General features: G+C 55.7%; 74 protein-coding genes (1 of these 74 only partly in view). 35 read left to right on the top strand and 39 right to left on the bottom strand.

All coding sequences use genetic code 11. The features are described 5' to 3' along the window. Positions 1-852: 852 nt before the first annotated feature. The 7 genes from SynBIOSE41_RS06060 to SynBIOSE41_RS06030 all read right to left on the bottom strand — a co-directional run bounded on the left by SynBIOSE41_RS06060 (position 853) and on the right by SynBIOSE41_RS06030 (position 4,406). On the bottom strand, positions 853-1,176 hold the full coding sequence (locus SynBIOSE41_RS06060) for a hypothetical protein (protein WP_186540024.1): 324 nt from the start codon (positions 1,174-1,176) through the stop codon (positions 853-855). A 612-nt stretch (positions 1,177-1,788) separates the two neighbouring features. Further along, complete coding sequence (locus SynBIOSE41_RS06055; protein WP_186540023.1) at positions 1,789-2,436, bottom strand: GIY-YIG nuclease family protein; 648 nt, start codon at positions 2,434-2,436, stop codon at positions 1,789-1,791. Beyond that, complete coding sequence (locus tag SynBIOSE41_RS06050) at positions 2,424-2,762, bottom strand: thermonuclease family protein (protein ID WP_186540022.1); 339 nt, start codon at positions 2,760-2,762, stop codon at positions 2,424-2,426. Before SynBIOSE41_RS06050 ends, SynBIOSE41_RS06055 begins: the two co-directional genes overlap by 13 nt. Positions 2,763-2,764: 2 nt before the next feature. Continuing rightward, complete coding sequence (locus SynBIOSE41_RS06045) at positions 2,765-2,935, bottom strand: hypothetical protein (protein WP_186540021.1); 171 nt, start codon at positions 2,933-2,935, stop codon at positions 2,765-2,767. A 4-nt stretch (positions 2,936-2,939) separates the two neighbouring features. Further along, positions 2,940-3,368 (bottom strand): hypothetical protein, encoded by a 429-nt coding sequence (locus tag SynBIOSE41_RS06040; protein ID WP_222930582.1) that lies wholly within the window; start codon positions 3,366-3,368, stop codon positions 2,940-2,942. Further along, positions 3,355-3,792: a hypothetical protein gene (locus tag SynBIOSE41_RS06035; protein ID WP_186540019.1), complete on the bottom strand. Its 438-nt coding sequence runs from the start codon at positions 3,790-3,792 to the stop codon at positions 3,355-3,357. The genes SynBIOSE41_RS06040 and SynBIOSE41_RS06035 overlap by 14 nt, the downstream gene beginning before the upstream one ends. Further along, the gene (locus SynBIOSE41_RS06030; RefSeq protein ID WP_186540018.1) at positions 3,792-4,406 is read right to left on the bottom strand and encodes a GIY-YIG nuclease family protein; all 615 of its coding nucleotides are present in this window, start codon (positions 4,404-4,406) and stop codon (positions 3,792-3,794) included. Before SynBIOSE41_RS06030 ends, SynBIOSE41_RS06035 begins: the two co-directional genes overlap by 1 nt. 258 nt (positions 4,407-4,664) lie before the next feature. On the opposite strand from SynBIOSE41_RS06030, the gene SynBIOSE41_RS06025 reads away from it, so the two are divergent. Next, complete coding sequence (locus tag SynBIOSE41_RS06025) at positions 4,665-6,266, top strand: hypothetical protein (RefSeq protein WP_186540017.1); 1,602 nt, start codon at positions 4,665-4,667, stop codon at positions 6,264-6,266. A 164-nt stretch (positions 6,267-6,430) separates the two neighbouring features. Here SynBIOSE41_RS06025 and SynBIOSE41_RS06020 read toward each other — a convergent pair whose 3' ends face one another. Both SynBIOSE41_RS06020 and SynBIOSE41_RS06015 read right to left on the bottom strand, forming a co-directional pair. Then, a complete protein-coding gene (locus SynBIOSE41_RS06020) occupies positions 6,431-7,873 on the bottom strand; it encodes a hypothetical protein (protein ID WP_186540016.1) in 1,443 nt (480 codons plus the stop codon). Beyond that, positions 7,873-8,013 (bottom strand): toxin-antitoxin system HicB family antitoxin, encoded by a 141-nt coding sequence (locus SynBIOSE41_RS06015; RefSeq protein ID WP_186540015.1) that lies wholly within the window; start codon positions 8,011-8,013, stop codon positions 7,873-7,875. The genes SynBIOSE41_RS06020 and SynBIOSE41_RS06015 overlap by 1 nt, the downstream gene beginning before the upstream one ends. Positions 8,014-8,322: 309 nt before the next feature. On the opposite strand from SynBIOSE41_RS06015, the gene SynBIOSE41_RS06010 reads away from it, so the two are divergent. The 4 genes from SynBIOSE41_RS06010 to SynBIOSE41_RS05995 all read left to right on the top strand — a co-directional run bounded on the left by SynBIOSE41_RS06010 (position 8,323) and on the right by SynBIOSE41_RS05995 (position 10,051). After that, positions 8,323-8,514, top strand: coding sequence for a hypothetical protein (locus SynBIOSE41_RS06010; RefSeq protein WP_186540014.1), 192 nt, complete (start codon positions 8,323-8,325; stop codon positions 8,512-8,514). Position 8,515: 1 nt separating this feature from the next. After that, positions 8,516-8,860 (top strand): hypothetical protein, encoded by a 345-nt coding sequence (locus SynBIOSE41_RS06005; protein WP_186540013.1) that lies wholly within the window; start codon positions 8,516-8,518, stop codon positions 8,858-8,860. Next, positions 8,860-9,288, top strand: coding sequence for a hypothetical protein (locus tag SynBIOSE41_RS06000; RefSeq protein WP_186540012.1), 429 nt, complete (start codon positions 8,860-8,862; stop codon positions 9,286-9,288). Before SynBIOSE41_RS06005 ends, SynBIOSE41_RS06000 begins: the two co-directional genes overlap by 1 nt. A gap of 193 nt (positions 9,289-9,481) precedes the next feature. Next, complete coding sequence (locus SynBIOSE41_RS05995) at positions 9,482-10,051, top strand: site-specific integrase (protein ID WP_186540011.1); 570 nt, start codon at positions 9,482-9,484, stop codon at positions 10,049-10,051. Here SynBIOSE41_RS05995 and SynBIOSE41_RS05990 read toward each other — a convergent pair. Next, on the bottom strand, positions 10,038-10,577 hold the full coding sequence (locus tag SynBIOSE41_RS05990; RefSeq protein WP_186540010.1) for a hypothetical protein: 540 nt from the start codon (positions 10,575-10,577) through the stop codon (positions 10,038-10,040). The two genes, SynBIOSE41_RS05995 and SynBIOSE41_RS05990, sit on opposite strands and share 14 nt — an antisense overlap. A gap of 636 nt (positions 10,578-11,213) precedes the next feature. On the opposite strand from SynBIOSE41_RS05990, the gene SynBIOSE41_RS05985 reads away from it, so the two are divergent. From SynBIOSE41_RS05985 to SynBIOSE41_RS05975, 3 genes are all read left to right on the top strand, one after another. Then, entirely contained in the window at positions 11,214-11,453 is a 240-nt protein-coding gene (locus tag SynBIOSE41_RS05985; RefSeq protein ID WP_186540009.1) for a hypothetical protein, read from the top strand. 130 nt (positions 11,454-11,583) lie between these two features. Next, the gene (locus SynBIOSE41_RS05980) at positions 11,584-13,368 is read left to right on the top strand and encodes an ATP-binding domain-containing protein (protein WP_186540008.1); all 1,785 of its coding nucleotides are present in this window, start codon (positions 11,584-11,586) and stop codon (positions 13,366-13,368) included. 60 nt (positions 13,369-13,428) lie between these two features. Further along, complete coding sequence (locus SynBIOSE41_RS05975; protein ID WP_186540007.1) at positions 13,429-16,113, top strand: primase-like DNA-binding domain-containing protein; 2,685 nt, start codon at positions 13,429-13,431, stop codon at positions 16,111-16,113. A gap of 243 nt (positions 16,114-16,356) precedes the next feature. On the opposite strand, the gene SynBIOSE41_RS05970 is transcribed toward SynBIOSE41_RS05975, so the two are convergent. Next, entirely contained in the window at positions 16,357-16,626 is a 270-nt protein-coding gene (locus SynBIOSE41_RS05970) for a DUF4326 domain-containing protein (RefSeq protein WP_186540006.1), read from the bottom strand. Beyond that, positions 16,626-16,889: a helix-turn-helix domain-containing protein gene (locus SynBIOSE41_RS05965; RefSeq protein ID WP_186540005.1), complete on the bottom strand. Its 264-nt coding sequence runs from the start codon at positions 16,887-16,889 to the stop codon at positions 16,626-16,628. Before SynBIOSE41_RS05965 ends, SynBIOSE41_RS05970 begins: the two co-directional genes overlap by 1 nt. Positions 16,890-18,096: 1,207 nt before the next feature. Between SynBIOSE41_RS05965 and SynBIOSE41_RS05960 the strand changes: the two genes are divergently transcribed. The 4 genes from SynBIOSE41_RS05960 to SynBIOSE41_RS05945 all read left to right on the top strand — a co-directional run bounded on the left by SynBIOSE41_RS05960 (position 18,097) and on the right by SynBIOSE41_RS05945 (position 19,318). Next, positions 18,097-18,282: a hypothetical protein gene (locus SynBIOSE41_RS05960; protein WP_186540004.1), complete on the top strand. Its 186-nt coding sequence runs from the start codon at positions 18,097-18,099 to the stop codon at positions 18,280-18,282. A 90-nt stretch (positions 18,283-18,372) separates the two neighbouring features. After that, entirely contained in the window at positions 18,373-18,843 is a 471-nt protein-coding gene (locus SynBIOSE41_RS05955) for a DUF805 domain-containing protein (RefSeq protein WP_186540003.1), read from the top strand. An 80-nt stretch (positions 18,844-18,923) separates the two neighbouring features. Continuing rightward, positions 18,924-19,127, top strand: coding sequence for a hypothetical protein (locus tag SynBIOSE41_RS05950; RefSeq protein WP_066909391.1), 204 nt, complete (start codon positions 18,924-18,926; stop codon positions 19,125-19,127). Beyond that, positions 19,127-19,318 carry a hypothetical protein gene (locus SynBIOSE41_RS05945; RefSeq protein ID WP_186540002.1) on the top strand — a complete coding sequence of 64 codons (192 nt, stop codon included), beginning with the start codon at positions 19,127-19,129 and terminating at the stop codon, positions 19,316-19,318. Before SynBIOSE41_RS05950 ends, SynBIOSE41_RS05945 begins: the two co-directional genes overlap by 1 nt. A 547-nt stretch (positions 19,319-19,865) precedes the next feature. On the opposite strand, the gene SynBIOSE41_RS05940 is transcribed toward SynBIOSE41_RS05945, so the two are convergent. The 3 genes from SynBIOSE41_RS05940 to SynBIOSE41_RS05930 all read right to left on the bottom strand — a co-directional run bounded on the left by SynBIOSE41_RS05940 (position 19,866) and on the right by SynBIOSE41_RS05930 (position 21,428). Further along, a complete protein-coding gene (locus tag SynBIOSE41_RS05940) occupies positions 19,866-20,564 on the bottom strand; it encodes a dienelactone hydrolase family protein (RefSeq protein WP_186540001.1) in 699 nt (232 codons plus the stop codon). A 253-nt stretch (positions 20,565-20,817) separates the two neighbouring features. Next, positions 20,818-21,117, bottom strand: coding sequence for a hypothetical protein (locus tag SynBIOSE41_RS05935; RefSeq protein WP_186540000.1), 300 nt, complete (start codon positions 21,115-21,117; stop codon positions 20,818-20,820). Between the two features lie 83 nt (positions 21,118-21,200). Next, complete coding sequence (locus tag SynBIOSE41_RS05930; RefSeq protein ID WP_186539999.1) at positions 21,201-21,428, bottom strand: Nif11-like leader peptide family natural product precursor; 228 nt, start codon at positions 21,426-21,428, stop codon at positions 21,201-21,203. Between the two features lie 96 nt (positions 21,429-21,524). Between SynBIOSE41_RS05930 and SynBIOSE41_RS05925 the strand changes: the two genes are divergently transcribed. Continuing rightward, on the top strand, positions 21,525-21,932 hold the full coding sequence (locus SynBIOSE41_RS05925) for a YccF domain-containing protein (protein WP_186540875.1): 408 nt from the start codon (positions 21,525-21,527) through the stop codon (positions 21,930-21,932). 20 nt (positions 21,933-21,952) lie between these two features. Here the strand turns inward: SynBIOSE41_RS05925 and SynBIOSE41_RS05920 are convergent, their stop codons facing one another. Both SynBIOSE41_RS05920 and SynBIOSE41_RS05915 read right to left on the bottom strand, forming a co-directional pair. Further along, on the bottom strand, positions 21,953-22,300 hold the full coding sequence (locus SynBIOSE41_RS05920; protein ID WP_186539998.1) for a hypothetical protein: 348 nt from the start codon (positions 22,298-22,300) through the stop codon (positions 21,953-21,955). Continuing rightward, positions 22,297-22,470: a hypothetical protein gene (locus SynBIOSE41_RS05915; RefSeq protein WP_186539997.1), complete on the bottom strand. Its 174-nt coding sequence runs from the start codon at positions 22,468-22,470 to the stop codon at positions 22,297-22,299. The genes SynBIOSE41_RS05920 and SynBIOSE41_RS05915 overlap by 4 nt, the downstream gene beginning before the upstream one ends. 143 nt (positions 22,471-22,613) lie before the next feature. Between SynBIOSE41_RS05915 and SynBIOSE41_RS05910 the strand changes: the two genes are divergently transcribed. Beyond that, positions 22,614-23,465 carry an NAD-dependent epimerase/dehydratase family protein gene (locus SynBIOSE41_RS05910; RefSeq protein WP_186539996.1) on the top strand — a complete coding sequence of 284 codons (852 nt, stop codon included), beginning with the start codon at positions 22,614-22,616 and terminating at the stop codon, positions 23,463-23,465. A 110-nt stretch (positions 23,466-23,575) separates the two neighbouring features. Next, the gene (locus SynBIOSE41_RS05905) at positions 23,576-24,049 is read left to right on the top strand and encodes a cupin domain-containing protein (protein ID WP_186539995.1); all 474 of its coding nucleotides are present in this window, start codon (positions 23,576-23,578) and stop codon (positions 24,047-24,049) included. Here SynBIOSE41_RS05905 and SynBIOSE41_RS05900 read toward each other — a convergent pair. Genes SynBIOSE41_RS05900 through SynBIOSE41_RS05890 form a run of 3 tightly spaced genes read right to left on the bottom strand, consistent with a single transcriptional unit; the run spans position 23,997 to position 25,254 of the window. Further along, positions 23,997-24,830, bottom strand: a complete 834-nt coding sequence (locus SynBIOSE41_RS05900) for an SDR family NAD(P)-dependent oxidoreductase (protein ID WP_186539994.1) — start codon at positions 24,828-24,830, stop codon at positions 23,997-23,999. The two genes, SynBIOSE41_RS05905 and SynBIOSE41_RS05900, sit on opposite strands and share 53 nt — an antisense overlap. A 1-nt stretch (position 24,831) precedes the next feature. Next, the gene (locus SynBIOSE41_RS05895) at positions 24,832-25,086 is read right to left on the bottom strand and encodes a TIGR03643 family protein (RefSeq protein ID WP_186539993.1); all 255 of its coding nucleotides are present in this window, start codon (positions 25,084-25,086) and stop codon (positions 24,832-24,834) included. Positions 25,087-25,098: 12 nt separating this feature from the next. Continuing rightward, the gene (locus SynBIOSE41_RS05890; protein ID WP_186539992.1) at positions 25,099-25,254 is read right to left on the bottom strand and encodes a hypothetical protein; all 156 of its coding nucleotides are present in this window, start codon (positions 25,252-25,254) and stop codon (positions 25,099-25,101) included. 282 nt (positions 25,255-25,536) lie between these two features. Here SynBIOSE41_RS05890 and SynBIOSE41_RS05885 point away from each other — a divergent pair, with 282 nt between their 5' ends. Next, positions 25,537-26,121 carry a ferritin gene (locus SynBIOSE41_RS05885; RefSeq protein ID WP_186539991.1) on the top strand — a complete coding sequence of 195 codons (585 nt, stop codon included), beginning with the start codon at positions 25,537-25,539 and terminating at the stop codon, positions 26,119-26,121. 91 nt (positions 26,122-26,212) lie between these two features. Here the strand turns inward: SynBIOSE41_RS05885 and SynBIOSE41_RS05880 are convergent, their stop codons facing one another. Continuing rightward, on the bottom strand, positions 26,213-26,392 hold the full coding sequence (locus tag SynBIOSE41_RS05880) for a hypothetical protein (protein ID WP_186539990.1): 180 nt from the start codon (positions 26,390-26,392) through the stop codon (positions 26,213-26,215). Positions 26,393-26,439: 47 nt separating this feature from the next. Here SynBIOSE41_RS05880 and SynBIOSE41_RS05875 point away from each other — a divergent pair, with 47 nt between their 5' ends. Next, positions 26,440-26,610: a hypothetical protein gene (locus tag SynBIOSE41_RS05875; protein ID WP_186539989.1), complete on the top strand. Its 171-nt coding sequence runs from the start codon at positions 26,440-26,442 to the stop codon at positions 26,608-26,610. Between the two features lie 22 nt (positions 26,611-26,632). Here SynBIOSE41_RS05875 and SynBIOSE41_RS05870 read toward each other — a convergent pair whose 3' ends face one another. The 5 genes from SynBIOSE41_RS05870 to SynBIOSE41_RS05850 form a co-directional block, all read right to left on the bottom strand. Continuing rightward, entirely contained in the window at positions 26,633-26,812 is a 180-nt protein-coding gene (locus SynBIOSE41_RS05870; protein ID WP_186539988.1) for a hypothetical protein, read from the bottom strand. 15 nt (positions 26,813-26,827) lie between these two features. Then, entirely contained in the window at positions 26,828-27,040 is a 213-nt protein-coding gene (locus SynBIOSE41_RS05865; RefSeq protein ID WP_186539987.1) for a hypothetical protein, read from the bottom strand. A 162-nt stretch (positions 27,041-27,202) separates the two neighbouring features. Then, positions 27,203-27,346, bottom strand: a complete 144-nt coding sequence (locus SynBIOSE41_RS05860) for a chlorophyll a/b-binding protein (protein WP_066907841.1) — start codon at positions 27,344-27,346, stop codon at positions 27,203-27,205. 45 nt (positions 27,347-27,391) lie between these two features. Then, positions 27,392-27,565 (bottom strand): conjugal transfer protein TrbI, encoded by a 174-nt coding sequence (locus tag SynBIOSE41_RS05855; protein WP_186539986.1) that lies wholly within the window; start codon positions 27,563-27,565, stop codon positions 27,392-27,394. A 143-nt stretch (positions 27,566-27,708) separates the two neighbouring features. Next, complete coding sequence (locus tag SynBIOSE41_RS05850) at positions 27,709-27,999, bottom strand: hypothetical protein (protein WP_186539985.1); 291 nt, start codon at positions 27,997-27,999, stop codon at positions 27,709-27,711. A gap of 42 nt (positions 28,000-28,041) precedes the next feature. Between SynBIOSE41_RS05850 and SynBIOSE41_RS05845 the strand changes: the two genes are divergently transcribed. The 5 genes from SynBIOSE41_RS05845 to SynBIOSE41_RS05825 all read left to right on the top strand — a co-directional run bounded on the left by SynBIOSE41_RS05845 (position 28,042) and on the right by SynBIOSE41_RS05825 (position 31,563). After that, a complete protein-coding gene (locus SynBIOSE41_RS05845; protein ID WP_186539984.1) occupies positions 28,042-29,994 on the top strand; it encodes a DNA polymerase in 1,953 nt (650 codons plus the stop codon). Between the two features lie 178 nt (positions 29,995-30,172). Next, positions 30,173-30,541: an AbrB family transcriptional regulator gene (locus SynBIOSE41_RS05840; RefSeq protein WP_186539983.1), complete on the top strand. Its 369-nt coding sequence runs from the start codon at positions 30,173-30,175 to the stop codon at positions 30,539-30,541. A gap of 113 nt (positions 30,542-30,654) precedes the next feature. After that, a complete protein-coding gene (locus SynBIOSE41_RS05835) occupies positions 30,655-30,891 on the top strand; it encodes a hypothetical protein (RefSeq protein WP_186539982.1) in 237 nt (78 codons plus the stop codon). Positions 30,892-30,943: 52 nt separating this feature from the next. After that, positions 30,944-31,111 carry a hypothetical protein gene (locus SynBIOSE41_RS05830; protein ID WP_156486813.1) on the top strand — a complete coding sequence of 56 codons (168 nt, stop codon included), beginning with the start codon at positions 30,944-30,946 and terminating at the stop codon, positions 31,109-31,111. 11 nt (positions 31,112-31,122) lie between these two features. Next, on the top strand, positions 31,123-31,563 hold the full coding sequence (locus tag SynBIOSE41_RS05825) for a DUF3750 domain-containing protein (protein WP_255475972.1): 441 nt from the start codon (positions 31,123-31,125) through the stop codon (positions 31,561-31,563). A gap of 28 nt (positions 31,564-31,591) precedes the next feature. On the opposite strand, the gene SynBIOSE41_RS05820 is transcribed toward SynBIOSE41_RS05825, so the two are convergent. Next, positions 31,592-32,662, bottom strand: a complete 1,071-nt coding sequence (locus tag SynBIOSE41_RS05820) for a hypothetical protein (protein ID WP_186539981.1) — start codon at positions 32,660-32,662, stop codon at positions 31,592-31,594. A 270-nt stretch (positions 32,663-32,932) separates the two neighbouring features. Between SynBIOSE41_RS05820 and SynBIOSE41_RS05815 the strand changes: the two genes are divergently transcribed. From SynBIOSE41_RS05815 to SynBIOSE41_RS05805, 3 genes are all read left to right on the top strand, one after another. Then, entirely contained in the window at positions 32,933-33,166 is a 234-nt protein-coding gene (locus SynBIOSE41_RS05815; protein WP_186539980.1) for a Nif11-like leader peptide family natural product precursor, read from the top strand. Positions 33,167-34,134: 968 nt separating this feature from the next. After that, the gene (locus SynBIOSE41_RS05810; protein ID WP_255475971.1) at positions 34,135-34,470 is read left to right on the top strand and encodes a hypothetical protein; all 336 of its coding nucleotides are present in this window, start codon (positions 34,135-34,137) and stop codon (positions 34,468-34,470) included. Between the two features lie 209 nt (positions 34,471-34,679). Continuing rightward, positions 34,680-35,564, top strand: coding sequence for a GNAT family N-acetyltransferase (locus SynBIOSE41_RS05805; protein ID WP_186539978.1), 885 nt, complete (start codon positions 34,680-34,682; stop codon positions 35,562-35,564). Positions 35,565-35,676: 112 nt separating this feature from the next. Here the strand turns inward: SynBIOSE41_RS05805 and SynBIOSE41_RS05800 are convergent, their stop codons facing one another. Together SynBIOSE41_RS05800 and SynBIOSE41_RS05795 are read right to left on the bottom strand one after the other, a co-directional pair. Beyond that, positions 35,677-35,862 (bottom strand): chlorophyll a/b-binding protein, encoded by a 186-nt coding sequence (locus SynBIOSE41_RS05800; protein WP_066907876.1) that lies wholly within the window; start codon positions 35,860-35,862, stop codon positions 35,677-35,679. A gap of 507 nt (positions 35,863-36,369) precedes the next feature. Next, on the bottom strand, positions 36,370-36,981 hold the full coding sequence (locus SynBIOSE41_RS05795; protein ID WP_186539977.1) for a Coq4 family protein: 612 nt from the start codon (positions 36,979-36,981) through the stop codon (positions 36,370-36,372). A gap of 234 nt (positions 36,982-37,215) precedes the next feature. Here SynBIOSE41_RS05795 and SynBIOSE41_RS05790 point away from each other — a divergent pair, with 234 nt between their 5' ends. Continuing rightward, the gene (locus SynBIOSE41_RS05790) at positions 37,216-37,461 is read left to right on the top strand and encodes a hypothetical protein (RefSeq protein WP_186539976.1); all 246 of its coding nucleotides are present in this window, start codon (positions 37,216-37,218) and stop codon (positions 37,459-37,461) included. Between the two features lie 29 nt (positions 37,462-37,490). Here SynBIOSE41_RS05790 and SynBIOSE41_RS05785 read toward each other — a convergent pair whose 3' ends face one another. The 3 genes from SynBIOSE41_RS05785 to SynBIOSE41_RS05775 all read right to left on the bottom strand — a co-directional run bounded on the left by SynBIOSE41_RS05785 (position 37,491) and on the right by SynBIOSE41_RS05775 (position 38,607). Further along, positions 37,491-37,676 carry a hypothetical protein gene (locus tag SynBIOSE41_RS05785; RefSeq protein WP_066907891.1) on the bottom strand — a complete coding sequence of 62 codons (186 nt, stop codon included), beginning with the start codon at positions 37,674-37,676 and terminating at the stop codon, positions 37,491-37,493. Positions 37,677-37,778: 102 nt separating this feature from the next. After that, on the bottom strand, positions 37,779-38,048 hold the full coding sequence (locus SynBIOSE41_RS05780; RefSeq protein WP_186539975.1) for a hypothetical protein: 270 nt from the start codon (positions 38,046-38,048) through the stop codon (positions 37,779-37,781). Positions 38,049-38,334: 286 nt separating this feature from the next. After that, entirely contained in the window at positions 38,335-38,607 is a 273-nt protein-coding gene (locus SynBIOSE41_RS05775) for a DUF1651 domain-containing protein (RefSeq protein WP_186539974.1), read from the bottom strand. 411 nt (positions 38,608-39,018) lie between these two features. Between SynBIOSE41_RS05775 and SynBIOSE41_RS05770 the strand changes: the two genes are divergently transcribed. Beyond that, complete coding sequence (locus tag SynBIOSE41_RS05770; RefSeq protein ID WP_231884233.1) at positions 39,019-39,960, top strand: M28 family peptidase; 942 nt, start codon at positions 39,019-39,021, stop codon at positions 39,958-39,960. A 41-nt stretch (positions 39,961-40,001) separates the two neighbouring features. Here the strand turns inward: SynBIOSE41_RS05770 and SynBIOSE41_RS05765 are convergent, their stop codons facing one another. Beyond that, a complete protein-coding gene (locus SynBIOSE41_RS05765) occupies positions 40,002-40,559 on the bottom strand; it encodes a hypothetical protein (protein ID WP_186539973.1) in 558 nt (185 codons plus the stop codon). A 117-nt stretch (positions 40,560-40,676) separates the two neighbouring features. Between SynBIOSE41_RS05765 and SynBIOSE41_RS05760 the strand changes: the two genes are divergently transcribed. Further along, entirely contained in the window at positions 40,677-40,847 is a 171-nt protein-coding gene (locus SynBIOSE41_RS05760; protein ID WP_186539972.1) for a hypothetical protein, read from the top strand. Positions 40,848-40,882: 35 nt separating this feature from the next. Further along, on the top strand, positions 40,883-41,764 hold the full coding sequence (locus SynBIOSE41_RS05755) for an alpha/beta hydrolase (protein WP_186539971.1): 882 nt from the start codon (positions 40,883-40,885) through the stop codon (positions 41,762-41,764). Between the two features lie 464 nt (positions 41,765-42,228). Here SynBIOSE41_RS05755 and SynBIOSE41_RS05750 read toward each other — a convergent pair whose 3' ends face one another. Further along, positions 42,229-42,396, bottom strand: coding sequence for a hypothetical protein (locus SynBIOSE41_RS05750; RefSeq protein WP_186539970.1), 168 nt, complete (start codon positions 42,394-42,396; stop codon positions 42,229-42,231). Positions 42,397-42,686: 290 nt separating this feature from the next. On the opposite strand from SynBIOSE41_RS05750, the gene SynBIOSE41_RS05745 reads away from it, so the two are divergent. Together SynBIOSE41_RS05745 and SynBIOSE41_RS05740 are read left to right on the top strand one after the other, a co-directional pair. Further along, entirely contained in the window at positions 42,687-43,193 is a 507-nt protein-coding gene (locus tag SynBIOSE41_RS05745; protein ID WP_186539969.1) for a DUF3828 domain-containing protein, read from the top strand. Between the two features lie 27 nt (positions 43,194-43,220). Further along, positions 43,221-43,370: a hypothetical protein gene (locus SynBIOSE41_RS05740; RefSeq protein WP_186539968.1), complete on the top strand. Its 150-nt coding sequence runs from the start codon at positions 43,221-43,223 to the stop codon at positions 43,368-43,370. A gap of 143 nt (positions 43,371-43,513) precedes the next feature. On the opposite strand, the gene SynBIOSE41_RS05735 is transcribed toward SynBIOSE41_RS05740, so the two are convergent. Both SynBIOSE41_RS05735 and SynBIOSE41_RS18325 read right to left on the bottom strand, forming a co-directional pair. Continuing rightward, positions 43,514-43,957, bottom strand: coding sequence for a hypothetical protein (locus tag SynBIOSE41_RS05735; RefSeq protein WP_186539967.1), 444 nt, complete (start codon positions 43,955-43,957; stop codon positions 43,514-43,516). 387 nt (positions 43,958-44,344) lie between these two features. Then, positions 44,345-44,809, bottom strand: coding sequence for a Nif11-like leader peptide family natural product precursor (locus SynBIOSE41_RS18325; protein ID WP_370594187.1), 465 nt, complete (start codon positions 44,807-44,809; stop codon positions 44,345-44,347). Between the two features lie 30 nt (positions 44,810-44,839). Here SynBIOSE41_RS18325 and SynBIOSE41_RS05725 point away from each other — a divergent pair, with 30 nt between their 5' ends. Next, positions 44,840-45,043 (top strand): hypothetical protein, encoded by a 204-nt coding sequence (locus tag SynBIOSE41_RS05725; RefSeq protein ID WP_186539966.1) that lies wholly within the window; start codon positions 44,840-44,842, stop codon positions 45,041-45,043. Positions 45,044-45,511: 468 nt separating this feature from the next. After that, positions 45,512-47,272, top strand: coding sequence for a gamma-glutamyltransferase family protein (locus SynBIOSE41_RS05720; protein WP_186540862.1), 1,761 nt, complete (start codon positions 45,512-45,514; stop codon positions 47,270-47,272). A 15-nt stretch (positions 47,273-47,287) separates the two neighbouring features. Here the strand turns inward: SynBIOSE41_RS05720 and SynBIOSE41_RS05715 are convergent, their stop codons facing one another. From SynBIOSE41_RS05715 to SynBIOSE41_RS05705, 3 genes are read right to left on the bottom strand one after another with little or no spacing between them, the layout of a single operon-like run. Further along, the gene (locus SynBIOSE41_RS05715) at positions 47,288-48,922 is read right to left on the bottom strand and encodes an FAD-dependent oxidoreductase (protein ID WP_186540860.1); all 1,635 of its coding nucleotides are present in this window, start codon (positions 48,920-48,922) and stop codon (positions 47,288-47,290) included. A 45-nt stretch (positions 48,923-48,967) separates the two neighbouring features. Next, entirely contained in the window at positions 48,968-49,933 is a 966-nt protein-coding gene (locus SynBIOSE41_RS05710; RefSeq protein WP_186539965.1) for an SDR family NAD(P)-dependent oxidoreductase, read from the bottom strand. Next, positions 49,926-50,726 (bottom strand): SdiA-regulated domain-containing protein, encoded by an 801-nt coding sequence (locus SynBIOSE41_RS05705; RefSeq protein ID WP_186539964.1) that lies wholly within the window; start codon positions 50,724-50,726, stop codon positions 49,926-49,928. The genes SynBIOSE41_RS05710 and SynBIOSE41_RS05705 overlap by 8 nt, the downstream gene beginning before the upstream one ends. Positions 50,727-50,894: 168 nt before the next feature. Between SynBIOSE41_RS05705 and SynBIOSE41_RS05700 the strand changes: the two genes are divergently transcribed. Together SynBIOSE41_RS05700 and SynBIOSE41_RS05695 are read left to right on the top strand one after the other, a co-directional pair. Then, a complete protein-coding gene (locus SynBIOSE41_RS05700; protein ID WP_197461538.1) occupies positions 50,895-51,032 on the top strand; it encodes a hypothetical protein in 138 nt (45 codons plus the stop codon). Between the two features lie 94 nt (positions 51,033-51,126). Beyond that, positions 51,127-51,143, top strand: the 5' end (the start) of a protein-coding gene (locus SynBIOSE41_RS05695; RefSeq protein ID WP_066907954.1) for a hypothetical protein. 178 nt of this gene lie beyond the right edge of the window; 17 of the gene's 195 nt are visible here — the first part of the coding sequence; the start codon lies at positions 51,127-51,129; the stop codon falls past the right edge of the window.

Genomic DNA, 51,143 nt, shown 5'->3' with positions numbered 1-51,143 from the left:
GCAGTAAAGTAATTAGTGTTCATCCTGCTCGAATGCTCTTGGTAAATTGCCTCGATTTTATGCGACTAATAATAGCTCTCACTGTGCTAATAGGTGCATTTCACGCCCCTTCAATAGTTGGCCTCTTGTCTTCGGGTCAACAATATTATGAATCAAATAAGTGTTCTGACTTTGTGCCCTACGACTATCAGGATGAGGGTATAATTATTCATAATAATGATTATAACAGGTGGGTAAGAAGCGAGGCTTTGCGAGGAAAACGCTGCGATCCGCAGTGACCTGGGCAAAGATAATGAAGACAAAGGTGAGTTTATTCGTATTCATATAAGAAATAGCGGCCATTTGAAGGTACCTCCTATTCACGAAGAAATATTGGGATAATTGTCCTTAGAGTAAAGGCTTTGGCGTAGCGACGTGAAACTTTTTCTGCTGTCATTTCGATTTCGAGATTTTCAAGCAGCAGCGCAGGGTGGATGAAGAGCGGGCACGGTGCCTGATTGAAGGCAAGCAGATTGATTGGGAACCGCCATTCTGATTTGGTTGTCCAGCAATTTCTTCGATAGTTTTATACCAGCTTTGATTTCACCCAAAAAGCCCTTTTCTGGGTGTGAGATTGTAGTTAATTTCCGACAAAGTCTCTTTTAAGCTTTGCACGTGATATTGCAAATTGCTGTCATCCGGTATGTCAATATCGCGACTTGTGGTTTGACTCATTTCTTGGAGCGTTACTTGCTGTCTTTCCAGCATTTCGTTTTACGTATGCAACGCATCAACAATTCGATTTAGGGCTATTTCGATACCTGTTCTGTTTGTCATTAGGGAGAATCGAATTAGTGCAATGTCCTTCTGGAATTACCAAACGTGTATTTCGGGGTAACCCCTGTGCATTGCTCGCAATGCTTCAACTTCAGCTTCTGTGCCCAGATCGCTGACCTGCCATTTCATGTTTGGGTCCTTGAGATCGTGAGCCTCAAATTCGCTTAGAAGCTCTGGCCACATTCCGTTGACGTGCAGCAGAAACACCTGCGTTTCAATTTCGTCATGGACCACAGCAAGGAACTCATCACGGGAGCCAAATGCTGTGGCGCGTTCGCAAAGTCGAGCCAATTCTTCGCGTGAATCTTGTTCCATGTCACCGGTCATAGTGTTTCTGTCAGTGGTTTCACTGTCAGCCAAGCAAGCTGAAAACGCATCACCCAAACGAGTGAATTTGCCAACGTGGTGCCATGCCGAACAAGGACAGACACTTGTTGACCTCCATGCAAAAGGTCATTCAGACGTCAAGTCTGATTGGAATCACCGGCTCTCTTCAATGGTCCTCTTCAATACAAGTGCAAAGGCGTATGCCATCCCGAGAAGCCAGAACCCTCCGATGTAATCGCCCTTTTGCAGGTAACCTAACCCGAAAATAATCAGTGTCCCCAGGACCAGTATTGGGACAAAAACAAGAAATCTATCGTACATAGTTTAGCCCAGGTGGTGATGCCCTAATTACCGCTTTCAATCCTTTTCTAAGCCCACCCAAGGCATTCACTTTTCGAACCGCCACCGAGTTCGCAGTCTTGAAGGTATTCCGCTGTTTGCCTGATGGTTCCTCTTTGCTGCATTTTCGCTTGATGACCGCACTGCCACAGCAGGAAAAGCACAGCTGCTACGGCAATCAGTGTTTCTTTCCCGTTCATTACAAAAATTCAGATCAATCCGTCTTGGCACAGTCGCTGAAAGGGTGGTGAAGGCGCATCCCCCAAAAGGACTAAAACTCCAAGCCCAGTCGCCTTTAAGCAGTGTTCAGGCTTTGGCTGGATTCATTGCAGTGACAACCTGATTCAGCTCCTGCTGAGTCATTAGGAATATCTCAGTGTCTGGACGCCTGAATTGTTTGAACTGACTGTGTAGTGCCGTTTCACGCTTTAAGGCTGATCCTGGGTCTGTATGGACTTCATGGGCAATCAGTTCGCAAGGACCAAACTGCTTGATCCTGTTTGGGATTGAAACTGCTTTCCCGATTTTGAAATAGCTCGCCCCGCTTGCTGTTGGCTCAAAAGTAAGAAGCCGAACTAGATACACGTATGCATCTGTGGTCGTTTTCAGGGTCTCTACTGCGAATGGTTGCCCACCATCACGCTTGAGCTGTTTGGGTGGATTTGTCCAACGCAATGCGATGGACACCATCACCGGCTTGGTTGCTTGTGGGCTGGAACGAATCGTGAATGTTGTGCCGTCTTCCCAAGTTGCTTCCCACTTTGTGCCGCGCATGCACACCGTTGGCTGGTGCCCACCCATTTTTTGAAAGCGACTCATTCCGTCTTCTGACCGTGGAATTCCTGCGTGCTCATAAGCAGCGGTTTCCATGTAGGTCCAGATGGTTCCCTTGGAAAAGTCAGCTGGATCTTTCCATTGGAGGCAGTAGTGCTTGTTCTGCATCAGCGCGTCCACCCGCACTGATGCGCGTACTTCCAATAGATGTCTGCATGGCCAGCAGCGACCAGTTGCTGTTGCACGTTTGAGCCATCGACAAACAGCTCAGCCACCGTGCGCCCATAACGGTCTTTGGTAATACGTCTGATGCCTACGTCACGTCCAACGACAAGCCTGCGTAGATAGTCCCGTGCTGCCTTGGCAGGAACAGGGTTGGCACGTTTGCCGCGCAGTTCTGGCGTGTCGATACAAGCAAGCCTGATCTTTTCGCCGGAATTGCTGCGGCAGGTGTCGCCGTCATAGCAGCTGCTTATCAGCACTGAAGCAAGGGCTGCAAGCATCATGATTAATCCTCTGAGTTCTGATCGCTGAAAACAACCGCTTTCACTTTTTGAACTGCCTTGCCAGCCATCTGTCTTGCGGCTGCTTTGTCAACCGCATCAACTGTTTCGATCCTTAGCGATCCGTCTGATTCAAGGAATATCAAATCGAACTTGCTCTTGGTGTGTTCTTTCACTTGTTCATCGCTCGGGCAATGGATAGTCATTTTGAAATTCTGGGTATAGTTGATTGCAATATTTTTTTAGTGTAAATACTGATTTATACTGAATAGTTGCTGTTGATTCGGATGGATATGCTTTGTATGCATCGCCTCCAAGCTGATAAGCCTTTCTGTACAAATGGCAAGCAGAATCTGTATCACCGTTAACTTCCAATGCATATTGTGCTTCGTTCCTTACAATTTTTTCTTGGGCTAGAAGCGATGCAGCCTTTTCTAAAGTTGCTGCGGCAGGAAGTGCGCATATTGATAATACGAACGCAGTAATTGGATTGATGGTTTTCATTTTTTGAGTTTGCACAATGACGCGCTTAACTCGCATCCCCCATCCGAGGGAAAGTGTCATTTCCCATGAGTCGATGACGGCACTCTTTCTGTCATTGCTTTCCATCTTGCAGTTGGCGCAGCTTGTTGAGGCTGATGGTCCGTTGTCCGTTGTCTGGCATTGCCTTGTGCGCGACTGCAGTCCAGACAGGTGCAGCAGGACCGTCGTAGACCTCAACGGCAGAACCATCGCGGTTGATTTGCAACGCGATAAAGCGTTCTGCAGATGGTTCATAACCACGCAGGGCAACGCCTTTGTTTTTGCCGGTGCACTTGATTTCAACGGCTCGCCCTTGGGCGTCGTGCGCGTCGATTCCCTTTGTGCTGGCAGTGGTCAGAGTCAGCCCGTAGCGTTCTGCCGCGATGACTTCACCGATGCTTCCAATCAGATGCCCATCAGGCGTGAAGTGCCTGCCAGGTGCTGCCGCTTCAAGTTCAGCGATGACCCTGAACAGTTTTGGCACCAGACGTTGAATGGCAGCGGCGTTCATCAGTCCTCCTCCGCGTATGCCTCTTCGTACAAGTCACTAAGCAGTTCGCCTTCGTACCTGAAATAAGAGGAACCTCGTAATGCTCGTGAGAGTCCTGTCAGGTGATGGGCAAGACCAGTCATCGACCATTGCTTGCCGTCGTACTCAACGTGCTTTCTGGAGACCACTTGGCATGTCTGATCGCCTTCAGTGAATTGCAGCGTTGCACCTACAGGAATTCCAAGCTTTGAAAATCTGAGGTTTGGTCGCCTGGACTTTTTGAATTTCTCGACAGCTGCCTTCGCCTCAACATCAACCAGTGATGCCTCTTCCTGAACGGCTGGAGTCATGTCCTCCAACTTCATCAGGTCCAACAGACCGATTGCCTGTTCAGGATCAATGCTGAAAAACTCGCGTTTGGGATTGACCCGGTAAGGCCCGAAAGCGTTGTGGAAAGCCTTCTCCACCTTGTCCATGTCCGCCACCCTGGCGGCATAAGCGCACTCAAACGGCAGTGGCACACCTGTCGAATACAGCTGGCTCAGCCGTTCATCGATGTCACGCCCTGTCCGGCCAATTTTCACCATCTTCGGCATTGCCGGATTGGTGAGTACGTAGACGATGCCTTCAGTCATGGAAGTCCTCCAGCACTACTTTCCGTCGATTTGAATTAGGGCACATCCCCCAAATGAGCTCCTTAGGCGGGCTCTTAATTGGGGGTATTCACCCGATCGGGTGATGCGCCAAAACCAGCTCTGCAGGAAGGTATTGGCGTATTGGTCCAATGCAGCCCCCAGCTCACTCCTGGGGGCACCAACCCTTTCGGCTAATGTCCCCTCCTGCGTCGAGAGTGAGACGACGCGGCAACTCACGAACCGATCAATCCCGGTCTCATGAAGCGAATTGCCGCCGTTACTGCTGCCGCCGCATTGCTTGGCACGACACCAGCACTTGCTGATATTCCTGCATTACTGGGGGAAGTAACCCCTCCTGAGCTCAAGCCGGCTCCACCTCCACTCACCTTCGATCGATCGCTGGAGTCCCTGGAACGAAATGGCGTCATCACGCCACGCCAGCGGCGTCAGCTTGATACTGAGGAACAGGCCCGCCCCATTGACGTCCCAGCCTTCAAGCAGGCATGCCGAACTGGTGCGCTCACACAGCTGGAATGCAGCAGCGGAGTGGCGGTACGGCGTCGCAGCAGCCGACTACAGCCGAGGGTGATCGCCGATAGCGATGACTACAGCCCTCAACAGCTCTTTTCTACGTTGCCCAATGTCACCTCAGTGATCTGGGTTGAGCTTGCTGCAGACAGCGATCTCAATGTGATTGCAAGAGAGCTTGATCTCTCTTTGAAAGAGCTTTCAGAGCTGAATGAACGACCAGCCGGTGCCCTGCTTAGGGAGGGCAGCTGGGTGGTTTTGCCTGAAGCCAGTCGTGGTGATGTTGCTGACTCTTCTCGATTTGTTCCTGGATCACTCCGCACAACAGCTCCGTTGAGTTCACCACCACCCCGAAAGGATGTGGTTGAGATCAAAGCTGCTCAGTCCCTGTCTTCATTCGTCAGGGACCATGGCATCACCCTGCAACAACTGAAGGACTACAACCCTGGCGTTCCACTCTCCAGGATGCTGGTTGCTGGAAGCATGGTGCGAGTTGCAAGGGCTCCAGTGCTTGGCATTCGCCCGTTGCGTTCTGGTGGTGCCAGTTGGCCCGATCTTCCTGGCTTCAGCGGTTCCAGCTCAGGCAGCACAATGCCAGTCGGCACCACCTATACAGCTCCTGATTCAGCAGAGAAGCGCCGGATCCGAGAACAGATCCAACAACGCCGCCGAGCCGAGGAGATTGCCGCCGCAAGACGTGCAGAGGCAGAACGCCTGGCCGCTGATCGACGTGCAGAAGCTGCCCGCATTGCACGCCTTAAGAGCGAAGAGGAACGCCGCAAGCGTTACCGACTGCTCGGCAACTGCACCTACGACTGGAAGAGCTGGGGTAAATCTCCATCAGGTGTTCGCAGCGTCAAAGCATCAGGCTGCAGTGGCATCACAGAGGTGGCGGTTGATTGCAGTAACACCAAGATCAGCAAGCTCCGCTGGTCTAAGTGGCGCGCCTGGGAAGTTCCAGGCACTGGCTTCGAGGATCTGGTGGTTGAGAGCTGCGCGAATGTCCTTGGCGCAACCAAACCCACATACACCGACCCACTGCAAAGTGGGACGGGCCGAGTGATCGAAGCCTCTACAACCCAACCTGTCCAACCCTCCAGAACGACAACACCTCCAATCCCCGCAGCGACTGTGATTCCGGAAGGTGGAACCAACTCCATGCCTTCAGACACGGTGAAGCCCTGTATCGGTAGCAGAATTCAATGTGCAACAGGGAAATTGAATTCCAGTGATTCGTTAGTACAAGGCTCTGGATATTCAAACTTCACCACAAAGCCAAGATCAAAGTGTGGTGGAAATCTTGTATGCAATGTATTAGATGTATTTTTCTGATTCCAATATTTTGCAACTGTGATGACGGCCTTAGTCATTACTTTCGCAGGTGGAATGGCTACAGCGGTTAAAAAGTTGACAACGGCTCAGCGCATAGCGCATGAGCATTAGTGATTTGCAGCTGTTGCTGGTACGTCTGTCACAGCTTCGGCTCCGCACCGATATCACCACACCCGGACGTTGGTTCTGCCCGTCCGCCATTTGGCATTAGCCCACACCACCGCGTAGCGGCCAGCATCAGCAGCGTGATCAACCTGACCTGGTGCAATCCGCTCCACATTGTTTGGATCTCTGCTCAGTGATGGGACCGTGTTTTCCCATGCAGCACAGCGGGTGCTCCAGGTCAGCCAGGGTGCGTCGTAGTTCTTGCGGGTGGAAGCAAGACGGGACTTGAGAGCTCCCAGGCCAGCCTCCATCGTTGCCGTGTTTTTGCCCACAGGGCTCATCGGCACACCTGCTGTTCGAAAGTCTCCGGCAACAGACCCGTTCGGGCTGCCATTGCGAGCGAAGATCGCGTCATCAGCAAGGATTCGCGTGGAGCGAGGTGCGAGGCCCCAGCGCTCCAGCCATTCCCGCACGGCTTCGGCTTGCTCCTGATTGGTGAGCATGGATCCTCGGGACCACTGTCTGCCGCTGCGATCTCGGGCACACGTGTAGAGCTCATCGGCAAAATGAATCGAGCCTTTTGGTGTCTCCAGGCCAGGGGGACGCGGCACCACCAGATAGAACGCCGAGGGTGCCGACATTCCCCAGTCGCAAACCACAAATGGCGCGGGCTGGTGGCCTGAAAGGTCGTATTCAGCAGGGATCTCGTGTCTGCAGCGGCGGGGAGACCAGACCGGGCCGAATGCACTGCCGCCAGCGAGATCACCCCAGCGTCCGTGCAGCAGAGCCTCCAGCACGTCGGGGTCGCCGTGCGCCATCAACTCGATCTCTTTGCGGTAGCGATCCCAATCGATGTGCGGGTTGACGCTGGCGTTTGCCGTCAGTGAGATGCAGTAACGCTGGTAGTGATCGCTGTAAAACCGCTGCGGGCGCATGTGTTCCAGGGGGAACGGCAGCGGATCAATGAACCGTGCTTTCAGCTCGCTGTGGGCTGGGCCGCCGGGGTTGGCCAGCATGATCATTCGCCGCGGGACTGTTGGCGCGCCCCGCAAAACGCCCGCAAGCTCATCCGTGAACTCCAGGATGGTTGGCGTGGCACCGGCCTCATCAACGATGATCGTGGACTTCGATCGGCCCTGCAGGCGGGTCATGGCCCGGACCTGCTCCATGGGGCTAGCTGCGCTGTATGCCAATTCGATCGAGCCGTATGGCGCATCCTTGCCGCCGATCCGAAAGGTCATATCAGCAGTGGAATATCGCGTGCCTGGAAACACTGCGCTGAGGTATTTCAGCAGGTCTGCCTGGATCTCTAGCAGCGCTTGAAAGCTGCTTCTGATGATCAAACAGGCGTAATCCTGTCCGAGCATCGTGGCGTCTCTGGCCACGAGGAATTTGATGCCAGCACTCTTGCCCACTGCTTTGCCAGTTCCGCAGAACAGGTGCTCATCGAGTGGTGCCTTGAGCAGTAATTCCTGGAATGGATTGGGGCTCTGCAACTCCATCAGTTCACCATGCGCTCGATGCTTTGTGTGATCAGCTTCGACAGGCTGATTCCTTGGTTTGCGGCCTCTGCTTTTGCCTTGCGATGGAGTGATTCCGGCAGACGGATTGAGGTGAGTCTTGTGGGCTTATATTCCTGCACGGGGTGATGCTTTTACCGCATTGTAAGAGGTATTTTGCGGTAAAAATGCAGATGGAGGCTGCTTTTGGGGTTTTCAGCAGATTCGACCCCTGCCCCCGCCAATTGTTAGCACAATTGGAGTTAATTGATAACTAGCACAATTGAACCTGAGTGTTAAAAACTAGAAATCACTATCTGTAAGTCTCGGGTACCAAATCCACTCAATAAATTGACACTGCGCCCCCTGGTATGCCTCCCTAAGTGTTATGATTACGTCATGGCAGGCTAACCATCTGCCTCTGGCTATTTAATTTTATTTCCCACAAGTCAATGACACTTTTTTCCACTGCAATCGTGGAGCGGTATCACGTGCGCTTTCGCGGATTCGCAGATATTGAGGTTCTCTCAATCGGTGATATTGAGGTAGTCGCGCAAGCTCGCCACAAGCTCATGACAGAGCGTGGCGTCAGCAACGCGGCGACTCTGCAGAGCGGTTACGTCATCTATGTGGAGGCTGCCTGAGATGACAGCAAGCGCTCTCGCTCCGACCGTTGGCCGCTACTCGGCGGCTGACGCTCGCCAGGTCATGGATTTTCACAACCGCGCAGTGCCGCGGATTCTGACAACCGTCATTGAGACCACATATGTGCAACCGACCGATGACCATGGCTCGCGCTTTCGTGCCATGGATCTCGGCACGGGTGATCAGACCAACGTGGCCAGTGACTACAGCCTGACCACTCCTGAGAATCACTTGGCTGCAGCGATCGCTTGCATTGCCGAGTGGCGCGTGGCCGAGTATCGGCTGATCCATTACACGGCCAACGCCAAGGGCAACGGCACGGTCTGGACTTTCGCGGTGGTCTGATGGCAGGCGGCACCAAAACAAGCGCTGAGAAACAGGCGGCCATTGAGGCCGCTTGTCAGCTCATGGACCTGGCCGCTCCCACTTCGGTGGTGGTGGCTTCCATGCAGAGGCAATTCGGATACAGCAGAGCTCAGGCCTACCGGCTCGCTCGCGAAGCTGGCGAGATCAGAGGCCAGCAAGGGATTAGCGGTCGGCCATCCGGCAGTGATCTGGCCGCAATGGCTCAGATCATCACGGCTCAGGCCCTGGCCAGTGCTCACCTTGACGGTGACTGGAAAGCCGTTGCGCGTCTGGGCCGCGAGCTTCGCGAAACGCTCAAGTCCACAGGATCCATCACGAGTGTTCCACCACCGGATCCTGATGAGCTGGCCGAACAGGTTCAGGCCGTCCGGCTCGCAAACCAAAAGGACTCCAGCGCCAAGCGATGAGATTTTGTCTCATCCAAAAGCCAGTCCACCACTCAAACTCAACCCCTAACAGTCTCATCCGCTGATCGCTCACCAGCATCAGCGGGATCTTTGTGCCCGAACGTCTCACTTGTCGTTTTGGTTTGGTTTTGAGAGCCCCTGAAATGCCAGTAATTACTGGCCACTTGTCAATCCTTAAGAACAGCAAGTCACCATGAAAGTTGACGGCAACGGCAAAGCAGCGGTTTTGACGGAAGAACAGCTCGATCAGCTGCTGAATGCCGCCCCAGCAGCGAACCACCGCGCTTTGTGGGCGATCCAGCGATGGACAGCAGCGCGGGTTAGCGAAGCGCTGAGCCTGCAGTGGCGGGCTGTAGACGGCGGCATGGTTACGTTCAAACGGAGAACCACCAAAACCAATCGCACCAAACAGGTTGACGTTGGCCAGCGTTTGGCGGTGGAGCTCAATCGCTATCGCGAAGCATGGCGAAAGGCCCATGGTCGTGATCCCAAGCCAGGGGACTACCTGTTTCCAGCACGGTCATCGATGAAAGAGACCATGACCCGGCAGGCAGCGGACCTGGCGCTACGTTCCACCCTGGCCGGGTTGGCGATTCCTGGAGCATCGACACACTCGTTTAGGAGATCACTGGCCACAAATGCGTTGCGTCGTGGCTGCAGCCTCAAAGCGATCCAGAAAGTAACTGGCCATAAATCTCTGGAGGGATTGGGTGAGTATCTGGATGTGGCCGGCAGTGAGGTGATGAGCGTTATTGAGGGCTGATGCTCTCTGATGCCTCCAGCTGCACCTCATCTGCCTCTGCAGTGACATTGACCGGCTCTGCTGCTGCCATGAATGCCGATGGATCTGCGGGGGCTGGCAGCACGACCTGGACCGCTGCGGTGGGACCACCACCATCAATGCCTGCATCGACGCCGATCATCCGCGCAAACCTCTGAGCCGTCCTCCCGAGCTCAGCAACGGTGCGGGGATCGATCTGCTTTTTCGTTTGGCGCTGGATGACGTTGCCTTCGCCATCGGTGGTGGTGATGGAAACACCCTCACGGCTCTGGCGTTCGGCATCGGCCATCGTCAGCGCAACGGCCCGGCGAAGAACCTCCACCAGCTCGGCCTGGATTGCTTCGCGAGTGTTGTCAGGCTGATCGCCCCACTCCTTGTATGCCCAGTTCAGATCCTTCTGCACCTGGGTTTTGCTGAGATCCATCACCTCTGCAATGCCACGGATGGATAAACCACAGCACCTATGGCTGAACACCTGCCTCCGACGTTCTTTCAGATCTTCTTTCACCCCGTAAGAGCTGCTGTCATCCTTTCGGCGTCGGATTGTATTCCCCATAGCAACACTTTAATGCCTTAAAAGTCACCATGACCGGCAGCTTCAATTTGCCCCGAGTAAGCATCACTAACTCCAGCAGATTGCATCCAGCGTCAGCGGCGGGGCTATTTTGCGCCGCAGGCGCGTAGGTCCCACACCTTGGGGAGTAGGTCCCACACCTGGTACCACACCTTGAGCAGCAAGGTATGGGACCCTTCAGCAGTGTCCACGACTGCGTTTTGTGAGGGGGTCCCATACCTTCCATACTTTTTTCCCACTTAATGCTTGAGGGAGATTGAGGTGAGTTGAGAGGGGTAAGGGGGTAGAGCGAGAGGAAAAGAGATGCAATAAACCCAAAAAAGGTGTGGGACCCTGGTACCCGACTGCAGCAGAAGGGATCTCGGCAGGTCCAAGGTATGGGACCAAGTGTGGTACCCCCAGCTCAAGGTATGGGACCACAAAAAGGAGCACCGATTGCTGCCCTGGCGCTATCTATCAATCAAGCTTTGTTTTGTAGCACAATCAGCCACTTAGGTTTTCACAATACAAATCAAGCGCATACATTCGTTTGTGCTCGGATAGACTTGGCCCGACGCAGCAGCAGCATTCATGAGCGGTGCATCCCTGGTCAGCACTGTGCAAAAGCAGGTTCAGCAGGAAGCGCAGCAGCAAGAATCAGCACTGATTGCAGAAGTGCAGGCAGCACTCACCATGCTCGACAGCTCAGTGGCCAGGTTGGTGCAACATCGCACCTGTTTCCCGAATGTTCGCGAAATTGGCGGCCCAGACATCGATTGGCTGCTGGTAGATCGTGCCCTCCGCACTTGCCAAGAATTGATGAAGAGCTGAGGTTGTTAAAACCAAAAAAAAAGTGTCGCTATAGTGAAAACACGAAGTTCGCAAGACAGACGGTAATTCTTCGAGCAGCTGAACCTGGGTTCACTGCGACTTGCTCCTTTAACCACAAGCACCACAACCAATGTCTTTCATCAAACTGGCCGAAAGGTCGGGTGGGGTGAATACGGCTGGATGGATTCCAACGGCAGAACTATGCCGTTATCTGAGCATGTCTCGGCAGTCGATTGACAAGCTCCGAAGATCCAAACCTCCGTTATTTCATCCCGGCATTCACTTCATTGCGAAGGGATCCTCGCCGAATGCTGGATTCCTGTGGCACGCCCCTGCCGTTGTGAAGTCCCTTGCCGCGCAAGCCGATAAATCCTGCACACCCGATCAACCTGAAATGCGTTCCCACACCTTCCGATCCAGCGGTGTTTGCTCCGCTGATCACCTAAATGACGAGCAACATGCTGGTTTTGCTTCAGTCGTCAGGCTGATCCAGCAGGCCAAGTCATCACACGAACCCGGCAAAGACACTTCCGTTTTGGCTGCAAACATCTCGGGTTATTCAGGCACCGGCAAAAGCACTGTCACTGCTGCAATCGTGAGGTGGTGTGAGTGGTACTTCAAAAATCCCCGCACTGCTATCGAGTGCATCGCACCCACCCACAAAGCAGCAAACGAGCTCCGAAACAAGCTCGAAGACAACGGCTGTAAGCACCTGGAAGTCACCACACTCACCAAGTTTCTCGGCAAGAAAAAGATCTACGACAACCAAGGCAACCGTGATTTTGTAGTCAAGCCAAGCGATCTGCCCTACACCGATCCCGATCTGCGGGTTGTGTTCCTAGACGAGCTCAGCATGATCCCCGATTCGGATCTGGAGCTGCTGGTGGAACGACTGTGCAAGCGAACTGAAGACAAGGACTATCCACGCAAACATGCTCAAATTGTTCTGATTGGAATCGGTGATCCCCGGCAGCTCTATCCCGTAAAAGGGACCAGCTCAATCTTCAATCCAGGCGATGCAGAGAGCCCGTGGCCTGCTGACCTTTGGGATGTTCGCGTCAAGCTCGAAAATGTGGTGAGGCATTCCGGGCCAGTCCTCAGCCTGGCGACCGCTGTACGTCAACACGGTCTCTCAGGTCGGCCGGCAATGGTCAGTGATCCTGGCGATGGCACCGAATCCAGCGTGGCAGTGCTGCATTCCTCTGAATGGATCAGCAGCTGGCTTGATTACCTGAAAAAACAGGACAGCGGTGGTCGTGGTGAATATGACGTGCAGTGTTTGGCCTATCGAAATGCCACCGTCAACAAGCTGAACACAATGGCGCGTGATCACCTTTATGGGCCAGGTGCTGAACCCTTTCAACCGGGTGAAAGACTTCTTTCAACTGACGCAATCATGTGCCCTCTCGATGAGGTATTGCTCTGCGGCAGTGCAACTGAGATCACAGTTCTGCAGACCCGCAGCACTGTCCATGACTTCGACGGGGAGAGAGTTAGGGGTTACGAAATTCAAGGTTTCATGCCTCAAATCAAAAACGAATATGACATCAGCAAGGATATTGAATTCCTGGCCCTGCATCCTGCTGATCAAGATCTGATGGAGCGAGTGAAAAAACGCCGCAAAGACAAAGCTTTGGCGCTGCAAAAGCAGAAAAATGACCCAAAAGGCAAGTGGAATGCAGATCTTGAGGATTCCAGGCGCTACCACTGGCGCAAGTATTACGAGGCAGCGGAGTTCTTCAGTCCTGTTGAACCTGGTTACTGCATGACCGTCCACAAATCTCAAGGCAGCACATACAGAACGGTTTTCGTTGACATGCTCGATCTTGACTGCTGCAAGAAAAGCACCGATCTAAATCGTTTGACCTACGTTGCAGTTTCCAGGGCCAGCCACGAGCTGTTCATCCGGCAGTAGTTCGCACAACTGGGGCCTAACTACAGGCCCCCGCTCGCTTTAACCACCCCACCAGATTTCATGTTGGCAGATACAGCAAAACCTCAGATCACCATCCCCTCTGCTGCTGAACTTGATCAGATGCTTAATCAGCCTCTGATCACCGACGAGTTCAACAAGCAGCTGGAATTGCTCGGCATTGGTGATCACGAAGAGCTTGTTCTAGTGAACTGGAAACAGGGATCCTGCAGTCACCAGAAGCTCAGGCCATCCAATCCAGATGTCGCCATCCAATTCATCCAGGATCACGGCTTCGGATTCATCCCCGGCAGACCACTGCCGCAGCCTGCTGATTGGGATGAAAATCCCGCCACCCTGATCTGGGTTCCTGAGTGGCAGGACATCGAAGGTAAAAGGATCTTCGGTGCCAAGGATTCCCACATCGCACGATGCCCAGCACTGATGGCCGACTGTGATGGCGGCATCGAACTCGCTGAAGCAAAGCGGATCTTGCAGGCAGTGGGGATGCCAGAAGCCACATTCACAGTGGAGACCGGGCAGCGTGGATTCCACTTCTACTGGACATACTCCAGCCGCCAGTCCCCAGCAGCTCACAAGGCACTGATGCTGCGGCTGATCCAGGCCGTTAAGGCCCACCCAGCCTTCGGCATCGACACCAGCCTGCACAATGCCGCCCGCGTCATGCGTGCAGCAGGGTCATTACACCCGGTCACAAAGAAGCGCTGCCGGATCGTCGAGCAGACCGGCACTTTCTATTCAGTCGCGGAGCTCGATTCCATCCTTCCGGCCTACGAACAGAAAACCAGCGAATGGACGCCCCGCGAAGGACTAGACCCTGCTGAGCAGTCGCAGCAAACAACAGAAGCCCGCGAACTGCTCCAGCACATCACTGCCACACCTGACTCAAAAACCCTCAATGAGGTTGGAGTCAGCGGCTACGACTGGTGGCTCAAAACCGGAATGGCCTGCGAAGCACTTGGCCTTGACGTTGGCGAGTGGGATGAGTGGTCTGCTGGCAACACTGACCCTGATCACGGTTACGAGGATGGGGTTTGCCACGCGAAGTGGGGCAGCTTCGACGGCATGACCAGCAATCCCATGGCCTGGCTGCAGACAGCAGCACAGGCATCGGGTTGCGTCTGGCACGAACACCTCAAAGGCTTCAAAGCCAGCCCTGAAGCCAAAGCGGCCACCGCCAAAGCGGTTGCTGAAGCACAAGCCCGCTGGGATCACAAATTCGATTTTGAAATGGGTGAAGAGGAAACCGCTGAGCTCAAGGTTCAGCAAGCGTTTGAGCTCAAGCTGCAGTCGGAAGGCTCACACCTGATCTATCTCAACGGTGTTCTCCGCAAGTACGACCCACAGCAGGGCTATTACGTGCCCTACTCAGAAACCTTGCTGAAACAGGAGATCAGCAAGCTGCTTAGTCGCATCTACACCTGGAAACCAAAGCAGCAGGGCGGCGAGGTGGTCATGGTGAAGAGCAAAAAATTTGGCACCACGCCGATGGTCACTCGCTGTTGCCAGTGGGTCGGCACACAGGCTTACGTCGATGCGAAAACCTTCACGCCCGCCACGGCCATTGCATTCAAAAACTGCACGCTGCTGAAGATTGGCGACACCTGGCATCAGCGCCCGCACGACAAGAATTACAGGCTCACCTTCGGCATCGATCACGACTATGTGCCGTGTGATGAGTGCCCACCATGGACGAAAGAGTTCATCCGCACATCATTCGGCCTACAGCTGCTGGAGGTGTGGCGAGCGCTGTTCGCGTATCACGCTGATCCGACCTACCACTGTCGGATCTTTCTGTTCGTGCTGGGTGAGTCCGGCAGCGGCAAGGGTGTTGCATTGCGCCTGCTGCAAAAGATGTTCCCCATGGAGCTCGTCTCAAGCCTGACGAACTTCAATCAGCTGAACAATCCTGAGAAACGAGCCCAGCACGCTGCCAAGAGCCACCTCATCACATTCCCCGATCTGCAAGGGCGACAGGAGGATGCGGGTTGCCTCTATCCCTTTGCGGATTACGGCCAGGTGCTGACCGCTCGGGACATCTTCAGCAAGGGCACCATCGCCTTCACCTTCAGAGGCCGGATCACCCTGGCCAGCACGCAGCTCCCTCACCTGAAGGATGCGAACACTGGTTTCAAGCGTCGGGTTCTGGTGGTGCGAACACTCGACACCAGACTGCCCTCCGATCTGATCCCCACTGATCCCACTCAGGCCGACATCTGGGAAGACCGCCTGGAAGCAGAGCTCGGGCAACTGATCGGCTGGGCACTCGCCATGCCCGCTGCTGATGTCGCAGCAGTGTTGGCGAAACAGCACCCCGAACTGCAGCGGACAGCGAAGGACATCACCGCTCAGATGGACACGCTGCACGCTTGGGTTGATCAATGCCTGGAACCAGCACCTGCAGATGAGGTGCCCGACGAATTGGAGATCTACCAGTGCTACTCGACGTTCATCGAGATGTATGGCCAGCGGAATGCGCTCGCTCTGCAGAACTTCAAAAACCGTCTGAAGCAGATCGTTCCCCACCTGCACCGCAAGCGCAGCGGCAAGGGTGAAAATCGAGTTCCAGCACACTTCTTTGGTTTCCGTCTGATCCCTGAGCTCTGGACAAAGGACGGTGGGGCTTTCAAAGAGGACGCCTGGGGCACGCAGGTGAACGGTTGGATCCACCGCTCAAAACTTTCCGAAGGACAACTAGAGCTGCTTGAAAGCCACACCCCCGAATAAGGTGGGGGCGTGGTTAATAAACCGAAGCGGGGTGTGGTGCCCCGCTTTTTTATTGGCCAGCAGACTTGTCCAGCAGCAGGGTCCAGAACACGTGTCTGGATGTTCCAGAAGCGGTATCCACCAGGGGGTCTTTGGCTGTGAGGGGTTTTTCAACCTGATCCAAAAACGCCTCAAAGGCCTTTCGGTCAGATTCGGAGATTGGGGGAAGGCCAGCAAACTCGCTGAATGCAGATAGGTGAGTCATTAGCTGTTGGCGATTTTGAGGAGGATGTCGGCGTGGCAGGGCTGATCCAGGTCGCAGTAGCAACCGAGATCCAGACCCTTCAGTTCTCTGCGGGCAGCAGCGCGAAACTCTTCAGTGCATTGGTGCTCCAGGAACCAATCGCAAGCGGCCTGATTGCTGCCCGCTTCTGCGACGGTGATGCGATTGCCCCACTTGTACGGACGGCAAACCCGTTTCCCGTTTGGTGGTGTCTTCATCAGCGGAGACGTGATCTTGAATCGCTCCGGCATCAGCCCCGCCTCGCATCGATGTCATCCAAGGCACGAACGTGAAACTCGAAACTGCGACCACCAGGGCGGAAGTTCTCGGGTTTGATCACACCTGACTCGCGCCAGTTCTGGACCGTGCGAACCGAGACGTTCGCACGTTGTGCCAGCTCAGTGGGGCTGATCCATTTGCGTTCATGACTCGGCACCCGCTGGAGCAGGGTCTGAACATCAGCAGTCAGTTGCTCGACCTTGGCGATCAGCAACGCTGTTGCACTTTCACTCATCACAAAAAGCCCCAAAAGCCATGGCACAAAAGGGATTACATGGTTTTTGTGATCGTAGAATTGCGGACCTGAGCTACCGGTGCTCTCCACAGAACGACCGCGCTACTGGCCGAACACTGGGAATTTAGCGAGGGTTTCGCGCACCAGAAGCCCCAAAACCGAAACGGGCACTATGGATGGTGTCACTCGGCAACTATTCGGCAACTCATTTCGCCCTGCTGCTCAGATCACTGTCCAGCACTCAAACTGCGTTTGTTGTGGAAACAAGCGTGCAAGACGAAAACAAGAAGGCCCTAGCCCTGGCTTAAGGCAGCTCTGGCTGCAGCAAAAGCCAGTCATGCATCTGTGTCGACACTCATGCCTGGGTGTCGAGATCGATGGCTGCCGCTGAAGGAAGATCGCCTGGGTTCACCAATTGACCGCAGACATCAATAGGCGTTTGGTTCGATCGACTTGCGGCCAACTGGGCCCAGCCACGCCAGGCATTGTATTTGAATCCATGCAAATAATGAGGCAATCAAAAAATAAACAGCCTCTTCTATTGAAGTGAATTTGAGTGTTTAAGCTGCCGCCTACACTGGAGCCATCTGCCTTCCATCTTTTCGTGTAGCATATATTTTAAAATCGTCAAAATCCTGACAAACGTCTAAGGATTCATACGGCAATAAAATACAGATATTCCGCACAGTGCAGGAGCTCCACCTGCGCCACCATCAAGCTATTGATCAGAAACTTCGGATTGATTGAGCCCTACTGATATCATCTGTGGAGATGCTGAACCCTGCTTTTCAGGCTATGGAAGCGACAACCTTGTCCTTAACTGCTGCTTTGATCTTTTCCTGTCAGTTGCCAGCTATTTGCAGCTGAGCGACGAACACCTTGGATTGATCTTCTCTCGTTGGCAGAAAATCTGTTCAGTAATCATGACAACGGCCTGAATCATCACCTAACCGGATAAAGCTTCTCACAACCTGTTTGTAATCTCCCAGGTTCCGTGCGTTTGCGTTGTGCCTGAACAGCCGCTTCCAGACAGCAACTCACCAACTAGCAATACTTTGATTATCGAGACTGCATGCGGAATCTCATTCCCAGTGAACTCGATCCTGCTCTATGAGCAAAGTCACAGGCGATACTGCATCCGGTCAACGAGAGCCGTGAACATGCGGAGGGTGATTACACCGGATACATCTCCAACGCAATCTCCTTGATGGCTTTCCAGTCAGACCTGGCCGGCGCCGCCGTCACACTGATGGGCGCTGTTTCGCTCAGCACTCCAGACATGATGCAGATGCATGAAATGCGTGTACTGCAGTCTTGTCAGGGCAAGCCGGGAAACCTTTCCATGCCGAGCTGTTGCAGGCCGCCGCTGCGGCTTCGCGCAACATCTGCCTGAACGACAAAAACAAACAATGATCGAGCAAAGCGAAGCTGCGCTTTTCAGCGTCAAATCAGGTAGCGTTCATTCAGCTGAGGTCTGATTGATATGACCAAAGAAAAGCCTTCTTTCTTCTCTTTTGATGGAGAGATGGGTCGCATTGATTACTGGGGTAGCGCCATCTTCAGGTCATTCATTGGCGGACTGATTTTCTTCGTTTGTTTTGCCTTGATTTTCAGAGGTTACTTCAGCAGCTCTTACGAGGAGTTATCGACAGCAATTACACAATGGAGTTCAGATCACGCCGTCAGAGTGTGGCTGCTGGCTGAGATTCTGTACATCTTTCTCTTGCTGCCGATCACCTGGAGACGATGGAGAGATCTGGGGCCACGCTTAAAGAAAAACTGGCTCTACATTTCCGTGGTGAGCAGCCTGATGCCTGGGTATGAGGTGTTTCCCTTTGTTGGCATGCAGTCACTGATCATCACCCTTGGCATCCTGGCGATTTATCCAAACTTCAAACTGTTCTTCTGGCCCGGTAAGCAATACGCAAGCCTGCGCCACAGCAAACAGCCTTGATCACGGCCGCGCCAGCTTGCGATCAGAACAAGCCATCAACAGGCTCAGCTGGCTAGCAATGGAGTGAGAGCGGAGTCGGCATGCAGGAAATTCTGTTGATGGCACAACTGATGGCATGGAGTGATTTCGACTTCCAGGACTGGGTAGACAGCAGACCACCGGCTGAACTCTGTCAGGGCTTCAAGGATGGGTTGATTCCAGAAACGATGCTTCCCGGCGGCCGGGCGCAAACCCCTTGCAGCAGCTTCAACGGAGACGACCCGATGAATTACGTCATCGACTGATGCACACGGTGCATTTGTCAGGCGATGCGGTGCATGTGATGCAACGACAATGCAAACCACCTCGCCATGATCACAGCGCGACCGTTCAGAGGTGGGCGTTCGCTTGTGACGAACCCGACGGCGTATTGCGGAATGCATCGTCGGGTATGTCCACATTGACGCGGATCCGCCGGCTGCTGCAGAACACCTGAATGACTTAATGAATCAGTCAGAATCACAATCGATAGCCGTCAACAGGCACAGCATCAGACTTTGGCTCCCAATCTGCAGCTTGATCAGCTGAGCCACCGAATCAATGGCCTGACCGAGCCGAAGAGTCTCGCTGCTGTCTGAACAACCAACGCATGGAGGTGGAGCGCATCAGCAAAGAAGCGCTGCATGCCTCAATCGATCCCGCAACAACGATCGCGACATGCATGTTGAAATTTGAGGGTGGTGTGTGTGCTGATCACGGTGCACAGCGGAGCCCTCATCACAATTCGAGCGTCCAAGCAGCAGACGAAGCTTCAGCGGCAGCATCACGACAGTGATAGCAACCCTGAGGTCGTCCCCTGAACCTCAGAAAAGCCAATCACGGGTCAAGCCATCAGATCGGGAGCAACACTCCAACCAATCCCAGCAGCAGCTGAAAACAACAGTTTCCCGGACGTTGCCCAAGCAGCGCAAAACCCCATCCAAGACCAGGGCCAGCAGCTGTCGTTGCTGATCAGCAAAAAGCCCTCTCTCCAGAGAGCTGATTCATGATTCCTGCTTGGAACTGTTCTCAAAAGCTTCTGAAAAAAAGTGTTTTAGATAGTGATGTGCACGTTGATCAGCCACCTCATCATAAAGAAGTGCCTGAGGCTCCTCTCCGCCAATCACCTCTAAATTATCCTCGGTTTTCAAACTGAAGGCATGCTTTTTGCCTCCCAGAAGTATGAGCTGATAATCAGTTCCTGCTTCATCCAGCTCTCGGATCATATTCATATTTGACTCCATAGGATTAAAGACATCCTTGGTTCCGTGAATGAGCAGCAAACTTGCTCCGTCAACATTGGATTCAATCATCGGTGCTGGCTTGAGCTCCCATGGCAGGGCGACTCCCCAAATGGAAGCAACAGCTCGAATGCCCTTGATCCGACGTGCCATGTCAAGAGCAAACAGGCCTCCACTGGAAAAGCCGATCACACCCGATCTGGTCGAATCAACTCCTTGCAGAGAGCAGGCGTGCGTCAGCGCAGCGTGCGTGCGCGCAAGAGTCTCTGCACGATTATTGAACAGAGGCATGACCTTCTTCGCTGCATCCTCTGATAACTTTGGCATCGCTTGTTCACCATAAATATCAATGCAATATCCAACAAATCCCATCTCGCTCAACCATCTCGCTTCTGCCTGAACATATGGAGTGAATCCATGATAATCAGGAATAACAATCACAATCGGGGCAGGCTTATCCAACGATTCTGGATATATAAAACAGTCTTTATAACTGGTTCCCGCATGTTCATACGCGACCTCATTGATACTCATCATCTTCTTTAAGCATGGCATCTAATCCTAATGAGCCTATTTCTGTTCGTCATTAGTTGATGCCATGACCCAAGCGATTCAAAGACCGTTTTTTTCCATAACTGCCAGGATCCAGTGAATTGAAAGCTCGTCACAAAAGATCCGTTGAACTAGCCGTCGATGGTGTGACCGGGTCGCCAATTCAAGGCTTGTGGGTGATGACAGGACCAGAGGCAGGGTCGGTGACTCCGAGCTCCGGCGAGAGCTCCTCGAAGAACTCGCGCACCGAATTGAGATGTTCAATCATCTGAGGCCGTGCTGCCACCAGACTCTCCTCGCTCTCCCAGAGACCGACAAAGCAGTAGGAGCGTTCGCCTGTCCTGGCCCAGTAGGCATCAAGCATCCCTTCGGGATTGACCCATTGCTCCGTCACGGCGATGAATCTGTCTTCGCAGCCTTTTTTGCAGCGGACACGAACATTGTTGAGGAACCTGGCTGCCACTTGAAATCTCAAATTCCAGCGACATTGTCAGAGCCCTGCGAAGTTGTCTGTGACCGAATGCACCTCCATGACAACAGCTGAATTCAGTAGTAACGACCTGGATATTCACCGGGGTGATCCACCCGTGTGACGCGAACCCCAGCCGCACTGCGGCCAGACAACATCAGAAGGTCGCTGCCGGAGACGACATAACCGAGCTCCTGGGCCAGCCGGGCCACCTCGTCGGCGGTAACCGCCGCCTGGACCTTGACCTGCAGGAGCGGATCACGGCCCAGACGCTCGAGAAACTGCTGAACGGGTGATGCCGTCATCGCTGCTGATGAACTGGTGCAATTGAACACGATTCCCAGCGGATGCGTGAAAGCGGATCATTGTGTGGAGAGATCGCGATTCTCGAGGCAGCTCCCATGCTGAGTTCCTTGCTCAACATTCTCTGGATCGTGCTCGGCGGTCTGATGATGGCTCTTGGCTGGTGGCTGGCCGGAGTGATCTGCGCGATCACGGTGGTGGGGCTGCCCTGGGCACGCTCCTGCTTCGTGATCGGAGGTTTCTCACTCTGGCCCTTCGGCCAGGAAGCCGTGAACCGCAGGGAGCTGCGCGGCCGCGATGATCTGGGCACCGGATCACTGGGGTTGATCGGCAACGTTCTCTGGTTTCTGGTGGCGGGATGGTGGCTGGCGATCGGCCATCTGACCTCCGCCCTGGCCTGTTTTGTGACGATCGTGGGCATCCCCTTCGGAATTCAGCACATGAAGCTGGCCCTGATTGCCCTGGCACCGGTGGGAATGACCGTTGTGCCGGTCCGCAAGCTTTGATCATTCATGATCAGCGCGGTTCAACGCGGCAGATAAAGAAAATCACGGCTGCAGCGGTCTATTGCCTCACGCACCGCCTCGAGCTCTTGTTGATCCCCTTCAAAGCGGCGTCCTGCGGGCACCACAAGCTCGCCCCTGACATCCAGATGAATGTTGCTGCTGAACCACGACGCACCTGAGGGCAGATACGCGCGGCAGCTCAAAGCTCCATCGGCCCCCTGCTTGCGCTCAATCAGCCAGCCGTTAACCCGGTCAAGCTCTGTGTAGTGATCGAGACCGGCCCAGGAGGGATCCGTCAACATCACCAACATCACCACATTCCTGAGCAGCGCATGCGTCAGAGGTGATGTGGCACTGCTGAAGCTCAAGAACGTTCCTCCTCCGTGAGGTACTCCTCAACGATGGGAGAACACTCACCACGTTCCAGGGCTGCGATCTCACGCTCGATGTTGTCGATAAACAGCTGATTGCCGTTACGCCTGGCCACTTCAAGAACAGTGCGCAGGCGCTCCAGCTGCATCTGGTTTTCGTCGTCCATTCACTGCACATCGCAATCAGGGCAGCCAATCATGGATCGCGCATCATCAGCAAGCCCGCACCAACAGAACGGCCAAACGGTCGGCGTCGCTGCAACAGTGGCAGGTCAAGATCCGTTAAAAGGGGTTGACACGAACAGCGAACATGGCCCTCAGATACGGAGTTATCGGCAGCGGATACGTCGGCACCGCCGTGGCCATGCGCATGAAAAGGGCCGGTCAGGCCGTGACTGCCACCACTCGTTCAGTGGAGAACGTGCGCGAACTGCGGCAACTGATGGATGACGTCCGCCAGCTCGACATCACCGATGCAGATCCAGACCTCTCCTTCCTTGCCGATCTGCAGGGCCTGCTGATCAGCGTGGCACCCACCAGGCAGAACGATGGCTACAGCGATGTGTTCGCCCGAGGCATGCGCAACCTTGCCGGCGCACTGAGGCGCAGAACCAGCACGCAACCCCTGCACATCACTTACATCAGCAGCGTCAGCGTGTACGGAGACCGGCAGGGAGAAGAGGCGTGGGAGCACTCATCAGTGGACTCCAGCTCGCCGGTGAACAGCATGCTTGCGTCAGCTGAAGAGCTGATGATCGACATTGACCGCCCTGACACCTCGATCTGCGTGCTGAGACTGGGCGGGATCTATGGACCCGGTCGAGACATGGTGGGCATGATCCGCGAGGCCGCCGGGCAGCAGGTGCCCAAGAACGGCAATGCCATCAATGCCTGGAGCGGCCTTGTCGACATCGCCAGAGGCGTGCAGTTCGCATCCGAACAGAAACTGACAGGCATCTACAACCTGGTCGACGACATGCAGCTCAGCCGAAGAGAACTCTCCACCCTGATCTGCGATCAGGATGGCTTGCCTCCGGTGCTCTGGAGCCACTCCAGTTCAACCAGCGAACGCAGCATGAATGCCCGTGTTTCGAACCAGAAGATCAAGGACGCCGGCTTCAAGCTGATGTCACCATCGATGCTGGAACCAGCCATCGTTTGAATCGCTGAAGCAGCGAATGATCAATCGCTGACAACAGGCTGAATGGGTATCATGCACACATCAGCTCCAACGATTGAGTCGCGATGATTTGCACAATCAATGCAAATATCATGGCGAATCAACAATCAATTGAAATCATCCGATGCGGAGGCCTTGACACGGGAAATGCCTTTTTCAGTGATCCCCTGACCAGTCATGAAACGCTCGTTGCGGACGTGACAACCAGCCTGCATGCCGAGTTGTTCTGCCATCGTCACCAAACCGACCAGTTGATGGTTTTGAGTGGCAGCATGGATCTGATCATTCTTCAGAATCGCCAGTTTCAGTTAATCCGATTGACGCAAAATGATCGAACCTGGGTCCGCATTCCGCCGAGAATTCCGCATGCCGCCATCGTCCGCAGTGATCAGGCTGCAACCGTTGTGAATGCGGTGTTACGTCATGGACCGGTTGATCCACGTGACTATCAACCCAGACCAATTCCGCGCGCATTGATGCCTCAGTGGCTGGCGCTGCAGAGCCTGGACGCCGCTAACCGATCATGCGCTGGCGCACCAGTGCATCCCACAGCCGGGTGGGGATGAACCGCTGCAGCACCAGTGCTTCCGACTGACTGCCACAGCGGTAACGGGGCTTCGGCCTGGGTGCCTCCAGAGCCGAGACGATGGTGCGGGCGACCAGCTCCGGCGAGGAAGCCTGGCGATAACCCTGATCCCATGCCATTCCCACACGACGCATCATGAGGCCCCAGACGGGGTGTAATGCCTGCCACTGCAAGGAAGCCGCACTGTTGGACGCGAAGCCGGTGCGGATCAGTCCCGGCTCCACCAGCACCACCTGCACCCCGAAGCTGTGCAGCTCCAGACGCAGAGCATCACTGATGCCCTCAAGAGCATGCTTGCTGGCGCCGTACCAGCCGGCTCCGGGCGTGACAAAACGGCCCGCAATCGATGAAAGATTGATGATGCGACCACAACGCCGTTCACGCATGGGCGGCAGCAGCATCTGGGTGAGGCCGATCAGCCCGAAAACATTGACCTCAAACATCGCCCTGGCACGCTCGACAGGCATGGTCTCCACCGGACCCGCTTCCCCGTAGCCGGCATTGTTCACCAGGGCATCCAATGCCCCTGCCTCGCGGTTGATCACATCGGCGAGCTGCCGGCGCGACCCTTCATCAGCCAGATCAAGCGGCAGCACCTCAGCACCGCGGCTGCGCAACGGCTCCATCGCCTCAAGTCGGCGGGCAGCCGCAAAGACACGCCAACCTCGATCGAGCAGCTGATGGGCCGTGGCCAGGCCGATACCACTGGAGGCACCGGTGATCAGCACACTGCGGGTTGAGCTGGATCTGGATGTTGTCATCTCATTTATGACAGGTGGCGCGGAACCGATCGGACTGACTGGTAATCCCGTGCTTGGTGCGCCGGCCGGTCACTCGCTTGCGCCAGGAACGGAAAGAACCGGACTTGAGCTCAGAACGCATCAAAGCAATCACCGCCGACTCCGGCAAACCGAACTGAAATTCGATCGCTTCGAACGGGGTGCGATCTTCCCAGGCCATCTCGATCACACGATCGATCTCCTGAGCAGTGAGCTGGTCGGGCACTCCAAGGTCCATTCAACGATCGGATCAGTGGTCGGGATGCTCAAACAGAGCCACTGCACGGTCGGACTCACTGAGTTCGCGTGCTCTGGAGACCCGATTCGACTCGGAGGCGGGCGGCACAGAAGGGAGCGCAAAAGCTTTCTCAAGCTCGGCTCTGACAGCTCCGAAGGGATAGGTCATGGATGCAGCAATGAGGCGAAGGGCCAGCGGCCCGCGCTCTTAACATTGCGAAACATTAGCCGCAGGCGCGTCCAGGTCGCCGGCCACCATCCGTCCTTCCCCGCAAACGAAACTGATTCTCAGCAGCAGATTTGCACTGCTGAATATGATTCTCAAAAGCATATCTGGGGCTCTTGAATGTGATTCTCAAAAGCATATTTTGATCGCTTAATGTTCGGTTTTCACGCATATCTTTCGCTGTTTTGTGATGTAGAACTGATGCATCCCTCCCAGAGGTTCGACATGACAAATTCAGCAACTGCTCAAGCCACCATTGCCATTCCAGTCGGTCCTGCAGGCCGCGCCATGGCCGAGCCCATGTCCAGCGAAATGCTTGATCTCATGCAGGCTCACCTCAACCTTGAGCGACAGTCCGCAGCTGCCTATTTCGCTGCTGCCATCTGGTTTGCTGAACGCGAGCTGGTCGGCTTTGCCGAGCATCTCCGCGATGAGGCCAAGCAGGAAGACCAGCACGCTGCCAAATTCGCCGATTACCTGATCTCCAGAGGTCAGCGCCCTGTGCTCGACACCGTTGAACCCCCCCGCCAGCAATGGCCTGATGTGGAGCAGGTGATCGCCAATGTCTTCCGCATGGAAGCCGACGTCACCGCCTCGGTGCTTCAGCTCTATGGCACGGCTGAGCAGGATCTCGACAGGCGCACTTCGGTGTTCCTCGATCCCATCGTTGACGGTCAGCGCCTCTCCGAGCATGAAGCCGCCTATCTGCTCGGCCGCGTCAAGTTCGCTGCCGGCAACCCTGCTGCCGTGATGATCATCGACGCCGAACTGAGGGAAGGCGAAGCCGAGCCCGCCAAGCTCGAAGGCTGATCAGCTGATCAATCTCCAACTCAGCAACAAGCCCCGCTTGAAGCGGGGCTTTTGTTTTGCGGCGGCTTCAGCGAAGAACGCATGCCGAGCTTCACGACCGGAACAGCTTGAAGAGCACCCACAGCGCAGCTGCCGCGAGCAGCCAGTGCAGCCATGACCACTGCAGCCAGACAGCCGTGATGAGGCTCACTGTGAACAGCACCAGAAATCGCGCGAGGGTCTTGCCAGGTTGAGAAGGGTCTCCACCTAAGCCAACCCCGCGTGACCACATCACTGTGGCTTAGCTCCGTAGGGTTCTCGTCACTGGCCGCTGCTTGGATGAATGTGGACAAAGACCTGCAGAAGCAGGCGCGCAAAAGCCTGCGAGGCACGGATCCCTCCATCGCCAGATACATGCAGGTGCTCGAACATGAGGTCTGTCACCTCGAGGAACTCAACGCACAACTGAACCTGAAGATCGAGGTGCTTCAACAGCAGCGTGCAGGCTGAACAGACGGCGGTGGATCAGTGTTCAGTGAACTCTGAGGATCGCGCGGATCAGATTCGGACGCTGCCGCAGTTCAGCTGTGAATTCGCGGGCCAGATCTCTGGCCTCCATCGCATCGGAGGCATAGACGCAACCTTCGAGGGTTGCTCCGCTGAGATCCCGGTAGCGCACCAGATAGCGGTTGATCGTTTGCAGTGGCGACATCAGCTGACTCCTGACCTAAGCGAAGCCGAAACGGCGAGAGGCGCTGGCCTCGAACTCGCGTCTGATCTGCACAATCGTTTCCCGGGCAAAGGCTTTCTCGTTTTCCTGCGCCGTGATGATCTGTTTGCTGAGCTGACGTAACTTCTCGATGTCCTCACAGGCATCGATCTCACGAAACGACGATTCAAGGTTGAATTTCTGCTCAACCGAAAGGCGATGGTTGGTCATGGTGCAGAGACGGCAGAAGCCTCACCAAGGTGAGACGTTGAATGACTGTTCTTCAACGATCGCCAGGCCAAAGCTCGATCGTGACAGTGAAATCCGCCCTGAGCCGAACACACGCTCAGGCTCAGAGCTTGATAAGCCGATCTCTGCAGATGCCAGCGACGGTCAGAAACCGAGCTGATTGAGGATGCCCTGGCCTGTGAGCAGTTCGGTGCCCAGACCAATCACGAAACCGAGCATTGCCAGGCGGCCATTCCAGGTTTCAGCGAAATTGACAAAGCCAAAGCGGCGTTGGGTGGTGTCAGTCATGGTTTTAGGTGCAATGGTTTCAGATGCAGAAGTGAATCAGGGAGATCAGCCGGCGCAGCTGCAACCGCAGGGCTCATGGCCATGGCAGGGCTCGCTGTTGATGTGACCGTTGGCGCAGGCTTGCGAACAGAAGAGCTGGTTGCCACGCCGCATGGCTGTGGCTTCCTCAACGGCGCAGCTGCAACCAGGACAGGCGCACTGAACAGGAACTGCTGTCATGGATGTCTCCGAGAAGGACCTTTTCGTTCTATGCCTGCCTCACTGCGCTGAGCAGAGGGGACAGCCGACCTCAGAGGTACGGTTTCAGGATCTTTCCGGACGAGTTGCAAAGAGGCAGATTCACAGGTTTTTTTTCATCTGACTCATCCACGCATCACAGAGGGCAACACATCGATCGGATATCCGTAGCCGTTGTCACCGACGCGTGCATTTGCGCTGGCCAGCATGAGTGCACCACCATTGTTGGAGTTGGACAGATGAAAGCCAACAGCAACCGTTGCCAAGACCTGAACAAACAGCTGGCCATGTACCGCGCCTTCCGCGACATGGATGGTGTGGCAGCCGTGACCCGCGAGCTGCAGATGGACGCCTGCGCCTGCCCAGTCAAGAACTGAGCCGGATCGAGAGACCCTGCATCGTCCGGCACTCCTCAATCGCCTCAACCAGCCGAGACTGCCTGGAGAACGTCAAAGTCGTTGTTCGATCAGCAACTGCTATTCCCAGGGGCTGACGCCATCCAACCGGCTGACCCGGTGCCTTTCTCCGGAAAGTCTCCCAATGGCATCCATTACATCGACAGGCCGGATGATCTGCCGGATCCCGACTCAATGGCACTATCCATTGGCTTTGATCTGGAGACGTTCAACCGTCGAACCGATCTCTGGCGACACAAGGCCAGCCTCAGCCCATCTCTCGGGGGCGAGATTCGTCTGGCTCAGCTGAAGACGGCTGACAGCAGCAGCACGCTGGTGATTGATGTGGCGGTGATCGGCCAACCGGCCGTTGATTGGCTGTGCACACTTGCGCGCAACCCTGAGCGCATGTTGGTGGGCCACAACCTCCTGTTTGAAGCCACCTTTCTGATCGCTGCAGGGATCAGACCGTTATGCCAGTGGTGGGACACGATGCTGGCCTGTCAGATCATCGGCGACTTGCCGAGCAACAGCCTGGCCGCCGCGTCTGCTCACTACCTGCATCGGGCACTCGACAAGGGTGAACAGAGCAGCGACTGGGGGAATGCCCTCACCGCCAGCCAGCTGCGCTATGCGGCTCTGGATGCCGAGATTGTTCTGCCTCTGGGGCGTGCGCTGCATCAGCAACTTGTGGCCACGCAACAGATCGCGGTACACCGGCTTGATTGCTCCATGATCAGTGCCTGCGCCGATGGTCAGGTTCGAGGTCTGGCGGTTGATATGGAGGCTGCACTCCAATCCAGAACGAAGGCTCTGAGCGAACGGGAACGGTTGGCAGCAGAGGTGCAAGAGAGACTCGGGATCGAGAATTACAGGAGTCCGGACAAGTTGCAGAACGCCCTGAGTCGTCACCTGGGCGAACCGATCGACAACACCAAAGACCGGACTCTGAACTCTTTCCTGCCCGATCCTGTGATCGGGCAACTGCTTCAGCTGAAGGCGCTGGATCAGGAACTGAAAGAAGTGAACTGGCTGCTTGAAGAAGCCAGGCTCACGGATGGCCGGGTCCGTCCCCACTACCGGATCATTGGTGCCAGCACTGGTCGCATGAGCACCAGTGCCCTGATCCGCGAAACCAGCAGTCACGTTCCCTCCGATACCGAGCGGTTCAAAACAGGCCAGAGACAAGGCGAACCCAAAGCCGTGAAACTCGGGCAGTGTGGGTTCAATTTCCAGGGCATCACCGGCGATCGCAAAAAAGCACTCGGCACCGGCAACCCCAACAGCGTGTTGATGGACCTCGACTGGTCATCCATTGAGATCCGTCTCCAGGCCAGCCCAAGGCTTTACAACGACGATGGCCAGCGCAGGATCCTGCTGGAGGGCATCGACCCGCATTCCTACATCGCCAGTCAGGCCTGCGGAAGAGAGATCAGCAAAGCGGATCCGGAGCGCTCAACGATTGGGAAACGCGCCAATTTCGCCCTGGCCTACGGCTGCGGGCTGTCAGGTGTTCGCAAATTGCTTTCCCGAGCTCGCGGTGAGCAGGTCACGGAGATGGAAGCCCACAAGGTTTACGACGCCTGGCATCGCCTGCACCCGCAGATGAGCCAGGAAATGGAGAAGTTCTCCAGCGAGACGGTGACTGAAGTGCGCAGTATTGCCGGACGACGAATGACATTCCGCAGCAACCAGGCAGGCCCGGATGGCACCAGAGCGATGCAGCCGCTGGGACGAACAAACGGAATCAACTTTCCTGTTCAGGGCTCTGGTCGCGATCTGCTCGCCGCTGCACTCGGTGACCTTTGGCCTGCGCTGGATCGCTTCTCAGGTGTTCACATCGTTGGCCTGATTCATGATGAGATTCTTCTCGAGGTTCCACGGGATCTGGTGGAGGAAGTGAAGGCCGTCGCCTTGGCCTCGATGACCTCCGAGAAGCTTCAGAACCAGTACCTGGGTGACATTCCACTGCAGGCGGAATGCAACATTGCAGAGAGCTGGGGAGAGGCTCACTGAGAAGGTCGCATTCATCGACTGAGCTAAATCCTTACAGGCATGGGACAGGTTTCTGCGAGCTCATCCGCTACATCCGCCAAAGAGGAGATCCACGAAAGGTTCAGGGCAAGACAAGCTCAAGACTTGTTATTCATGGGCAGCAAGGTATAAATATGGTTGACGAATTCATTTATCTGAAATGCTCACCGGCGCCGATCTACTGTCCAAGGTCAAAGAACTAGGTGATGTATCCAAAACTGATCTGGCAACTGCCTGTGGGTATGTCTCAAAGAAGAAAGACGGTTCTGACCGGGTGAACTTCACCGCGTTCTACGAAGCACTGCTGAATGCCAAGGGCATCGAACTCGGTGGTGGTTCTGCCGGCATGGGCAAAGGTGGTCGCAAACTCAGCTACACCGCCAAAGTGCAAGGCAACGGCAACCTCCTGGTTGGCAAGGCTTACACAGCCATGCTGGATCTTGCTCCTGGCGATGAATTCGAAATCAAGCTGGGCAAGAAGGCGATCCGCCTGATTCCTGTCGGAGGCGAGGAAGAAGGCGAGGAGTGATCAGGCCACAAGAGCCGATCACCACTCAGTTGTTCGAAAGCAGGGTTGCTGTCAGCCCTGCTTTTTAATGTATCAACCAGAGGAAAGGGCCCCATGGCCAATCAACTAAAGTGATGTCCCAGAGCAGATCTTCGGTGAGTACAGAACGACTCCATTGGAAAGACTTATCTCTTCAAGAGCTGGAGCATGTTCTGAAATCGGAAGAGGTCACAGGTGAACCGGAAGATTATGAGTACATCAGGCAGGACGGAACCTTGCATGTGCTCAACGATGAGTGTTCCATCGAAATTTCAGTGTCTCCGGCAAAGGAGCAACCAGACGGATCAACTCCGGTTGAGCCCAAGGGCTGAGCCATTGAAGTCGATCAACCGGTCCAGAGTTTCAATCACAGTTGAGTAGACCTTGCTGAGCCTGATTCCCCCTATTTATCTGGCGGCACTGGGCCTGGGGCTGGCAGCAATTGTTGTGGTCCTCTTTTATTCCTTCACTCGAACAACCAACTACGAAATGCAGGAGAAGCTGAAGAAAGCTCAGCTCAGGAAGCAACGGCAGCAAGCCAAAGATCTTTAAGCCATGATTTCTTGTTCGACCACCCAATGCTGAAGGTTGAGCTTCGTGCAGCCAGAATTCCAGGATTGCCAGGCCTGGCTGCAGACCACTATTGGCTGCTCGTGATTCGTGGTGCTGAAGCCAGCGATCTACAGACTTGTGATCGCTGGGAAATCTGGCAATTCGCACGCCAGAATCAGTCCTGCTGGGGGCATCTTCACAAGAACCTTCTGGCTCCCTGCCAGGGTGTTGGCAGTGGTCCATCACATTTAATCGAGCAATGGATGGGTGATGATGCTTTGAGCATGGCGGCGAAGATTGAATCCTCCCCCAGCAACTACCCCTTCAAAGAAAGCTACAGATACTGGCCCGGCCCGAACAGCAACACGTTTGCGCAATGGATCGTTCGCGAAAAAATGAATCTCGGCAAACGAGCGGTCGGCAAAAGTTTCCCTGTTCCAGACACCATCTGATGACGATGGCAGCCAGGTCCAGAAGGCATCACTGCTCGAGCGCCTGAATCAACCGATCTTTCGCCTGAATGATCTGAGTCATCTGCTCAGCAGTGCCACCCAGATCCGGATGAGCCTTTCTGGCAGTGAGCTTGTAGGCAGCCTTGATGGTCTGGACAGTGAGATTGCCTTCGGCTGGCAGGCCCAGCAATCGGCGATCCGCCTCAATGCCAGGTCTGCCAGCCATCCTGTCCGTGAGCTCAGACCACCATTGATCGGTATTTCGAGCCTGCTCCGACTGGTGAACGGCGAAACCGCACCATGCCAGACACTCAGCGGTGTTCTGTGGAGGGTCTCCTTCAAGTGTTGCCAGACGCAGGGCGACTCCCCAGAACAAACAGCGTCGGATGACGTTGTCTTCGGGAGAGCCACTGGATGTGAAGTCAAAGACCTTGGCGTAGGGGATCAGATCTTCAAGTTCAGACCAGACCCGCTCATCGATCCTGTCGTGACCGTTGAGACCAACAGTTTCCAAAGCAGTCAGCAGGAAACGCGTTGCTGCATCGCGAGTCGTCATCTGCGGAGCAGATTCAACAGCGCCGTCGATCGCCCTGAGCCGATCCGGTGTGGCCCACTGCTTCATTCGCTGAATGTGTTCAGCCAGCAGAGCAGCTTCTTCAGGAACCTGACGTCTGTGGTGTTCAAGCAGATCAAGCAGCGCCTGCTTGCCTGCATCAGACAAGGGTCGGTCACGGTCCATCTTCTGCTCGATTTTGAAAATATTGATCTGCTTGGCAGTGACACCCGGCAAGTCACTGGCGTCTTTTCTGCAGATCTCCCATCGCCTGGCCTGAAGACGGGCTGCATCCCGGTCATAGAACTCCGAGCGGTCAAGACGGTCCTGCTTTGCAGCGTGCCGCTCAGCCCGGGGCGGTTGTGCTGGAGAAGCCGAACAGCCAGTCACCAGCTGATCGATCACCTCGCCGCGGGCCACTCCCCATTGCTGGGCAAGAGTGTCGAGCAGCTCGATGGTCCGGGGCTGGAGCCAGACCTCAAGACGCCTCGCCCCAGGACTGTCTGATGGTCCGAAACGAGCACCAGCACTGCGTTTTGAGGGCATGGTATTCATCGTGATCTCCCGGATCAATTCAACCGGTCGGACGACTGCTGATCGCACCTGCTTGTCAGCTCAAAGGGAGGACTGAGGGCTGCCGCCATCCAGGCTGAGCTGGTCTGAGCTGCGGTTGGCATTGATGCTCTCAGCAAGAGAATGCAGAGGGCATCAATGCCAAGCCTTCCAACAGATGTGCCATAGATGGTTTCCCTGGCAATCATCTGGTCATTAAAAACCTAAAACCCAGGGTTAATTTAACCCAGCTGCACGAAACACATGTCGATGGAGGAATTGAAAAGATTTTTAGTTGCCATGCGAGCCGACAAGACGCTATATGAAAAGGTTTCAAGTTTTGCGACTGCGAACGAGATCGCTTCGATCGCCACCAAGCTGGGATTTGAATTCACTGAAACCGAATTAAAATCAATTTCCAATCAGAATATTGAAGGTGTAAAGATCAAGAGACAAGACACTACACCTTCGTACAATTTTGGTGAGGGCGGCAACTGAGAACCCATCGATATCAGTCAGGTATCAGGTATTCAAGAAGCAACGAAAAACTCCACAGACCAGCAACGGCGATTAATCCCAACAGAATCAAAGTGGTGGGATTCACCACATCGACAGATTGCTCAGGCAACTCCTTGATTGCATTGCTTTCAATTTGATTTTGCACAAGACTGTTAACAACTAATCACATGCTATGCCATGACTCAGGATTAAAGTATTGCCCGATACCTACGACACTTTTAACGCGGCATTGAGCGGCAATTCAATTCCGAGCCAGTAGCTTTCGACAATTTTTCTCGTCGCTTCCTGTCAAGCTCTTCACAAACAACAACAAACACGCCTGTTCATCCAGAAGACGACACGGACCGAGGTCTTCAGCGAACTTTTCAGGCCTTCAGGGGGCAAACGAGTCGCCATGAAGACGAACAGTGGGGTCCCAGCTCCTAGCGGCGCCGACGGCTCATTTCATGCTTCGATGTTTCACTGAAGGCTGTGAATAAAACAACAACCACCGCGGCAAGGCCCAGGCCAAGAAAAACGAGATAATAGGAAGGCAGAATACTCAGCATTGAAGTCAATGTTTTGACGATTTTAGTCAGAACCCAAAAAAGCCAGCACGTACATTGATACTCAACGCCGATCAATCTATTTTTTGAATTTGCATTATTTTCCAGCCATCTGTTGTCGATGTATGGCCTGACCTGATCATCAGTGCTGGAGCAGCAATCCCTGTGACAACACGGTTGCAGCGGCGCTCAGAGCAACCAGGCCATCATGGCCCGACCTCCGCGCAGGCGAAGCAAAGCTGATCCGAGCTGGTTGATCACCCCATCGGGGTTGATCGATCACTGCAGGATTCCCGCATGATTTCCCAGAATTGAAGTTGACCCGGAACATCCAGCAGAAGAGCTGACAAACACTGGTGTCATGTTCAACGTGTAAGGACCTGGGTCATCCAAATGCTTTCCATGAGATCACCTGCCATCGCCTTGTTTGCCGTCGCGCAGGCCTTCACCGTTGGCGCGTTGCCAGGCCAGGCCGCTCAAGACTGTGGACCAGGCGCTCACTGGGTTCAGACAGGGCCCATGCTCGGTTCCGGCTATTGCAAGCCCAAGCACCGCAAGGACCATTTCGTTTGCGCCATCGGCTATCACTACGCAGGACAAGGACGTTGTGTTCGTAATGGTCCCTGGTGGACGGGCCGCAGACCGGTGAACTGGGGGCCTTATTACGAGCCACGAAACAAGTCAGGCAGCGTCACCTTTGAAGGACCAAATGGAGGCGAGGTCAAGCTGAGATGGTGATCCGCAGCAACAATGAGATGAACCCTTTCCAGGTGTGTCCGGAGGCTCACAGTGTGATTTTTTTATTATTACAAAAAGAGACCAATTAATTCACTGGTAACAGGCCTGTCTGAGCAGGAAATAAATCATTGATTGGTATTACTTCACGACAATCTGAACCAGCCGTGAAATCTTCTTGCGATGCCAGGATATTCATTCAGGCTGAGGGTATGAACTCTGAATTCACGATTCGCCCCGTTGAACCAGTTGACATTCCACTGATCAACAACTGGGCTCGCAGTGAAGGATTTGCCCCCGGAACAGGAGATGTTGGAATCTATCGCCAGACCGACCGCCAGGGAATCTGGACGGGTTGCCTGGGTGAAGAACCGATCGGATGCATTGCAGGCATTCGTTACAACCATGCCTACGGTTTCATCGGGCTCTACATCGTGCGCCCGGATCAGAGAGGCCGAGGCTATGGAGTGAAACTCTGGAAAGTAGCTCTCGATCACCTCCATGACGTGAGCTGCATTGGGCTTGAAGCAGCAGAAAACAGGATTGATGATTACTCAAACTGGGGTTTTCAACCTGCTTCAACAACGACACGTTGGCAGCTTGAGGTTGACTCACTTCCCCACCAGCTCAGATCAACGGAAGGACCGGAAGAGCTCAGATTGATTCACGGAGATGATATCCCTGAACCCAAAATCCAGAGCTACGACGCCGATTGTGAACTCAATCCCAGACCACACTTTCTGTCGGACTGGCTAAAGCACCCAGCCGGCACTGTGACGGCACTGCTCGACAGCAAGGATGACTGCCATGGTTTTGCCCGAATCCGTCCATGCCTGCTCAGTAATGAAGCCGGCTGGCGCATCGGCCCCTTGTTGGCTGATTCGCCTGAACTGGCGGAGCTGTTGATCAGGGATCTTCTCAGTGCAAGACAGGGATTGGTGATCATTGATTCGCCGGGGGGCAATGCATTGGCCGCACCGATGCTGCAGAAACTTGGTTTCACAGCGTCCGGACGCACGCTGCGGATGTACCGGGGGGTGATGCCCTCCCGGAAACTGGATGAGGTGTACGGGCTTGCCTGCCTTGAGCTTGGCTGAGGCCTGAGAAAACCGGCAAGCCAGACCAGTGATCAAGGGCAGAACAGATCCCCGTATGGGGTTGAACCTGATGATCGGAAGTGAGCGTCAGCAATGGTCTGATGGCAACGGATCAGAGACCCAGCGCCATCAGCAGTCCCTGGTGAAGCAAGGCTTCGGTGCCGATCAGCGCAATGAAGCCCAGCATCGCCAGACGTCCGTTCAGGCGTTCAGCTTTCGCCAGTCGCTCACGGCGCATCTGAGCTGCGGCAAGGTCCTGCCAGTAGCGCTCATCAGCCAGAAGGGTTGCAGTTGTCATGGGTGTCTCCGTGTGGGACCAGACAGGTCTATGCCCACCGGAGCTGGCTCGGAAGCAGGGACAGCCGCCCATGCAGGTTCGGTTTCAGGACCTATGGCGCAGGATTGATCGGGAGCATATTCGCCACTTCCGACCCGCTGCTGAGCGGGATTGAACGGTGTTGGCGGCCATTATTCGTTCGTTGAATGATGTCGGCGACACATCAACTGGCCCAGCTGAGGTGGCAGCTTTGAAGTCCAATGAGTCAGAGGTGGCTGATTGGTCGTTCGGGCGCTGGTGGGACAGCGCCAGGACGTTATGGCATCCGCAAATGATTCAGTGAATGGGATGCATTTCACCTGCGCTGGTGATTCAGCTGATGCAAGGCTTTTCGGGCAGCTGTTGCCAGGTTGTGAGTCCAATCTGATGGTCGATTGGTCGCCTAGGTGGGACCGGTGCTGAACGACTCAGCGCCGGGCTAGGCCGGATGCAGCCAAGCCTGCGCAGGCGATGACCGAAGCAGGTTGCCTATGCCGACTGAGCCGGCATCCACTGAGATTGATGTTCAGCAAGAGGGGATCGTTCCAGAAGCCTGGAAACCCCCAGTTGTTCACGCCAGGCAATCAGGGATTGATCCCATTTCTCTTCCCAGCGAACAGACAACAGGGAAATCTGCAACTCATGAGCCAGTTGAATTCCAAACTCCACACATCGCCAGATCAGTTGATTTTCAGCAGGCTGAATCAAGCCGTGCGCAATCCAGGTTGTCATCACAGCGAGAGCCCCAGGCGACCTGTAACGACGGGCGTAATAGGCCGAAGCCACCGCCTCACCTGCGACGGTGTCAGGCAAACCGAAAACCAGATGATGAAAATCATGGGTTCGTCGCAGGCGATTGGCGAGATATTCCCAGTCTTCATTGGTTTCAGAAACGGATGGGGGCAGTTCCTCCAGATGTTCTGCATCCAGTCGCCGTTGCAGACATGCCGCGAGACTTGCCGGCGGCGCACTGCGTCGCTCAGCTGGTGATGGCCACTTCGGGTCATAGCGATCTTTCAGGATCAGTTGATGATCTGATTCGCGGGCTAAATCCATAAATCCACGCTGACTCAATTCACTGGAGTCGATGTGCTTCAACATCCGAAAAAGATGATTTGTGGTGTGGTCGGGATCTTTGGCCGTTTGTAAAAAACCCACAGCTGCGTCAAGGGCTATGGCGCGGAATTCCTTGATTGCCAATTGGAAGCCAGCAATCTCTTCAAACCAATCATTGGTCCAATCACACTCAAGCATTCACAACCTGGCTCGTGGCACGAGCTCAGCCCAGGCCGGTGAATTCCAGTTGTGTCAGCTTTGCGAGAGTTCCCCTCCATCATGGAGGACGCAGTGCAGATGTTCGGGCTCGATCAATCCCTGCTCTTCGAATGGCTCTCTGCCTGGTTGGTGCTGAACTGGGGCGCACACCTCTCCTTGCGCCAGAGACCTGCTGAAGACACCCGTGAGGGGCAAGCCGGAACAGCGTTCCCCAGGCTCAGTGACCAGTTCACTTACGTGCTGCACTCGCTGGCCATTGCCTGGTTGATCCAGTGGTCATGGCGGCTGCTCCCACCGATTGGATGATCCCTGAAGCCTGAGCACTGTTGGCCGCATCAAACCGGATTGATCCGATGCGTATCGGGCAGATCTGAAACCTGAGCGGTGAGCATGCAGTCGACGATCCGGTGGATGTAGGCGGCCCGGCGCAGCTTGTCCATGGTCTGCCATCTGGCTTCGCCCATGGACTGGCGGGCGACTGCGATCGCGGCGAGTCCGGCGAGATTCTGAGCGCGGTCCATGGGCAAAGCCCTGTTGAACGGGATCTAACCGGCTCGCTTTTGCATGGCAATCCGCAGATCAGCAAACCCCATCAATCCGTACTACCTGGCTTCCGCATGTCCTCATTCATCGCCGCGCAGATTCATAGCCAATGGTTCAGATGCCGCATTCAATGCTCGTCCTTCAGGGGTTGATATCCGGGTGCCGGCCGGCAGGCTGATCAGTTCATCAGCATCTGCACTGAAGAGATCGGCCCTCGTGAGAATCGAAAAGGCTTGCTTGATCCAGTCTCCATCAACAAAGAGATACCCCGATTGAAACGCAGGGTTGACGTGATTGATCGTGAATTTTGCCTCACCAGCTTTTGCCAGCAAAGACAAAGAGAAATCCATTGGCTCACTTCAAGCCCTTTTGATCGACAGAGGCCAAAGACAACCACTTTTGATCCAGCGGAAAAAGCCGTAAGCGCATTTTTCAGTACTGGACGGCAAAACTTATGGCCTCAGCGTGAAAGCCCCGTCCGCATGGAGTGTGTGTATCGAGCGCTGCCTGAACAGGATTCATTCACGTTCATTCCTCTCCACAGACCTTGCGAGGAGTTGGCCAGCTCCCGGAGCGTGTATCAGGATCAGCAATGGTGTTGTCGCCAGTGCTGGCCATCACCCGGGTCCAAAAGGATCAGCGCACCGGTGGACGACAGCGCCGCCAGCCGACCTTCTGCATGTTCTGCCAGGCCTCGATGGCGTTGTGTTCGAGCATCCGTCTCTGGCTCTGAGGCTCGGGAGGATGGGGTCTCACCCAGCGATAGGTGCTGAGGACCACCCAGCGGCCATGGGCGGTTGATTGGCCATTGCTGAACCTCACCAACAGCTGCTCATCACCATTCACCAACCAGCCATCCCTGCCGGCGTGCAGCGGATGTTCTTGGGTGGTGTGGTCCCAGTTCGACATGGGGGGAGTTTCGCCGTGATCCACATCAACGCGGGCCAGAGTTCACAGAACCTCACTCCAGAGGATTCTCTGCAGCGGCCGGGCTGCTAGCCAATCAGCTGGGTCAGCAGAGCTGCGGATCCCAGTCCCCCGAAGAACAGGACAGTGGGCAGCATGGCCGGCCAGACCGATGGCTGAGTCGGATCGGACATCAGTTCCCTGCGTCATTAACTCCCGGAAAAATAAAAGGTTCTGCCCTCACATCAGGTAATGACCTGATGGTGCGCAGGTCGTATTTGCTTGGTTGCCAGGTATCTGAGTGATTCACAAGCCGGACGCCTGGAAGACTGCGGTACAGATCCCCGCACCAGGAGCAGGCGGTTGTCCCCCTGGAAGTGCTGACAGCGTTGCTCGAGATTGAACTGGCGTCGGGTGACGCGACAACCAACGGCACGGATCCCCGCCGTTGATCAAGAGCCTCCCCTGAGACAGGAGGCTTTTCCTGCCTGGATGTCTGCCAACCCGGCGAATCAGACTGAAGCAATGGCACTGCTGTCACTCGCCTGCCGCAAGGATCTGGAAGCCATCGCCATTCCCCGCCATGCCAGCTGGGATCCGGTGGGTCTGATGGCCGTGCGCAGTTATGTGCGCGAGCAGCTGGCCGCTCTGGGGAAGGTGGAGGAACAGCCGTTCAGGCGCAGCAGCCATCAGGGGGTGAATCTGATCCTGAAACTTCCCGGCCGCAACCCCGGGCGCCGGCCGCTGCTGGTGGGCGCCCATTACGACGGGCCTATCCAGTCGGTCGGAGCTGATGACAACGCCAGTGCAATGGCTGCTCTGCTGGAGCTGGGCAGACGCTGGAGCACGGCACCCCCGCGGCGACCCGTGTGGCTGGTGGCCTTCGATCAGGAGGAATGGGGTCTGCTCGGCAGTTCAGCACTGGCCGACCGGCTCAAGGCAGATCGGCAACGACTCAAGCTGATGGTGAGTCTGGAAATGCTCGCCTACACCAGCAACACGCAGAGCTACCCCCACCCCGCCATGGGCAGGCTCTATGGCAACCGCGGCGACTTCATTGCCCTGGTGGCGAATGCCCGTGCTGGCCTGATGCTCTCTCGGCTCACCCATGCCATGGGGCAACACGTGAGAAGCAAAGCGCTGCCGGTGCCGCGCGCTGGGATCGATGTGCCCGCAGTCCGCCGCAGCGATCACAGCCCGTTCTGGGATCGGGGGTACAACGCCCTGATGGTGACGGACACCTCGTTCATGCGGAACCCGCACTACCACCGGATGAGCGACACGATCGACACGCTCGATCTGCCCTTCCTGGCCTCAGTGATTGATGGACTGGATGCGGCGCTGGCCAGGCTTTAAACGATGGATCTAAGCCAACGTCCCGGCATCCGGTCTTCAGCTCAGAACAGCTTGATCTTGATGGACGGTGCCGACGGCTTGGACTTTGTTTCGGTTTCAGATGGATTGCTGTTCTGATCGGAATCGTTCGAGCTGCCCGAGGACCCTCCATAACACTCAGTGATCACAGCCTGATTTCCTGCTCGCACATCACTGAAGCTCACATTCAGATTGATCACTGAAGGGTTCAACATCACGGCCTGAGTCGACAGCACTGCATAGTTGCCCGGCTGAGTGCCATCAACAACGGTTCCTTTTGGAGGTGCCCAGGTGGCTGAAAACGTTCCACGGGTGACATTGGTGCGAATCGGTTCTTCGCAGTAACCGGCTTTGGTGAGATCGGCGCGAATCCTGGCCAGCAGTGCTTCAAGGGTGGTGTTTTGATGACGGCTATTCAGCGCCAATTGCCCCAGCGGGTTGGCACTGAACATCATCTCGGCATTGGATCCCAGGCTGGGAGGAAGGCTTTTGAGCAGCTGTTTGACCGGCTCCGCTGAGACAGGAATGAAGCCTCCGCTCAAAGCGGCGAAGAGTGATAACGCTGCGATTCTGCGAATCATGTGTCAATCAACCTGTGATCAAAAATCTAGGGATCCACCACCTCGATCACGACCCCTTAACTTCTCTTATCCAGCGGCATCAAGAACGGTTTCGCTCCATTGCGTGGCCGATCAATTGTGAACCGACGATGGCCCCTGCGTCTGCCCGCTCTGGACCACAAAGCCCTGATGGTGTCGGACAGCTCCTTCATGCGAACTCCGCACGACCACTGGAGGGGCGACACGATCGGCAGACTGGTTCCAGCCTTCCCGGCCTCAGTGATGGATGGAGTGGAGGTGGCGGCATGAGCTATAGATCATCAAGAACGCCGAAATCGTGTTTTGTGGATTCCGCTGAACTGAAGGAGTATTTTTCCAAACGTGTCAGCCTGAGCAGTGCTGATTTAGTGGCTATGGCGCAATTATTTGCGCAATTGTATGGAGAATTTCAAACCGATATCGTCCATAGAGTTTGCTGCACTGATGCGATCGATCGGCCATACATATGGGTTGATCCCCTGGAGGGTCGCAGCTCACATGTGATTTTGTTTTTTCATGGTGGTGGATACACCATGGGAAGCTCGAAAGATCACATGCAGCTGATTGCATCTCTCGTTGAACTGTCTGGAAAGACATTTTTAGCGGTTGATTACCGGCTTTTCCCTGCAGTCACTTTTCCCGCTCCTCTTGACGATGCTGAAGCCTCTTACCGCTGGCTGCTTGAGCAAGGGCTACCAGCATCCCGCATTGGTCTGGCAGGCATTTCAGCGGGCGCCGCACTGGTCACTCAGCTGGTGCATCGTTGCGCAAAGAAGTCTCTGGGATGCCCTGCACTGGCCATGGTGATGTCGGGGCTGAATGATTTTCGCTTTGATCGCCCATCAATGGCTTTCAATTCCTGCCTGGACCTTGTCTCCCTGAACAGACTGGAGTCGATCGTTGAATTCTATTTCCCTGATCAATCATCATTCGAATCTGATGATGTGCTTTGCATCAATCAAAATTACAACCACTATCCGAAAACATTATTTCAGGTTGGTGATCAGGAAATACTGTTGAGCGACGCCATTGAGATGCATCAATCCTTGAGATCACAGGGTCATGATGTGCATCTGAACGTTGTTCCACAAATGATTCACTGTGGCCAGATGTTTGCTCGCGACTATCCGCCCGGACAGTCAGCAATCGAGCAGGCGGCAGGCTTCATCAAAAGTGCATTGCAATGATGCTCGAACCTGATCAAAAGGCGCGCAGCCCAATGCAAACGACACCAGAGCGGCAATCAGGTCAGCAGTAACACCAAAGAGATCCGGATGGAGGCTCAGGATCACGTCGCGGTTGATCTGTGAGGGGTGATCGCACGACGACGGGCCCGGAGGCAACAGCCAGACGGCCGGGCAAGTCGTCACACCTGATCTGGATCCAGTCTCAATCGAACTCGCCGGCCTCCACTTTCAAATGAGCTCTACGAGCTGATTGCGCCAAGAAACTGAGCTCAAAAAGCGCAGACACCAGGCTCTGCCTGGAGCAGCCAACCTTTCATAAAAGGAGCTTGAAACAGTTGCCCGTTTTCCGTTCCATTGCCATCAATGGAGCGTGGGAAGCGCTCTTGGTGGGGCGCCCACGTCATGAGGACGGAGGCGGCCACTGCCGCCCTCCTCTTGATGCAATCAATTAGAACAATCCAGCCTCAGGCGGCTTTGCTCTGCTCTGACTCTTCGGCTTCTGCTTCGGAGCGCAGGAAACGTTTGCGCTGAGCCGACTCATAGCCGCTCAGTTCAACCTGTTTCTTCTCGATCACTTTGCGCTTGGGCCTGTCCAGCCCCATCAGCAGGGGATGAATTCCTCTTCGACTCATTGAATTTGTCCGTTTATTTGGATTCCGCGTCCTGGTCGGCTTGACCATCCACGTCTAGAAATCATGCCGTCTCTCAATCAGCAATGCGGTGTGATTGGAGACAAATGCAACGAATCGGCAATCACTTTTGTGTGATTGATCTCCAGCTGCAAAACCTCGTTGAACTCACACTTTGGCCCACTCAACAACATCCACAGCTGTTTCAGCATCGAAGAGCGGCCTCGATCAGCCGCTCAGAACCCAGTCATGGTTGATTGTTCAGCCAGACTGATCCCAACCGCGCTGCGAAGATGCTGACTCAGCTGGCCACCAGCCTGATCGCCATGGCGGTTCCGGCAACCACAGGCACCTGCCCTCAGGGAGTGATCGAACAGCTTGATGGGCTCTACCGCTGGCAGGTGCAGCGTATGGACAGCAACGAAGACAGGGTCAAAGCACTCTCCAGCCAGCGCCAGCGTTTCACACCATCACTGTTCAGGTTGCTGATGGAGGCCAGACAGCTCACACCCTCACGCGATGGTCGCTTCCTCGATTTCGATGTGTTCAGCAACACCCAGGTTGCCACCTTCGGAGCCAAGGTCAGCGGCTGCAGTGCAGAGAAGGGAAACAGCATCGAGGCAAGAGTGGATGTGGAGGCCGGCCTCACCGGCAGACCCAGCGGAACTCCCCGCCGGCTGCTGTATGAGCTGAATCGCGATGGGAAGGGCAACTGGAGAATCAACAACATCACCTACCTCGATGGCAAGGTCTTTCAGCTGAGGCCGTTTCTGCAGGAGCTGCTCCAATCAACCTCCTGATCCGCAAACAGCATCAGCACACCCGTGATGCCCATACAGCTGAGTGCACCAGCTGATCGTCGCAAAGCCTGCAGCGCGATGGGCATGCGCCCGACCATGACAACAAACCCCCCGCCGGCGCGCAGCCGATACGGCCATCACCAGCTGCTGTTGCTCAAGGGGATGCGCTATGCATAGTCCTTCAGCCCAGAGACCGGGAGCCATTGCCGAGTGATTACGCGTAGAGCTTGAAACCCTGGGCTCGCCGATGCAGACCGCCGGCAGTCAACACAGCGATCCTGTTCGGGTTGTGTGCATCCCATTGATCAGGAATTGATTGTCTAAAAGTAATTGGATTCATTGATATAAGTTGCTGCATGCATTCTTCCAAGGGCATCGGTGACGTACACCTTGCAGCGCGACAAGTCTGTATTTTCTGGCAGAGAGCTCGAACCATCGTTGTTCTCCACAACAGTCGAGACCTCTTCTCCCCCTTCAATCTGCAATGGAGCCTTTCGCTGATCATCAAAGAATCGCTCAGCACAGGTCTTTCCCGCAGTGACGATTCCCAGTTTGTTGACTGTTATGACCTTTTTGCTGTTGTTGCGAACAGTGACCCTGAGAAATGCCTGACTGCCCCAACCACGCTCTGGATTGAAGTTGAAGCTGGAAACAACTCGAAATTCATATCGGTCACGGTCAAATGCATACCAGGCAAAAACAAGCGAAAGAGCAGAAAAAACCAGCGCCACAAAGGCGATCCATTGGAACTGCTCGGTTCGCAAAGAATTCAGCTGATGCTTGACACGATTCTATTCAATTTCCCTCAAAACCTTGGCTTGACATGGCCTTCTGCACTGCATGGAACAATGAGCACGATCCAATCCCAGTGCTGACCTTCGGTCCACAATGATCCTAGCGGTTTCAAGCATCCCGCCTGAATCAGGCTGCTGCTGAAGAAATCCTGGCCGCAGCCGCTGATTAACAGCAGATATCAACAACCATTGGATTGCATCTCTTTCAGTTGCACTGCGCTTAGTCGGGCAGATCAGCGGAAACTTTTCAGATGAAGAGCTAAGTGATGACAGAAACAGGAATGTCCTAAAGCCAGAATTTTCAGACTTTAAAATGAATAAGGCAATGAATCTAAAACATCAACGGCGCCACAAACATCATAAACCGCAACACATTAAATCCAAAGTATACAAGGTATTATAAGTATTGCAGGCGACACAGTTTGTTGCGCAGGCGATGCTTGCTTGCCCTCCGACCGCGTTGTCAAGTTCATCTTCACTGATTTGACCGAATCTTTTGGCACAAGCAGTGAACTCCTCGGCCGAAAAGTCATAACCATACTCCTTGGCGGCCGATACAACCTCATCCGTTGATTGAGCAGCTTTCAGCTTTTCACGAAGACTCAAGTTAGCTTTCACCTCTTCAAGGAATGCTTTGAATTGTTCTTCTGACATGGGTATGAGATCTGTGATGCAGTTATAGCCATGTTGCGCTGAAGCGTCTTGAGATGAACAACCCGATTGAGCTTCTTTCAGGTCTTCAGTAGACAGAAAAAGCTCCGATTCTCTGGCAAAAGCAACCACTTCATCAGCTGATTGAGCAGCCTCAAGCGAGTCCTGCATGCTGCTGTCTTCAAAACTGATGGATGGACCATGTCATCCACTGCGGCAGAGCTGGTCCCTCGCGATCATCTGCCGCATCACACTCAAGCGACCAGAGCGTCGACCACCATGCCGCTGGATCTCCACAGCGGTGAGGAACGAAATCACGATCCGGGTAACGGCCAGTTCGTGCAGCAGGTCACGATTGGGCTGATCGATCGCATCCTTGATCTGCCAGTAGGTCAGCCCCTCTGAAAACAGGTGACATTTGAAGTTCTAACTGAACTCGGCGATTGCCATCAGCCGGCAGGCTCTGACGTCAAATCCCGCTGTGAGGTCGATGATCCCCCGAAGCATGGCGGCAATCGCAGTGAGCTGCTGAGCCGTGGTGTCGCGATAAACACCAGACCGTGAAGGTCATCCTGCAACAGAACCCATCAAGCCAAGGCATTGGATCTCAGGAATTTGAATAAAAAGATCACAGTGAAGGTTTCAAGCCATCATGGATTTTCAACATCGATTTTGAAGATCAAACGGATTCATCAGGCCCCATCGAAAGACAACCGAGTCATCACTGGTTGCGGATTCAGGCCAACCGAACGTTGAGCGAGGGCTAAGAATGAACAACGAACGGGAGCACCAGACAGAGCCTTGGAAGGCTCTTCAGCCGCCCTGCCGTCCCAGGCCCGCAGCACGTTTGCCCAACCTCTTTGCCTCCAGCGAATGCGCCGTTCCCTGCTTCTGGTCCTGGGTCTCTGCGGTTGGGCTGCCGTCGCTTCAGCAGCACCGGTCAGCCGCGACGACCCGGAATCATCCGACCCAGGCCGCAGGCCAATCTCCACAGCCGCTGGTTCTGCGGTCGTCGTCACCGCCAATCCGCTGGCCAGTTCAGCAGCCCTACGAGTTCTCAAAGAGGGTGGTACCGCAGCCGATGCTCTGGTCACAGCTCAGGCGGTGCTGGCAGTGGTTGAACCGCAGAGCTCCGGCCTCGCCGGTGGTGGCTTTCTTCTCTACTGGGACAGCAAGCGACAAAGCCTGGAGGTGCTGGATGGCCGCGAAGTCGCACCCGAACGCAGCCGGCCCGGTGACCTGCTGACGCCATCCGGAGTCCCCATGCCCTGGAGAGAAGCCACAGCACGGCTCGATGCGATCGGCATCCCCGGAACGGTCGCGCTGCTCTGGGACGTGCATCAGCAGTTCGGGCGCCTGAGCTGGGCCAGCACGCTGCAACCGGCGATCAGGCTGGCCAGGGATGGCTTCAGGCCCAGCCCGCGACTGCTGCGCTCCATCAGCCTGGCCCGGCGCATCGGAGTGAGTCACAGCAAAGCGTTTCAGGCGCTCTATCTGCCCGGCGGCCAACCACCGCAGGCTGATCAGCTCTTCCGCAATCCTGCGCTGGCCCGCACGCTGGTGGCCCTGGCGCGAGACGGGGGGCCTGATTTTTATCGAGGCGCTTTGGCCCGGCAGATCCTGCGGCAGATGGCCGCGCTGCAGACCGGCGAACCTGAATTCCGCGGCTGGAGCCCATCAGACCTCTCCTCCTATGCCGTGCTGCGCCGCCAACCGCTCTGCAGCGAGCAACTGAAGCACCGGATCTGCACGATGCCACCACCAAGCAGCGGCGGACTGGCCCTGCTGCAGACCCTGGCCCTGCTGAACCAGGCCACTGATCTGTCGCTCGCCAGCGCCGCTGACGCGCAGACCTGGCGCCATCTGGCCAGAGCCCAGATCTGGGCCGATGCCGACCGCCTCTACTGGGTGCATGACCCGCTTGATTCAACCGTCCCAGCCGCGGCCCTGCTGGATCCGGCCTACATCCGCAGCCGCGCAAGAACCATGCGGACCACTCCTGCAACACCGCCAACACCGGGGCTTCCCCCGGGGATGGATCGTTACCCCTACGGCCGTCCGGACCACAGCCGCGAACAGGGCACAACCCACATCACGATTGTCGATGAGTTCGGCAACATCGCCAGCTACACCTCCTCGGTGGAGACGGTCTTCGGCAGTCGGCACCTGGTGGCCGGCATGGTGATGAACAATCAGCTCACCGACTTCGCCTTTGAGCCCACGATTGGCGGACGACCGATCGCCAATCGCCGTCTGCCCGGTCGCCGGCCGATGTCATCGATGGCGCCCACGCTGGTATTCAGCAACGGTAGGCCGCTGCTCGCACTCGGCAGCCCGGGTGGACGCAGCATCCCCCACCTGCTCAGCAGGGTGCTGCTGGCCTCACTGATCTGGAACGAATCGCCGCAGCAGAGCGTTGGCCTGCCCCATCTCTCCAGCCGCGGCCAACGGCTCGTGCTGGAACAGGATCCACCGATCCCCTGGCCGCTGCCACTGGACCAGCTGCAAACCAGCGATCAACCCGCACGCCAGCAGCGGGTTGGCAGCGGCACTGCTCTGGTGCAAAGGATCAACGGCCGCTGGCATGGGGCGGCCGACCCACGCCGGGAAGGCACCGCCCTGGCTCTGCCCTGAACCTCGAGAAGCTGGCTACTTCTCCAGCCAGGGCCAGTCGATGCCCAGCGTCTCCAGCGGTTCCATCACCAGCTTGTTGAGCGCTCGGCCCAGCAACACCTGAGGCTCATCGGAGCGGATCGGGATCACGGGATGCTGTTTTGTTCGGGGCACGCCCTCACCGAACACGATGCCACGACGCAGCAGTGAGTTACCCGCCTCGAGACCGCACACGTAGGCACGTTCCTGGCACAGCCCCTTGGCGCCATGTTCCCTCTCGCCCATCCGCACCCAGTCGCCGGCGCAGACCACCGGCGCCAGGGAGGTCTCCAGCGGGGGTCGCTTGCTGAAACTCCCCGGCGAGAACAACGACACCGAGCCCGGATAGCGCCGCACCTCCTGATCCAGCACCCGGGCCTCGCCGAAGGCAGGCTGCGCCATGGGGAGCAGGTCCTGCATCAGGCAGTCGACGATCTGCTGATCACTGAGCTCCGCGATCACCGACGCGTTGTAGAAGTCGCTGGCAATCACCGATCCCTGTGGTGTCTGACCGCCCCACAGCGCCGACTCTGCAGCCTTCTGCAGCTGATCAAGCATGAAGAAGGTGGCACCGGAGCCTTGCAGTGCACTGAAGCGCGAGAACACATTGGCGGGATCGGCAACCGGCACGTAGCGATCCAGCCACAACCGCACCGACACCACGTCGATCGTTCCAAGCGTGCCGGCCTGAACCAGCTCAGGCGCCAGCACGCCGCACTGCGGCGACTGCGCCATCAGGGCACCCATGCCCTTGGCACCCACGGCCAGCACCAGCGCATCCACGTCATCCAGCACAGCGCTGCTCCCCGTCATCACATTGCGGGTCTCCAGCGAGCGGATGCTCTGGCCGTCGGCTGACATGTTCAGCCTGGTGGCCAGCGTGCCGCCCAGCACCTCCAGTTGATGCTGAGCCTGCAGCCGGGCACTCAGCGGTGCGATCAGCTGTTCAGCGATGCTCTTGCTGCGGATCCAGCGCACATCAAAGGAATCCTGATGGGCCAGGGCGTAGTAGTAGAGCAGCTCCATCGTCACCGCCGCCGAGAGCTCTTCTGGCGGCTTGAACAATCCCACCAGCAGCGTGGGCCGCAGGAAGTCGTCGATCATGCGATCACTGATGCGGAGCTGTCTGAACAGCGTCAGCGCATCAATCGCGTCGTAGCTCCGGTACACCGCATCGCTGCGGTTGAGATCAAGCATGGCGTAGAGCAGCCCGGCGATGCTGAACCGGTCCGGCAGGGGCAGCCGCTTGAAGTTCTTCACCGTGGCCAGCACCTGCCCCACCGGGCTGGGCAGCTGCGGAGCATCACCAAACACCGGTGCCGTGGCCTCCAGGCCATCCGGCGACCAGAAGGCACTGGTGGTGAAGTCGGTGTAGATCGAGCCCAGACCGAGCTGATCGGTGAGGGCATTGATGTTGGGGTAGTCCTTCCAGAAGCCGCGGGTGCCGGCCTCGAATGGCTTGCCGCTCTCGGTGGTGATCGGCTCACTGCCGCTGGGATCGGCCATTCCGTCGATCAGGGTCACGCGGACCCCGGCTTCGCAGAGCGCCTTGGTCGCACCCCAGCCAGCCCAGCCGGCGCCCACCACCACAACGTGGGACTTCCTGTCCGCTGAAAAACCGTTCTCGGCCATGGAGCTGCTGTGCGTGGCCACAAGTTAGGGAGATCAGCCGATGCTTCAGCGGCTGAGGCTGTGCCCGATCAACTGCTCCGACAGCTGCCAAAGCTCTTCGGCCTTGCGCAGGTCGGCGCCCTCAACACTGGTGTCGGTCGGCTCCAGCCGATGCCCACCGAAGCTCACCACCTTGTTGGTGAAATAGCTGAATCCGGGCGTGATCTCGGGATCATTCACCAGCTGGGCCAGCAACCGGCCTGCATTTTCAGGTGATTCAGTGATGCGCAGCAGATCGCGGGCCACAAATGCGAAGACACCCATGCCCAGCGGATTGCCGCGCTTGTTGTACCGGAAGAAACCGCCACTGTTACGGGTGATCACCAGGCCAGGGCTCCAGGCAATCACGGGCATCACGCCATCCAGCTGCCGAACCAGCTCCCGCGCCATCAGCACATTGCAGAGCTTGCTGTCTTTGTAGGCCTTGTTGCCATCAAAGCCGGGGCTGCCATTCAGCATCGCGAAGCCGGCCCCGGCACGCAGCCCCTCCAGCTCGCCCAGGTCCGCAGACTTGCCCACCTTGCCGGCACCGCTTGAGGGGTTGTGCACCTCCGAGGCGGTGATCACCACCCGCGGGCGGGCTGCCTTCCGCAGCAGCGGCAACAGTCGCATCGCCATCAGCTGATGAGCCAGCTGGTTCACCGCAAAGGTGAGTTCAATACCCTGCGCCGAAAACTGCGCTTCGGAGGCACCGGCGTATTGCAGACCGGCATTGAGCACCAGCGCATCCAGGGCCGTGCCGCTCTCCAACAGCTGGGCACAGACGGCATCGACGGCATCGAGATCAGCAAGGTCACAGATCAGAGCGCGAGACGATCCGGTGAGCTGGCTGAGGGTCTGATCAGCCGTGGCCTGGTTACGGCAAAGGATGGTGAGCTCATGCCCCTGGACACTGAGAACTTTCGCCGCTTCAAAACCCACACCGGAGTTTCCCCCGGTGAGCAGCACGCGTTGGGATGCAGGATCAGCCATGGAGCTGGAACACGTAGAGCTCGGCGTCACGATCGCTCACCACATAGACCCTGCCACGTTCTGAATCCACGGCGATGCCTTCGGCTTTACGCACGCGCTTGGATTTACCCTCCGGCTTGAGCAGCAGATCCAGGCGCTGCAGCACCAGATCACCCTTCAGGTCGTAATGGAACAGACACTGCCCCTGGTCGCTGGCGATCCAGAGGGTGTCGCGCTGACAGTCGTAACTCAGTCCGGAGAAATCCAGCCTGCGCGGCCCCACCCTGGGATGGGAAAAACCATTCGCCTGGGTCAGCAATCTCGACGACAGGATCGTCCGGCACTCGGCATCGAGTTCAATCAGCAGCCCCGGTCGACATTCCTTGACCACGAACACATGCCCGTTGCGGGTGTTCACTGTGATCCCTTCCAGCCCCTTGTTATCAGGCTCGGCCGGGAAGTGCATTTCAACACTGCCGTAGTTGGACATCTCAGCCAGGGGACGATGCTGCAGCTCGCGGCGACTGGCGAGATCAACGCTGATCACGGCGTTGGCGTCTTCCTGCACCGCGAACAGCCGGCGGCCATCAGCACTCAAGGCGAGACCTTCCAGGTCCAGCACGCTCACGAAGAACGACTCGCTGGTCAACACCCGACCCTCGAGATCCATGCAGAAGATGGCCCTGGTGTCGTCACTGACCGTGTAAAGGGCCGTGCCATCAGCATTCAGGGTGAGGCCCGAAGGTTCATTCAGACCGATGCCTGGATCAGCGATGTTGTGTCTGTTGATCAACTCGAGGCGAAATGCCCCCATCAGCGCCCGGGCGAACAACTGAGCTGATTTTGAATCCAGCGCAGGCCGGCCATGGGCGTTGCAGCGCCGGGCGCAACACAATGTGAACGCTAATGAGAATCACTTGCTCCAAGCAGAACGGCCATGCTTTGTTGAGACTGAATCTCAGGTGCAAGGACAATGCTTCGGTTGTTCGGCGATCGTCAATCCCTGCTGGAAGCACTGATGCAGGACTGGGCTGAGGCCCAGCTGCAACTGCCAGGTGCAAGCGAAATCCCTCAGCGCCTGCGCATCCAGCCCAGGCCGGTGCGCTCCTCCGGAAGCTGAGCTCAACGGAAGAATTGCCAAAGTTGCTCAGTTCCTCCCCCAGGCTCTCTAAGGTCTGAATATCAGGAATTCGTTCTTCAGGAGGAATTGCGCGATGTCTGATGGCAAGCA

Source organism: Synechococcus sp. BIOS-E4-1, assembly GCF_014279995.1.
Lineage (GTDB): Bacteria > Cyanobacteriota > Cyanobacteriia > PCC-6307 > Cyanobiaceae > Synechococcus_C.
The sequence above is the reverse complement of the archived record's forward strand: the minus strand, read 5'-3'. Positions and strand labels throughout refer to the sequence as shown.

Bases quoted from the DNA above. Each gene is read 5' to 3' on its own strand.
- SynBIOSE41_RS05945 (WP_186540002.1), top strand. From the start codon at position 19,127: ATGCACACGGTGCATTTGTCAGGCGATGCGGTGCATGTGATGCAACGA.
- SynBIOSE41_RS05895 (WP_186539993.1), bottom strand. From the start codon at position 25,086: ATGGACCTTGGAGTGCCCGACCAGCTCACTGCTCAGGAGATCGATCGT.
- SynBIOSE41_RS05900 (WP_186539994.1), bottom strand. From the start codon at position 24,830: ATGACAACATCCAGATCCAGCTCAACCCGCAGTGTGCTGATCACCGGT.
- SynBIOSE41_RS05815 (WP_186539980.1), top strand. From the start codon at position 32,933: ATGTCGATGGAGGAATTGAAAAGATTTTTAGTTGCCATGCGAGCCGAC.
- SynBIOSE41_RS06035 (WP_186540019.1), bottom strand. From the start codon at position 3,792: ATGAACGCCGCTGCCATTCAACGTCTGGTGCCAAAACTGTTCAGGGTC.
- SynBIOSE41_RS05790 (WP_186539976.1), top strand. From the start codon at position 37,216: ATGGAGGACGCAGTGCAGATGTTCGGGCTCGATCAATCCCTGCTCTTC.
- SynBIOSE41_RS05740 (WP_186539968.1), top strand. From the start codon at position 43,221: ATGCCCATACAGCTGAGTGCACCAGCTGATCGTCGCAAAGCCTGCAGC.
- SynBIOSE41_RS05875 (WP_186539989.1), top strand. From the start codon at position 26,440: ATGAATGTGGACAAAGACCTGCAGAAGCAGGCGCGCAAAAGCCTGCGA.
- SynBIOSE41_RS06025 (WP_186540017.1), top strand. From the start codon at position 4,665: ATGAAGCGAATTGCCGCCGTTACTGCTGCCGCCGCATTGCTTGGCACG.
- SynBIOSE41_RS05930 (WP_186539999.1), bottom strand. From the start codon at position 21,428: ATGACGGCATCACCCGTTCAGCAGTTTCTCGAGCGTCTGGGCCGTGAT.
- SynBIOSE41_RS05915 (WP_186539997.1), bottom strand. From the start codon at position 22,470: ATGGACGACGAAAACCAGATGCAGCTGGAGCGCCTGCGCACTGTTCTT.
- SynBIOSE41_RS05805 (WP_186539978.1), top strand. From the start codon at position 34,680: ATGAACTCTGAATTCACGATTCGCCCCGTTGAACCAGTTGACATTCCA.
- SynBIOSE41_RS05705 (WP_186539964.1), bottom strand. From the start codon at position 50,726: ATGGGGGCATTTCGCCTCGAGTTGATCAACAGACACAACATCGCTGAT.
- SynBIOSE41_RS05800 (WP_066907876.1), bottom strand. From the start codon at position 35,862: ATGACAACTGCAACCCTTCTGGCTGATGAGCGCTACTGGCAGGACCTT.
- SynBIOSE41_RS05860 (WP_066907841.1), bottom strand. From the start codon at position 27,346: ATGACTGACACCACCCAACGCCGCTTTGGCTTTGTCAATTTCGCTGAA.
- SynBIOSE41_RS06010 (WP_186540014.1), top strand. From the start codon at position 8,323: ATGACACTTTTTTCCACTGCAATCGTGGAGCGGTATCACGTGCGCTTT.
- SynBIOSE41_RS18325 (WP_370594187.1), bottom strand. From the start codon at position 44,809: ATGCAGGACTCGCTTGAGGCTGCTCAATCAGCTGATGAAGTGGTTGCT.
- SynBIOSE41_RS05810 (WP_255475971.1), top strand. From the start codon at position 34,135: ATGAGATCACCTGCCATCGCCTTGTTTGCCGTCGCGCAGGCCTTCACC.
- SynBIOSE41_RS05745 (WP_186539969.1), top strand. From the start codon at position 42,687: ATGCTGACTCAGCTGGCCACCAGCCTGATCGCCATGGCGGTTCCGGCA.
- SynBIOSE41_RS05905 (WP_186539995.1), top strand. From the start codon at position 23,576: ATGGCGAATCAACAATCAATTGAAATCATCCGATGCGGAGGCCTTGAC.
- SynBIOSE41_RS05710 (WP_186539965.1), bottom strand. From the start codon at position 49,933: ATGGCTGATCCTGCATCCCAACGCGTGCTGCTCACCGGGGGAAACTCC.
- SynBIOSE41_RS06020 (WP_186540016.1), bottom strand. From the start codon at position 7,873: ATGGAGTTGCAGAGCCCCAATCCATTCCAGGAATTACTGCTCAAGGCA.
- SynBIOSE41_RS05780 (WP_186539975.1), bottom strand. From the start codon at position 38,048: ATGGATTTCTCTTTGTCTTTGCTGGCAAAAGCTGGTGAGGCAAAATTC.
- SynBIOSE41_RS05890 (WP_186539992.1), bottom strand. From the start codon at position 25,254: ATGACCTATCCCTTCGGAGCTGTCAGAGCCGAGCTTGAGAAAGCTTTT.
- SynBIOSE41_RS06040 (WP_222930582.1), bottom strand. From the start codon at position 3,368: ATGGAAAGCAATGACAGAAAGAGTGCCGTCATCGACTCATGGGAAATG.
- SynBIOSE41_RS06050 (WP_186540022.1), bottom strand. From the start codon at position 2,762: ATGATGCTTGCAGCCCTTGCTTCAGTGCTGATAAGCAGCTGCTATGAC.
- SynBIOSE41_RS05995 (WP_186540011.1), top strand. From the start codon at position 9,482: ATGAAAGTTGACGGCAACGGCAAAGCAGCGGTTTTGACGGAAGAACAG.
- SynBIOSE41_RS05725 (WP_186539966.1), top strand. From the start codon at position 44,840: ATGTCATCCACTGCGGCAGAGCTGGTCCCTCGCGATCATCTGCCGCAT.
- SynBIOSE41_RS05840 (WP_186539983.1), top strand. From the start codon at position 30,173: ATGCTCACCGGCGCCGATCTACTGTCCAAGGTCAAAGAACTAGGTGAT.
- SynBIOSE41_RS05835 (WP_186539982.1), top strand. From the start codon at position 30,655: ATGTCCCAGAGCAGATCTTCGGTGAGTACAGAACGACTCCATTGGAAA.
- SynBIOSE41_RS05775 (WP_186539974.1), bottom strand. From the start codon at position 38,607: ATGTCGAACTGGGACCACACCACCCAAGAACATCCGCTGCACGCCGGC.
- SynBIOSE41_RS05795 (WP_186539977.1), bottom strand. From the start codon at position 36,981: ATGTTGAAGCACATCGACTCCAGTGAATTGAGTCAGCGTGGATTTATG.
- SynBIOSE41_RS05715 (WP_186540860.1), bottom strand. From the start codon at position 48,922: ATGGCCGAGAACGGTTTTTCAGCGGACAGGAAGTCCCACGTTGTGGTG.
- SynBIOSE41_RS05970 (WP_186540006.1), bottom strand. From the start codon at position 16,626: ATGCCGGAGCGATTCAAGATCACGTCTCCGCTGATGAAGACACCACCA.
- SynBIOSE41_RS05965 (WP_186540005.1), bottom strand. From the start codon at position 16,889: ATGAGTGAAAGTGCAACAGCGTTGCTGATCGCCAAGGTCGAGCAACTG.
- SynBIOSE41_RS05950 (WP_066909391.1), top strand. From the start codon at position 18,924: ATGCAGGAAATTCTGTTGATGGCACAACTGATGGCATGGAGTGATTTC.
- SynBIOSE41_RS05975 (WP_186540007.1), top strand. From the start codon at position 13,429: ATGTTGGCAGATACAGCAAAACCTCAGATCACCATCCCCTCTGCTGCT.
- SynBIOSE41_RS05910 (WP_186539996.1), top strand. From the start codon at position 22,614: ATGGCCCTCAGATACGGAGTTATCGGCAGCGGATACGTCGGCACCGCC.
- SynBIOSE41_RS06030 (WP_186540018.1), bottom strand. From the start codon at position 4,406: ATGACTGAAGGCATCGTCTACGTACTCACCAATCCGGCAATGCCGAAG.
- SynBIOSE41_RS05880 (WP_186539990.1), bottom strand. From the start codon at position 26,392: ATGTGGTCACGCGGGGTTGGCTTAGGTGGAGACCCTTCTCAACCTGGC.
- SynBIOSE41_RS06005 (WP_186540013.1), top strand. From the start codon at position 8,516: ATGACAGCAAGCGCTCTCGCTCCGACCGTTGGCCGCTACTCGGCGGCT.
- SynBIOSE41_RS05870 (WP_186539988.1), bottom strand. From the start codon at position 26,812: ATGTCGCCACTGCAAACGATCAACCGCTATCTGGTGCGCTACCGGGAT.
- SynBIOSE41_RS05925 (WP_186540875.1), top strand. From the start codon at position 21,525: ATGCTGAGTTCCTTGCTCAACATTCTCTGGATCGTGCTCGGCGGTCTG.
- SynBIOSE41_RS05960 (WP_186540004.1), top strand. From the start codon at position 18,097: ATGGCTTTCCAGTCAGACCTGGCCGGCGCCGCCGTCACACTGATGGGC.
- SynBIOSE41_RS05885 (WP_186539991.1), top strand. From the start codon at position 25,537: ATGACAAATTCAGCAACTGCTCAAGCCACCATTGCCATTCCAGTCGGT.
- SynBIOSE41_RS06000 (WP_186540012.1), top strand. From the start codon at position 8,860: ATGGCAGGCGGCACCAAAACAAGCGCTGAGAAACAGGCGGCCATTGAG.
- SynBIOSE41_RS05980 (WP_186540008.1), top strand. From the start codon at position 11,584: ATGTCTTTCATCAAACTGGCCGAAAGGTCGGGTGGGGTGAATACGGCT.
- SynBIOSE41_RS05785 (WP_066907891.1), bottom strand. From the start codon at position 37,676: ATGGACCGCGCTCAGAATCTCGCCGGACTCGCCGCGATCGCAGTCGCC.
- SynBIOSE41_RS05720 (WP_186540862.1), top strand. From the start codon at position 45,512: ATGCGCCGTTCCCTGCTTCTGGTCCTGGGTCTCTGCGGTTGGGCTGCC.
- SynBIOSE41_RS05820 (WP_186539981.1), bottom strand. From the start codon at position 32,662: ATGCCCTCAAAACGCAGTGCTGGTGCTCGTTTCGGACCATCAGACAGT.
- SynBIOSE41_RS05765 (WP_186539973.1), bottom strand. From the start codon at position 40,559: ATGATTCGCAGAATCGCAGCGTTATCACTCTTCGCCGCTTTGAGCGGA.
- SynBIOSE41_RS05855 (WP_186539986.1), bottom strand. From the start codon at position 27,565: ATGACAGCAGTTCCTGTTCAGTGCGCCTGTCCTGGTTGCAGCTGCGCC.
- SynBIOSE41_RS05750 (WP_186539970.1), bottom strand. From the start codon at position 42,396: ATGAGTCGAAGAGGAATTCATCCCCTGCTGATGGGGCTGGACAGGCCC.
- SynBIOSE41_RS05985 (WP_186540009.1), top strand. From the start codon at position 11,214: ATGAGCGGTGCATCCCTGGTCAGCACTGTGCAAAAGCAGGTTCAGCAG.
- SynBIOSE41_RS05865 (WP_186539987.1), bottom strand. From the start codon at position 27,040: ATGACCAACCATCGCCTTTCGGTTGAGCAGAAATTCAACCTTGAATCG.
- SynBIOSE41_RS05955 (WP_186540003.1), top strand. From the start codon at position 18,373: ATGACCAAAGAAAAGCCTTCTTTCTTCTCTTTTGATGGAGAGATGGGT.